51 protein-coding genes (2 of these 51 cut by a window edge) are annotated in these 56,841 nt (G+C 71.6%); 36 read left to right on the forward strand and 15 right to left on the reverse strand.

Annotated elements, in window-relative coordinates; translation table 11 throughout:
- The 10 genes in view from VFO26_RS13435 to VFO26_RS13480 are tightly spaced (at most 32 nt apart) and all read left to right on the forward strand, a layout consistent with a single transcriptional unit that may run on beyond the window.
- Positions 1-774: the 3' portion of an O-antigen ligase family protein gene (locus VFO26_RS13435; protein WP_325115532.1), read on the forward strand. It extends 741 nt beyond the left edge of the window; only the last 774 of its 1,515 coding nucleotides appear in the window; its start codon lies beyond the left edge, outside the window; the stop codon is at positions 772-774.
- 9 nt (positions 775-783) lie between these two features.
- Positions 784-1,419: a PIG-L deacetylase family protein gene (locus VFO26_RS13440; RefSeq protein ID WP_325115533.1), complete on the forward strand. Its 636-nt coding sequence runs from the start codon at positions 784-786 to the stop codon at positions 1,417-1,419.
- Positions 1,420-1,428: 9 nt separating this feature from the next.
- Positions 1,429-1,611: a hypothetical protein gene (locus tag VFO26_RS13445; protein WP_325115534.1), complete on the forward strand. Its 183-nt coding sequence runs from the start codon at positions 1,429-1,431 to the stop codon at positions 1,609-1,611.
- Entirely contained in the window at positions 1,608-2,327 is a 720-nt protein-coding gene (locus VFO26_RS13450) for an N-acetylmuramoyl-L-alanine amidase (RefSeq protein WP_325115535.1), read from the forward strand. The genes VFO26_RS13445 and VFO26_RS13450 overlap by 4 nt, the downstream gene beginning before the upstream one ends.
- A 32-nt stretch (positions 2,328-2,359) precedes the next feature.
- Complete coding sequence (locus VFO26_RS13455; RefSeq protein ID WP_325115536.1) at positions 2,360-3,382, forward strand: multicopper oxidase domain-containing protein; 1,023 nt, start codon at positions 2,360-2,362, stop codon at positions 3,380-3,382.
- Positions 3,382-4,569, forward strand: a complete 1,188-nt coding sequence (locus tag VFO26_RS13460) for a ZIP family metal transporter (RefSeq protein WP_325115538.1) — start codon at positions 3,382-3,384, stop codon at positions 4,567-4,569. The genes VFO26_RS13455 and VFO26_RS13460 overlap by 1 nt, the downstream gene beginning before the upstream one ends.
- 9 nt (positions 4,570-4,578) lie before the next feature.
- Positions 4,579-5,517 carry a metal ABC transporter solute-binding protein, Zn/Mn family gene (locus VFO26_RS13465; protein WP_325115539.1) on the forward strand — a complete coding sequence of 313 codons (939 nt, stop codon included), beginning with the start codon at positions 4,579-4,581 and terminating at the stop codon, positions 5,515-5,517.
- Positions 5,514-6,266, forward strand: a complete 753-nt coding sequence (locus tag VFO26_RS13470) for a metal ABC transporter ATP-binding protein (protein ID WP_325115540.1) — start codon at positions 5,514-5,516, stop codon at positions 6,264-6,266. Before VFO26_RS13465 ends, VFO26_RS13470 begins: the two co-directional genes overlap by 4 nt.
- Complete coding sequence (locus VFO26_RS13475; protein ID WP_325115541.1) at positions 6,263-7,354, forward strand: metal ABC transporter permease; 1,092 nt, start codon at positions 6,263-6,265, stop codon at positions 7,352-7,354. Before VFO26_RS13470 ends, VFO26_RS13475 begins: the two co-directional genes overlap by 4 nt.
- Positions 7,351-8,460 (forward strand): metal ABC transporter permease, encoded by a 1,110-nt coding sequence (locus VFO26_RS13480; protein WP_325115542.1) that lies wholly within the window; start codon positions 7,351-7,353, stop codon positions 8,458-8,460. The genes VFO26_RS13475 and VFO26_RS13480 overlap by 4 nt, the downstream gene beginning before the upstream one ends.
- 25 nt (positions 8,461-8,485) lie before the next feature.
- On the opposite strand, the gene VFO26_RS13485 is transcribed toward VFO26_RS13480, so the two are convergent.
- The 6 genes from VFO26_RS13485 to VFO26_RS13510 form a co-directional block, all read right to left on the reverse strand.
- A complete protein-coding gene (locus VFO26_RS13485) occupies positions 8,486-11,020 on the reverse strand; it encodes an oligosaccharide flippase family protein (RefSeq protein WP_325115544.1) in 2,535 nt (844 codons plus the stop codon).
- A gap of 186 nt (positions 11,021-11,206) precedes the next feature.
- Positions 11,207-12,235, reverse strand: a complete 1,029-nt coding sequence (locus VFO26_RS13490) for an ATP-grasp domain-containing protein (RefSeq protein ID WP_325115545.1) — start codon at positions 12,233-12,235, stop codon at positions 11,207-11,209.
- Positions 12,232-12,873 (reverse strand): hypothetical protein, encoded by a 642-nt coding sequence (locus VFO26_RS13495; RefSeq protein ID WP_325115546.1) that lies wholly within the window; start codon positions 12,871-12,873, stop codon positions 12,232-12,234. The genes VFO26_RS13490 and VFO26_RS13495 overlap by 4 nt, the downstream gene beginning before the upstream one ends.
- Positions 12,870-13,493, reverse strand: coding sequence for a class I SAM-dependent methyltransferase (locus VFO26_RS13500; RefSeq protein ID WP_325115547.1), 624 nt, complete (start codon positions 13,491-13,493; stop codon positions 12,870-12,872). Before VFO26_RS13500 ends, VFO26_RS13495 begins: the two co-directional genes overlap by 4 nt.
- Positions 13,490-14,698: a hypothetical protein gene (locus VFO26_RS13505; RefSeq protein WP_325115548.1), complete on the reverse strand. Its 1,209-nt coding sequence runs from the start codon at positions 14,696-14,698 to the stop codon at positions 13,490-13,492. Before VFO26_RS13505 ends, VFO26_RS13500 begins: the two co-directional genes overlap by 4 nt.
- Positions 14,699-15,126: 428 nt before the next feature.
- Positions 15,127-15,519: an SSI family serine proteinase inhibitor gene (locus VFO26_RS13510; RefSeq protein WP_325115549.1), complete on the reverse strand. Its 393-nt coding sequence runs from the start codon at positions 15,517-15,519 to the stop codon at positions 15,127-15,129.
- Positions 15,520-15,611: 92 nt separating this feature from the next.
- On the opposite strand from VFO26_RS13510, the gene VFO26_RS13515 reads away from it, so the two are divergent.
- Both VFO26_RS13515 and VFO26_RS13520 read left to right on the forward strand, forming a co-directional pair.
- Entirely contained in the window at positions 15,612-16,583 is a 972-nt protein-coding gene (locus VFO26_RS13515) for an NAD-dependent epimerase/dehydratase family protein (RefSeq protein WP_325115550.1), read from the forward strand.
- Positions 16,584-16,634: 51 nt separating this feature from the next.
- Positions 16,635-17,792, forward strand: coding sequence for a DegT/DnrJ/EryC1/StrS family aminotransferase (locus tag VFO26_RS13520; protein WP_325115551.1), 1,158 nt, complete (start codon positions 16,635-16,637; stop codon positions 17,790-17,792).
- A gap of 156 nt (positions 17,793-17,948) precedes the next feature.
- On the opposite strand, the gene VFO26_RS13525 is transcribed toward VFO26_RS13520, so the two are convergent.
- Genes VFO26_RS13525 through VFO26_RS13535 form a run of 3 tightly spaced genes read right to left on the reverse strand, consistent with a single transcriptional unit; the run spans position 17,949 to position 21,440 of the window.
- Positions 17,949-20,168 carry a molybdopterin cofactor-binding domain-containing protein gene (locus tag VFO26_RS13525; protein WP_325115552.1) on the reverse strand — a complete coding sequence of 740 codons (2,220 nt, stop codon included), beginning with the start codon at positions 20,166-20,168 and terminating at the stop codon, positions 17,949-17,951.
- On the reverse strand, positions 20,165-20,623 hold the full coding sequence (locus VFO26_RS13530) for a (2Fe-2S)-binding protein (protein WP_325115553.1): 459 nt from the start codon (positions 20,621-20,623) through the stop codon (positions 20,165-20,167). Before VFO26_RS13530 ends, VFO26_RS13525 begins: the two co-directional genes overlap by 4 nt.
- Before the next feature lie 22 nt (positions 20,624-20,645).
- Complete coding sequence (locus VFO26_RS13535) at positions 20,646-21,440, reverse strand: xanthine dehydrogenase family protein subunit M (RefSeq protein WP_325115554.1); 795 nt, start codon at positions 21,438-21,440, stop codon at positions 20,646-20,648.
- A gap of 69 nt (positions 21,441-21,509) precedes the next feature.
- Between VFO26_RS13535 and VFO26_RS13540 the strand changes: the two genes are divergently transcribed.
- Entirely contained in the window at positions 21,510-22,097 is a 588-nt protein-coding gene (locus tag VFO26_RS13540) for a TetR/AcrR family transcriptional regulator (RefSeq protein ID WP_325115555.1), read from the forward strand.
- A 57-nt stretch (positions 22,098-22,154) separates the two neighbouring features.
- Positions 22,155-23,570 carry a DHA2 family efflux MFS transporter permease subunit gene (locus VFO26_RS13545; RefSeq protein WP_325115557.1) on the forward strand — a complete coding sequence of 472 codons (1,416 nt, stop codon included), beginning with the start codon at positions 22,155-22,157 and terminating at the stop codon, positions 23,568-23,570.
- A 165-nt stretch (positions 23,571-23,735) separates the two neighbouring features.
- Here VFO26_RS13545 and VFO26_RS13550 read toward each other — a convergent pair whose 3' ends face one another.
- Positions 23,736-24,371 carry a DUF402 domain-containing protein gene (locus tag VFO26_RS13550; RefSeq protein ID WP_325115558.1) on the reverse strand — a complete coding sequence of 212 codons (636 nt, stop codon included), beginning with the start codon at positions 24,369-24,371 and terminating at the stop codon, positions 23,736-23,738.
- Positions 24,372-24,406: 35 nt separating this feature from the next.
- On the opposite strand from VFO26_RS13550, the gene VFO26_RS13555 reads away from it, so the two are divergent.
- The 7 genes from VFO26_RS13555 (at position 24,407) to VFO26_RS13585 (ending at position 32,766) form a co-directional block, all read left to right on the forward strand.
- The gene (locus VFO26_RS13555; protein ID WP_325115559.1) at positions 24,407-25,375 is read left to right on the forward strand and encodes a glycosyltransferase family 2 protein; all 969 of its coding nucleotides are present in this window, start codon (positions 24,407-24,409) and stop codon (positions 25,373-25,375) included.
- A 133-nt stretch (positions 25,376-25,508) separates the two neighbouring features.
- Complete coding sequence (locus VFO26_RS13560; RefSeq protein ID WP_325115560.1) at positions 25,509-26,516, forward strand: dTDP-glucose 4,6-dehydratase; 1,008 nt, start codon at positions 25,509-25,511, stop codon at positions 26,514-26,516.
- A complete protein-coding gene (locus VFO26_RS13565; protein WP_325115561.1) occupies positions 26,474-27,730 on the forward strand; it encodes an ATP-grasp domain-containing protein in 1,257 nt (418 codons plus the stop codon). The genes VFO26_RS13560 and VFO26_RS13565 overlap by 43 nt, the downstream gene beginning before the upstream one ends.
- Positions 27,714-28,838, forward strand: coding sequence for a DegT/DnrJ/EryC1/StrS family aminotransferase (locus VFO26_RS13570; RefSeq protein WP_325115562.1), 1,125 nt, complete (start codon positions 27,714-27,716; stop codon positions 28,836-28,838). The genes VFO26_RS13565 and VFO26_RS13570 overlap by 17 nt, the downstream gene beginning before the upstream one ends.
- Positions 28,835-29,806 carry a lysylphosphatidylglycerol synthase transmembrane domain-containing protein gene (locus VFO26_RS13575; protein WP_325115563.1) on the forward strand — a complete coding sequence of 324 codons (972 nt, stop codon included), beginning with the start codon at positions 28,835-28,837 and terminating at the stop codon, positions 29,804-29,806. The genes VFO26_RS13570 and VFO26_RS13575 overlap by 4 nt, the downstream gene beginning before the upstream one ends.
- Entirely contained in the window at positions 29,799-30,695 is an 897-nt protein-coding gene (locus tag VFO26_RS13580) for a glycosyltransferase family 2 protein (RefSeq protein WP_325115564.1), read from the forward strand. The genes VFO26_RS13575 and VFO26_RS13580 overlap by 8 nt, the downstream gene beginning before the upstream one ends.
- 148 nt (positions 30,696-30,843) lie before the next feature.
- On the forward strand, positions 30,844-32,766 hold the full coding sequence (locus VFO26_RS13585) for a DUF6541 family protein (protein WP_325115565.1): 1,923 nt from the start codon (positions 30,844-30,846) through the stop codon (positions 32,764-32,766).
- On the opposite strand, the gene VFO26_RS13590 is transcribed toward VFO26_RS13585, so the two are convergent.
- Positions 32,748-34,583: a glycoside hydrolase family 99-like domain-containing protein gene (locus tag VFO26_RS13590; RefSeq protein WP_325115566.1), complete on the reverse strand. Its 1,836-nt coding sequence runs from the start codon at positions 34,581-34,583 to the stop codon at positions 32,748-32,750. The genes VFO26_RS13585 and VFO26_RS13590 overlap by 19 nt on opposite strands.
- A gap of 543 nt (positions 34,584-35,126) precedes the next feature.
- Between VFO26_RS13590 and VFO26_RS13595 the strand changes: the two genes are divergently transcribed.
- From VFO26_RS13595 to VFO26_RS13625, 7 genes are read left to right on the forward strand one after another with little or no spacing between them, the layout of a single operon-like run.
- Positions 35,127-36,803 carry a hypothetical protein gene (locus VFO26_RS13595; RefSeq protein WP_325115567.1) on the forward strand — a complete coding sequence of 559 codons (1,677 nt, stop codon included), beginning with the start codon at positions 35,127-35,129 and terminating at the stop codon, positions 36,801-36,803.
- Between the two features lie 38 nt (positions 36,804-36,841).
- Positions 36,842-38,104 (forward strand): glycosyltransferase family 4 protein, encoded by a 1,263-nt coding sequence (locus VFO26_RS13600; protein WP_325115568.1) that lies wholly within the window; start codon positions 36,842-36,844, stop codon positions 38,102-38,104.
- Positions 38,105-38,145: 41 nt separating this feature from the next.
- Positions 38,146-38,556, forward strand: coding sequence for a hypothetical protein (locus VFO26_RS13605; RefSeq protein ID WP_325115569.1), 411 nt, complete (start codon positions 38,146-38,148; stop codon positions 38,554-38,556).
- Positions 38,553-39,926 (forward strand): hypothetical protein, encoded by a 1,374-nt coding sequence (locus tag VFO26_RS13610; protein ID WP_325115570.1) that lies wholly within the window; start codon positions 38,553-38,555, stop codon positions 39,924-39,926. The genes VFO26_RS13605 and VFO26_RS13610 overlap by 4 nt, the downstream gene beginning before the upstream one ends.
- Entirely contained in the window at positions 39,923-40,291 is a 369-nt protein-coding gene (locus VFO26_RS13615) for a hypothetical protein (RefSeq protein WP_325115571.1), read from the forward strand. The genes VFO26_RS13610 and VFO26_RS13615 overlap by 4 nt, the downstream gene beginning before the upstream one ends.
- Positions 40,292-40,310: 19 nt before the next feature.
- Positions 40,311-41,678, forward strand: coding sequence for an O-antigen ligase family protein (locus tag VFO26_RS13620; protein WP_325115572.1), 1,368 nt, complete (start codon positions 40,311-40,313; stop codon positions 41,676-41,678).
- Positions 41,675-42,685 (forward strand): glycosyltransferase family 4 protein, encoded by a 1,011-nt coding sequence (locus tag VFO26_RS13625; protein WP_325115573.1) that lies wholly within the window; start codon positions 41,675-41,677, stop codon positions 42,683-42,685. Before VFO26_RS13620 ends, VFO26_RS13625 begins: the two co-directional genes overlap by 4 nt.
- Before the next feature lie 72 nt (positions 42,686-42,757).
- On the opposite strand, the gene VFO26_RS13630 is transcribed toward VFO26_RS13625, so the two are convergent.
- Positions 42,758-43,450, reverse strand: coding sequence for a glycosyltransferase family 2 protein (locus tag VFO26_RS13630; RefSeq protein ID WP_325115574.1), 693 nt, complete (start codon positions 43,448-43,450; stop codon positions 42,758-42,760).
- Between the two features lie 133 nt (positions 43,451-43,583).
- Here VFO26_RS13630 and VFO26_RS13635 point away from each other — a divergent pair, with 133 nt between their 5' ends.
- The gene (locus VFO26_RS13635; RefSeq protein ID WP_325115575.1) at positions 43,584-44,693 is read left to right on the forward strand and encodes an N-acetylneuraminate synthase family protein; all 1,110 of its coding nucleotides are present in this window, start codon (positions 43,584-43,586) and stop codon (positions 44,691-44,693) included.
- Between the two features lie 168 nt (positions 44,694-44,861).
- Complete coding sequence (locus tag VFO26_RS13640; protein ID WP_325115576.1) at positions 44,862-45,818, forward strand: glycosyltransferase family 2 protein; 957 nt, start codon at positions 44,862-44,864, stop codon at positions 45,816-45,818.
- Positions 45,819-45,927: 109 nt separating this feature from the next.
- Here VFO26_RS13640 and VFO26_RS13645 read toward each other — a convergent pair whose 3' ends face one another.
- From VFO26_RS13645 to VFO26_RS13655, 3 genes are all read right to left on the reverse strand, one after another.
- Positions 45,928-46,869 (reverse strand): class I SAM-dependent methyltransferase, encoded by a 942-nt coding sequence (locus VFO26_RS13645; RefSeq protein WP_325115577.1) that lies wholly within the window; start codon positions 46,867-46,869, stop codon positions 45,928-45,930.
- Complete coding sequence (locus VFO26_RS13650; RefSeq protein ID WP_325115578.1) at positions 46,866-48,332, reverse strand: hypothetical protein; 1,467 nt, start codon at positions 48,330-48,332, stop codon at positions 46,866-46,868. Before VFO26_RS13650 ends, VFO26_RS13645 begins: the two co-directional genes overlap by 4 nt.
- 110 nt (positions 48,333-48,442) lie before the next feature.
- Entirely contained in the window at positions 48,443-50,479 is a 2,037-nt protein-coding gene (locus tag VFO26_RS13655) for a hypothetical protein (RefSeq protein ID WP_325115579.1), read from the reverse strand.
- A 78-nt stretch (positions 50,480-50,557) separates the two neighbouring features.
- Between VFO26_RS13655 and VFO26_RS13660 the strand changes: the two genes are divergently transcribed.
- The 6 genes in view from VFO26_RS13660 to VFO26_RS13685 are tightly spaced (at most 57 nt apart) and all read left to right on the forward strand, a layout consistent with a single transcriptional unit that may run on beyond the window.
- Complete coding sequence (locus VFO26_RS13660) at positions 50,558-51,376, forward strand: SDR family oxidoreductase (RefSeq protein WP_325115580.1); 819 nt, start codon at positions 50,558-50,560, stop codon at positions 51,374-51,376.
- Positions 51,373-52,800: an aldehyde dehydrogenase family protein gene (locus tag VFO26_RS13665; RefSeq protein ID WP_325115581.1), complete on the forward strand. Its 1,428-nt coding sequence runs from the start codon at positions 51,373-51,375 to the stop codon at positions 52,798-52,800. The genes VFO26_RS13660 and VFO26_RS13665 overlap by 4 nt, the downstream gene beginning before the upstream one ends.
- Positions 52,801-52,840: 40 nt before the next feature.
- Positions 52,841-53,746, forward strand: a complete 906-nt coding sequence (locus VFO26_RS13670) for a 2-dehydropantoate 2-reductase (RefSeq protein ID WP_325115582.1) — start codon at positions 52,841-52,843, stop codon at positions 53,744-53,746.
- A 20-nt stretch (positions 53,747-53,766) separates the two neighbouring features.
- The gene (locus tag VFO26_RS13675; RefSeq protein ID WP_325115583.1) at positions 53,767-55,242 is read left to right on the forward strand and encodes a DUF2079 domain-containing protein; all 1,476 of its coding nucleotides are present in this window, start codon (positions 53,767-53,769) and stop codon (positions 55,240-55,242) included.
- The gene (locus VFO26_RS13680) at positions 55,239-55,997 is read left to right on the forward strand and encodes an acylneuraminate cytidylyltransferase family protein (RefSeq protein WP_325115584.1); all 759 of its coding nucleotides are present in this window, start codon (positions 55,239-55,241) and stop codon (positions 55,995-55,997) included. The genes VFO26_RS13675 and VFO26_RS13680 overlap by 4 nt, the downstream gene beginning before the upstream one ends.
- 57 nt (positions 55,998-56,054) lie before the next feature.
- Positions 56,055-56,841: the 5' portion of a hypothetical protein gene (locus VFO26_RS13685; protein ID WP_325115585.1), read on the forward strand. It continues 647 nt past the right edge of the window; only the first 787 of its 1,434 coding nucleotides appear in the window; its start codon is at positions 56,055-56,057; its stop codon lies beyond the right edge, outside the window.

A 56,841-nucleotide genomic window follows, 5' to 3' on the forward strand; every position in this document is an offset into this window, starting at 1 on the left:
GTCGCGATCCTCGCGTCGCTCGCCGGGATCGTGCTCGGCGGAGTCCGCGGCTGGCGAGTTGCCGGGCTCTACGCCGTCGTGGTGGCGACGTGGCTCGGGCTGCTCATCTCGTTCTCGCAGTCGAGCTTCGTCGCGCTCGCGGCCGGGATCGTCGTCGCCGTGGCCGTCGCCTGGGGCCGCAGGGCGACGCTCGCGCTCCTCGCGGTCGGCGCGCTCACCGCCGTCGTGGTGCTCGCCGTCCCTCAGGTGCGCGACGAGCTCGTGGGCAAGTCGCGCTCGGGCTTCAACCGGATCACCTCGGGACGCGCCAACCTCGTGGGCCAGGGCGTCCGGATCGCCCTCGACCACCCGATCGCGGGGGTCGGAGCCGGAGGCTTCTCGCACGAGTACGCCCGTCGGCTCGGGATCCCGGGCAGGGACCCGAAGCGGGTCGCCTCGCACACGATGCCCGTGACGGTCGCGGCCGAGGAGGGAATCGTCGGCCTCGGGCTCCTCGGCTGGCTTCTCGCGGCCGCGTTCCTCGCCACCCTCACGGGCCTCGGCCGGGGCTTCACGTCGCGCGTCTCGCTCGCCACGGGAGTTGTCCTGGTCGCGATCACCGTGCACAGCCTCTTCTACGCTGCGTTCTTCGAGGACCCGATGACGTGGGCGCTCTTCGGCCTGCTCGCCCTCACCGCGCGCGTGCCGAAGAGGACGACCCCCCGCCCGGTGGAGCCGGTTCCCGAGCCTGCTCCGCCGCCCGTGCCCGAACCGGCGCCGACGCCCACGCCGTAGACTCGCGCCGTGCTGCACGGACTCGAACGCGCGCTCGTCCTCGCGCCGCACACGGACGACGGCGAGTTCGGGTGCGGCGGCACGATGGCGCGCCTCGTGGAAACCGGCTGCGAGGTGCGCTACGTCGCGTTCTCGATCGCGACCCGCTCGCTCCCCCCCGGCTTCGAGCCCGACACGCTCGCCCGCGAGGTGCGCGAGGCGACGGCCGAGCTCGGGATCCCCGATTCGCACCTGACCGTGCACGACCTCGACGTGAGGACCTTCCCCGAGCGGCGTCAGGACATCCTCGAGCTCCTCGTCGCGCTCTGGGACGAGTGGCGTCCGGACATCGTGTTCCAGCCCTCGCACCACGACGTCCACCAGGACCACCAGACCGTCGCCCAGGAGGGCCTGAGGGCGTTCAAGCGCACGACCATCCTCGGCTACGAGATCCCGTGGAACAACTTCGACTTCTCCTACGGCGCCTACCTCGCGCTGGAGCGGCACCATGTCGAGAGGAAGGTCGCCGCCGTCCGCCGCTACGCATCCCAGCAGCACCGCCGCTACGCGGACGAGCAGTACATCTGGAACCTCGCCCGAGTGCACGGGACGAACGTGAACCGCGAGTTCGCCGAGGTGTTCCAGGTCTACCGGCTCGTCGCGTAGCCTCGGGCGATGCGACCCGGGATGATCGGCGCCGGTCTCTGCGTGCTCGGCGGGCTCTGCCTGATCGCCGGGCTCGCCGTCGACCTCGATTCCACCGCCGCGAAGGCGCTGATCGCCGCCTCCGCCATCCTCTTCGTCCCCGGGGCCCTGGTCACGTACGTCTGGCTGCGGATGCGCATCCCGCCGCAGTGACGAGGTTGTGCGTTCTGCTTCCGCTCGCCGTCGCGACGGCGTTCGCAGCTACGGCCCATGCGGCGACGCCCGTGGTGGTCGTCGACCCCGGTCACGACCTGCTCGCCAACCCGGCCACGGAGCCGATCGGCCCGGGCTCGGCGACGCTCAAGATCAAGGACGGCGGCGGCACCCACGGCGTCGTCACCGGGATCCGCGAGCCGGACCTGACCCTCGACGTCTCGCTGCGGCTGCGAACGCTACTGCGCCGGGCAGGGGTGCGCGTGCTGATGACGCGGGAGAGGACGGCCGGGGTGAGCATGGGGAACGTCGCCCGTGCGCGGATCGCGAATCGGGCCGGCGCTGCGCTGTTCCTGCGGGTGCACGCCGACGGCTCTGCGAGCGGCGACGCGCGCGGCACACACACGCTGACTCCGGCCCTCCGCCCGGGATGGACGGACGACGTCTACGGATCGAGCCGGCGCGCCGCCGGGCTCGTCCAGACGGAGCTCGTGCGCGCGCTCGGCTTCCCGGACCGCGGGATCCAGGAGCGCTCGGACTTCACCGGCTTCAACTGGGCCGATGTGCCGGTGATCCTGGTGGAGCTGGGCTTCATGACGAACCCGACCGAGGACCGGCAGCTGGCGCGGCCCGCCGTGAGGCGCCGTGCCGCGGTCGGGCTCTGCCGCGGCACGCTCCGGTTCATCGGCCTACCCGGGGCGAGGTGCGGGATTTAGACAGGACTAAAGTCTGTGGATAGAGTTTAGGCATGGCTAAACTCACCCGGCGAGGCCTGCTCTGTGCGACGGCGCCGCTCGCGGCCGCGCCGCTCGGGCTGGCTGCCGTCGCGCGCGGGCGAGACGTCACCGCCGCGCCCCACGACCACAGCGCGCACCGTTCGCTCGCGACCCACGACCAGCGGGCCGCGATGATCGGCCACGCGGCGATGATCGGGGAGGGCGCCCCCGCGGTCGGCGGCCCCAACGACCTCGACGACCTGCTGTATCCGCCGCCCGCTCTCCCGTACCGGCCCGGACGCGTGCGTGACTACACCCTGGTCGCCACGGACGAGGAGATCGAGATCGCGCCGGGGGTGTTCTTCCCGGCGTGGACGTACAACGGCACCGTCCCCGGCCCCGTGATCCGGGCGACCGAGGACGACATCCTCCGTGTGCGCTTCGTGAACGCGGGCGTGCACCCGCACACGATCCACTTCCACGGCATCCACCCCACGGACATGGACGGCGTCTTCGAGATCGTCTCACCGGGCAAGGAGCTCACGTACGAGTTCCCCGCGCGGCCCGCCGGCTTCCACCTCTACCACTGCCACGCGACGCCGCTCAAGAAGCACATCCACAAGGGCCTCTACGGCGCGTTCGTGATCGACCCGAAGAAGCCGCGCGAGCCAGCCCGCGAGCTCGTGATGGTGATGAACGGCTTCGACACCGACGCTGACGGAGAGAACAACTTCTACACCGTCAACGGGCGCACGTTCTACTACGCGCGCTATCCGATCCGCGTGCGCCAGGGCGAGCTGGTGCGGCTCTACCTCGCGAACCTGACGGAGTTCGACCTGATCAACTCGTTCCACCTGCACGCGGACTTCTTCCGCTACCAGCCCACGGGCACGGGCGAGCACTGGGAGTACACGGACACGGTGATGCAGTGCCAGGGTCAGCGGGGCGTGCTCGAGATGCGCTTCGCGAACACCGGCACCTTCATGTTCCACGCGCACCAGTCGGAGTTCACCGAGCTCGGCTGGATGGGCTACTTCCAGGTGGGGGAGGACTAGTGGAAGCCCGGACGGAGGCCGCGCCGGGCGGTGTCGCCTGGCGGCTCTGGGCCCTCGTCCCGATCGTCCTCCTCGCCGTCGCCGTCGCAGGGGTCGTCTCGCAGGGGGACCGCGTGGTCGACCTCGTGGGCGGCAACCCGCCGCCCGCCGACGAGTTCGACGTGCGCCGCGTCGAGTTCCGCCCGGGCGTGATCCGGGTGCAGGTGCGAAACCCCCAGCCGGACGACCTCACGATCGCCCTCGTGACCGTCGACGACGCGATCGTCCCGTTCACGCTCGACGGCCCGGCCACGCTCGGCCGGCTCCGCTCGAGCACGATCGTCGTCCCCTACGACTGGGTCGAGGAGGAGCCGATCGCGATCGGCGTCACGAGCTCGACCGGCATCCAGACGACGCACGAGGTGCCCGCCGCGGTCCTCACCCCCCAGCCGAGCGTGCGCGGCTTTCTCGGCTACGGCCTGATCGGCGCGCTCGTGGGCATCCTGCCGGTCGCGCTCGGGTTGCTCTGGCTCCCCTCGCTCCGGCGGGCCGACCCGCGTTGGATCGCCGCGTTCATGGCGCTCACGGGCGGCCTTCTCACCTTCCTCGGGGTCGAGGCGCTCGCCGAGGCACTCGAGCTCCAGGCCGTGCTCCCCTCGGCGCTGGGCGGGCCGGGCCTCGTGCTGCTCGGGCTCGCTGCGAGCGCGCTCGGCATGACGTTCCTCTCGTCTCGCCTCTCGAGAGGCAAGGCGGGAGCGACGGGCCTCGCGCTCGCACTGCTCGTCGCGATCGGGATCGGCGTCCACAACCTCGGGGAGGGCCTCGCGATCGGCAGCTCGTTCGCGACCGGCGAGCTCCAGCTGGGAGCATTCCTCGTGATCGGCTTCATGGTGCACAACGTCACCGAGGGGCTCGGGATCGCTGCCCCCGCGAGCCGCACCCGGGTCTCGGTCCGGCAGCTCCTCGCGCTCGCGCTCGTCGCCGGGGCTCCCGCGATCCTCGGGACGTGGCTCGGTGGCTACGCCTCCAGCGACGTGCTGACACCGCTCTTCTTCGCGCTCGCCGCCGGCGCCGCGCTCCAGGTCGTGGTCGAGGTGGGCCGGTACGTCGCCCGCACGGCGCCGGGCGGGCTGCGCTCGGGCTGGGTGGTCGGCGGCTACCTCGCGGGCATCGCCGCGATGTGGGCGACCGGCCTGCTGATCGGGTAGGACCGCAGCGTGCGCGTCGTCCTGCTCCCCCTCGCCGCCGCGTGCGCCGCACTCGCCGCCGGCTGCGGGCCGATCCCCGAGTCGACCGTCCCGGACCTCTCCGACCGCGAGACGATCCGCGTCGTCTCGACCGTGGGGATGATCGCGGACGCCGTCGAGCGCGTCGGCGGCGACCGCGTCGAGGTGGACGGCCTGATGGGCCCCGGGATCGACCCACATCTCTACAAGGCGAGCGAGGGGGATGTGCGGCGGCTCGAGCGGGCCGACGTGATCTTCTACGGCGGGCTCCACCTCGAGGCGAAGATGGCCGACGTGCTCGAGCGGATCGGCGAACGGCGGCTGACGCGCGCCGTCACCGACGGGATGCCGCGCTCCGGGCTCATCTCGGTGGGGAACGGGCAGTACGACCCGCACGTCTGGTTCGACGTCGATCTCTGGAAGGGAGCGGTGCGCGAGATCCGCGACACGCTCGCCTCTGTCGACCCGGCGCACGCAGCCGGCTATCGCGAGCGCGCCGCCGCCTATCTCGACGAGCTCACGGCCCTCGACGCGGAGGTCCGGCGGGAGAGCGCGACCGTCCCTCCGGCCGCGCGGGTGATCGTCACGGCCCACGACGCGTTCGGCTACTTCGGCCGGAGGTACGGCTTCGAGGTCGTCGGCCTCCAGGGGATCTCGACGGCCTCCGAGGCGGGCGCAAAGGACGTGCAGCGGCTCGCCGACCTGATCGCCTCGCGACGGATCCCTGCGATCTTCGTCGAGTCGTCCGTGTCGCCGCGCACGATCGAGGCGGTGAAGGAGGCGGTGCGCGCCAGGGGCTTCGACGTCGAGATCGGAGGCAGCCTCTTCTCCGACGCGATGGGCACCGCCGGGACGCCGGAGGGCACCTACGTCGGGATGGTGCGGCACAACGCGGACACGATCACGAGTGCGCTCAGGGGAGAGGAATGAGCGCCGCGCGCGGCCCGGCCGCGATCGAGGTCACCGACCTCACGGTCGCGTACGGCGAGAAGCCGGTGCTCTGGGACGTCGACGTCGAGATCCCGCAGGGGACGCTCACCGCCGTCGTCGGGCCGAACGGCGCCGGCAAGACGACGCTGATCCGCGCGATCCTCGGGCTCGTCGAGCCCGCCGCCGGCCGAACGCTCGTCCTCGGGAGCGCCTACGAGGCGAACAGGCGCCGCGTCGGCTACGTGCCGCAGCGCGGGTCGGTGGACTGGGACTTCCCGACGGACGTCCTCGACGTCGTGCTGATGGGCCGCTACGGCCACCTCGGCTGGTTGCGGAGGCCCGGACGAGCGGACCGTGAGGCGGCGCTCGACGCCCTCCGCAGGGTCGAGATGGAGGCGTTCGCCCACCGGCAGATCTCGCAGCTCTCGGGCGGCCAGCAGCAGCGGGTCTTCCTCGCGCGGGCGCTCGTCCAGGACGCGGACCTCTACCTGATGGACGAGCCGTTCCAGGGCGTCGACGCGACCACGGAGCGGGCGATCGTGGAGCTGCTCCGCGAGCTTCGCTCGCGCGGCAAGACCATCGTCGCCGTCCACCACGACCTCCAGACCGTGCCCGAGTACTTCGACCGGGTGGTGCTGCTGAACGTCCGTCTCGTCGCGAGCGGCACGGTCGAGGAGGCGTTCACCGAGGAGGCCCTGCGCAAGACGTACGGGGGCCGTTCGGCCCTCTTCGGGCCCGACGGGCGATGACGGCCGTCTTCCTGGTCGACGACTACACCCTGCGCACCGTCGCGCTCGGGGCGGTGGCGCTCGGGGCCGTGGGCGGCGCGCTCGGGACGTTCGCCGTCCTCCGCCGCCAGGCGCTCGTCGGCGACGCGATCTCGCACGCAGCACTGCCCGGCGTGGTGCTCGCGTACGTGCTGCTCGGGACGAAGGCCTCGCAGTGGCTCATGCTCGGCGCGGCCGTCACCGGCTTCGCGGCGACGCTCGCCGTCGGTGGGATCGTGCGGACGACTCGCGTCAAGACCGACGCCGCGCTCGGCATCGTCCTCTCCGTGTTCTTCGGCGTCGGCCTCGTCCTGCTGACGTGGGTCCAGCGGCGGCCCGACGCCTCGCAGGCGGGGCTCGACCGGTTCCTGTTCGGTCAGGCTGCCACCGTCCTGCGTGACGACGTCGTCACGATCGCTGTCGTCGGCTCCCTCGCCCTGGCCGTGGTCGCGGTCCTCTGGAAGCAGCTCAAGCTCCTCGCCTTCGACGCGGAGTTCGGGGCGAGCCTCGGGATGCGGATGCACGCCGTCGAGATCGCCCTGACGGCGCTCCTCGTCGTCGCGATCGTGATCGGCCTGCAGATGGTCGGGGCGGTGCTGATGAGCGCGATGATCGTGGCGCCCGCGGCGGCGGCCCGTCAGTGGACGAACCGCCTCGGGCCGATGACCCTCGTGGCCGCGGGCGTGGGCGCCGCGGCAGGCGCGATCGGCGCGGTCGCGTCCTCCGAGGTGGAGCGGCTGCCGACCGGCCCGACGATCGTGCTCGTCGCGACCGCGATCGTGATCGGGTCCTTCCTCGTGGCGCCCCGCGGGGTGCTCGTGCGCAGGCTGCGGGCGCGGCGCGCCCGCTCGCGGCTCGCCGCGCACGCCGTGCTGGCCGACCTCGCCGTGCTCGAGGACGGCCACGGCGGCGTGGCGCACGGCCATCCCGCGGCGACGATCGGCGTGATGGAGGAGGCCGACGCCACGACCGCGCTCCGGGGGCTCGAGCAGGACGGCCTCGTCCGGTGCGATTCGGAGGGCAACTGGTCGCTCACCGAGCGCGGGCGCGAGGAGGCGCGACGGCGATGACGCAGGGCCAGCTCGAGATCCAGGCGATCGCCGTCGTCACGGCGGTCGCCTGCGCCCTCGTCGGGACGTTCCTCGTGCTGCGGCGGCAGTCGCTCGTCTCGGATGCGATCGGGCACTCGGTGCTCGTCGGGATCGCGCTCGGGTTCCTCGTCGTCGGATCGACGACGTCGCCGCTGCTCCTCGTCGCCGCGACGCTGACCGGCGTCGTCACGGTCGCGCTCGTCGAGGTCGTGACGAGCACGCGGCTCGTCAAGGAGGATGCGGCGATCGGGCTCGTCTTCCCGGCGCTCTTCTCGATCGGCGTGATCGTGGTCTCGCGGTATGCGGAAGGCGTCCATCTCGACACGGACGCGGTGCTCCTGGGCGAGCTCGCGTTTGCACCGTTCGACCGGCTCGAGGCGTGGGGGTGGGACTTCGGGCCGGCCTCCCTCCTGCTGATGGGCGCGGTGCTCGCGGTCGACGTGGTCGTGGTGGCGATCCTCTGGAAGGAGCTGAAGCTGTCGACGTTCGACCCCGCGCTGGCGCTCGCGCTCGGCTTCGCGCCGGTGCTCCTCAACTACGTGCTGATGACGCTGGTCTCGGTGACCGCGGTGGGCGCCTTCAACGCCGTCGGCTCGATCCTGGTCGTCGCGCTGATGATCGCCCCGCCGGCGGCGGCGTACCTGCTGACGGACGGCCTCGGGCGCATGACGGCGATCGCGTGCGGCATCGGCGGCGCCTCCGCGCTCGCCGGCTACTGGCTCGCGGTCGTGCTGGACGCGTCGATCGCGGGCTGCATCGCGGCCTGCTGCGGAATCGCGTTCGCGCTGGCGTGGGCGCTCGCGCCGGGTCGAGGCCTCCTCGCGGCCGCCCGGCGGCGTTCGCGCCAGCGGCTCGAGTTCGCGCAGGCGATGCTCGCCATCCACCTGGCGAACCACGAGGGGCGCCCGGAGGCGGAGGTCGAGAACCGCGTCGCCCACCTCGGGGAGCACCTGCGCTGGGACCGCGAGTTCGCCGACCGTGTCGTGCGCGGCGCGGAGCGCCGCGGCCTGGTCGTCCGCAGCGCCGATGCGCTCGCGCTCACGGAGAGAGGCCGGACGCTCGCACACGATGCCGTGACGCGCTGAGCGACGCGCGCCGCCCAGGGGCGTTTCAGCGGCTCATCAGCGCACGGGCGCGGCTGCGCTCGGCGGGCGTGGTGAAGCCGAGCAGGACGAGCACGAGCGGGTAGGCGATCGTCAGCGCGACCGCAGCCGCGAGGCCGACGTCGAGCTCCTTCCCGAGCGCGGCGAGCGCGACGGCCCCCACAGCGGCAGTCGCGACGCGCCGCCACTGGTAGGGGACCGGATAGATCCGCTGCGACCACCAGGCCATCCCGACGGCCATCGTCGTGTACGCGGCCACGGTCGCGATCGCCGCTCCCATCATCCCGTGGCTCGGGATCAGCGCGAAGTTGAGCGCGATGTTGACGCCCGCCGCCGCTCCCGTGACCACCCAGTTGAACTGCGTCCTCCTCGCGCGGCCGACGCCGATCGCGACGACGACGTACGCGGCGTACGCGACGGTCGAGAACGCGAGCGGCCCGACGACCCGCGAGGACTCGGCGAACTCCGCCGTCGCGAGGAGATCGACGATCCACGGCGAGAGCAGCGTCAGCGCGAGCGCCACCCAGGCCGTGAGGAGGGTGAGGTAGGTGAGGACGTAGGCGTACGTCCGGCGCGCCTCCCGGTCGTCCTGGATCGAGTAGGCGAACGCCGGCCACGCCAGGCGGAAGGCCGTCAGCAGGAGCACCATCGCAGATGCGATCCGCACTCCCACCGAGTAGAGGCCCGCCTCGGCCACGTCCGCGAGCCTGACGAGGAAAAAGCGGTCGCTGAAGTTCGTCACCCAGAGGAACAGCGCCGTGGGGACGAGCGGGATGCCGAAGCGGTTCATCTCGCGGAGCAGGCTCCGGTCGAACTGGAGCCCGAGCTGCTCGCGCCGGTAGCCGATGAGCGCGAGGTAGACGATCAGCGTGCCGCTGAAGTTGCCCACTATCACGCCGAGCGCCCCCTGCTCGAGCGAGACGACGAGCAGGAGAGTCACCCCGATCGTGACGAGCACGTTGGTCAGGCTCGCGGACACGAACGCCACCGACCGCTCCTCGACGCGGAAGAGCGCGGTGAGCTGCTCGTAATTGACCGTCGCCCAGAGCGAGACCCCCGCCGCGCGGACGAGCTCGGACGCATCCGAGTTGCCGAACAGCAGCGTGGAGACCGGCTCGGCGAGGGCGAGGAGCAGGACGAGGCCCAGGGTCCCGCCGCCCATCGTGAACCAGAACGACGTGCGCAGGACGCGAAGCCGCCCCTGGTCGTCGTCCACGTCGAAGTAGAAGCGGAAGAAGGCGCTGGTGATCCCGGCGCGCAGGATCAGCCCCATCACCGTCGTCAGCGCGAGCAGCGTCTCGATGTGCCCGTAGTCGGTCGGTGTCAGGTAGCGCGTGTAGACGGGGAGCAGGAGCACCGCGATCACGCGGGAGACCAGGCCGCCGATCCCGTAGATCACGGAGTGCCGTCCCAGTCGCCTGAGCTGCCTCCCGAGCCCCGCCGGCGGGGCGATCGGCTCGCGACCGCGTCGCCCCGGCTCGACGGGGACGGTGGTCTCGAGGTCCGTGTCCCCGAGGGGGAGCGCGGGCGGAAGATCGGTCGGCGGGGCCGACGGCACGACGATCTCGTCCTGCGCGCGGCGTTTCGGCTCGAGGACCGTCGCGTAGAGCTCGAGCAGCTGGTCGGTGACGCGGTCGAGGTCGTGTACCCGCTCCACGTACTCGCGCGATGCGCGCCCGAGCTCTTGCCGCCCCACCGGCCCCATCTCGACCAGGCCTTCGAGCCGCGCGTGCAGGGTCTCGGCCGTCGCGTTCACGATCGGTACCCGAAGGCCGTACGCCTCCTCCGTCCTCCTGGCCGCTTCCTCGTGGAGGAACGTCACGACCGGCTTGCCGAGCGCCATGCACTCGATCGCGAACAGGCCGTACCAGCCGGCGTTCAGCTGGTCGACGACGATGTCGGCGTCGCTGTAGCGCGCGAGCGCCTCGTCGTGGTGCAGGCCCTCGACGATCACGAGCTCGACGTCGAGGTCAGCGCACGCCTGGATCACATGATCCGTCCCCTTGCGGCGCCGCGAGGAGGGCGCGTGCACGACCACGGGGCGACGGCGGCTGGAGGGCGGCGCGGGGGTGATGGTCGAGAGGTCGACCCCCGGGGGGATCACCCGTGCCTCGGGCACCCACCGGATCGCGTCGTAGCTGCCCACGATCTCCGCGCCGGCCTTCTTCCCGTACGCCAGCTCCTCCGGGACCTTGCCGCGGATGTCCGAGCCGAGGTAGTGCATCACCGAGCGCTTGCCGAACGCCCTAAGGATCGGGAACTGCAGCGACTGCGGCACGAGGGTCAGGCCGAACGTGAAGTGGAACAGGTCGGTGCGCGGGAGCAGCTCCGCGAGGACCTTCCACTGCGCGAGCTGACGGCGGAGAAGGCCACCCTCCAGCTCCAGCGAGCGGTCGGCCTCGGGGTGCAGCGTGTAGCGGTTGAAGACGACGAGCGACGCGTCCACGCCGCGGCGCCGCAGCGCCTGGACGTTCGTCCACGGGACGCCCGCCGTGTTCACGGGGCAGTGGACGACGCGCAGAGGGCGTTTCACGCGGGCCATCAGACCGGCGAGGATACGAGGAGTCGCGGGGTGCCGAGCGGGGAGGGGCCTTCGGGTTGGTGGCGATCGGGGACGGCTGTGCGTCGCGGCCGGAGGCCGGCTTTGCCGGCCGGGAGGCCAGACTGCCGCGGGGTTGCCGAGCGCCGGAAGGAGGGGGTGCGTGGGGGAACCATGGGTTCCCCCACGTCAGTCCCACTCGAGCTGGTCGAAGTAGCGGAGCGCCGTGCGGCCCGGGCGTATGCGCCCCCGCAGGGCCGCCAGCTCGTCGTCCGAGATCTCCCCGAGCGCACGCTTCACACCGAGGTACGGCAGATCGAAGTCCTCCTGGTAGACGATCGTCGAGATCCGCGGATTGACCTCGATCACGTGCTCCCCGACGAGCTGGATGTTGAAGAACCACTCGATGCCGAGCTCGGCGACGATGCGGTCGGCGATCTCCATGAGAGCGGGGTCGTCGAGCGTGACGAAGTACATCGCGAGCCCGGCGCGCATCGCCTCGCGGGTCTTCGGATGGCCGAGGACGACGCGCCTCCCGTCGGCGATCCCGTCGATCGTGCGCTCGCCGCCGGTCGCGAGCTCCATCACGAGCAGGTCGGGCCCACCCTCCTCCGGGAGCAGCTCGACGGCTTCCTCGAGGCGCATCGCGACCGAGCCGGGGCGCTCGTGCAGGAGCTGGTGGGCGCGGTCGACCGTCGGGTCGAGCACCCGGAAGCCACGGGAGCCGGACGAGAACACGGGCTTGAAGCAGACCGGGCGCTCCGGGTAGCCCAGCTCCCGCGCCGCCGCGGCGACCTGCGCCGCGCCGTTCACGCGACGGAAGCCGGGCGCGGGTACGCCGATGCGGTGCAGGAGCGCGTAGGTCTCCGCCTTGTCGTTGGAGCGGTGGATCGTGTCCGGGCCGGAGACGAGCACGGGCACGGGGAAGCGGCCGCGGTGCGCAGCCAGCCCCTCGAGATCGAACGAGGACTGAGGCAGGACGACGTCCGCGCCTTCGCGCTGGACGACGTCGAGCACCGCGTTCGCGAAGTCGGGATCGGACCCCGCGGGCACGAGGTGGAAGGCGTCGCAGAGGTGCCGGCCGACGGAGCGCTCCGACATGTCGGTGCCGACGAGCCGCACGTCGCGCTCACCGTTCTCGCGGAGCCCTCGAAGGAGCGCTGCGGTCCCGGGAGCGCCCGCCGCGGACACGAGCACGGTGATCCGGCGCAGGCTCACGTCAGGTCGATCCGGTCCTCGGCGAGCTGGGCGAGCCTCCGCTCGCGCTCGAAGTCGAGCATCGCGCGCATCGTCTGTCCCATCGTGGAGCCGGGGTACGTCCAGATCTCCGGATGGGTGAGGAGCTGGAGCCAGGAGAAGGCACCGGCGCCGAGCTCCTCGTGGGGGCAGCCGGACCGCCAGCGCTGGTTCGAGTCGGACCGGTAGGTCGCGGGGTCGAAATATCCCTCCTGCATGACGTTGACGGCGCCTTCGATCGGGCTCGTCATGTACTCGGGCTCGGGGTTGTGCCAGGCCACGACCGGATCGAAGCGCTCGTCGAGGACGACACGCGGATGGACGGCGTGGAGCCCGAGGCGGTGGCCGAGCTCGCGCAACCGGGCGATCGCCGTGACCCCCTCCTCCGAGGCGAGGTTGTAGAAGACGGACTCGGTCATCAGGAAGTACGTCGCGGACACACCCTCCTCGGCCTCGAGCTCCGCCATGCGCAGCGCGGCGTCGAGCGAGAGGTCGACGTCGTGCCGGAGCAGGAGATCGCCGGGCCCTGGGGGCTCTTCGAACGAGGCGAAGCGGTAGCCGCCGGCCCTGGCGGCCTGCACGAGCTCCCGGTAGTGCGTCAGCTCGAACGCGCAGCTCATCGGCCCGCCAGCACCCAGTGGAACCTCGCGTCGCCCTCGGGCTCGCGAATGGTGACGACCTCGTCGCGGAGCAGCTCGAACCCGGCGTCCACGAGCAGCCCTCGGTTCGTATCGGGCTCGAAGCCCGAGAAGTACGAGGGCGCTCCGAGGAAGTCACCCGTCCAGCCTGGCGTGTCGCTCGCTCCCAGCGTCGTCAGGAAGAGCCCGCCCGGCGCCAGCCAGCCGTGCACGCGCGCGAAGAGACCGGCGAGCAGCTCTCGCGGAACGTGGTTGAAGGCGTAGAACGACGCGACCGCGTCGACCGAGCCCGGCTCGAGTTCGAGCTCCGTGAAGTCGGCGTGGAGGAACGCCGCGCCCGGAACGCGCTGCCGTGCGCGCCGAAGCTGTTCCGGGGAGAGGTCGACCCCGGTGAGCCGGAAGCGCTCGGCGAGCAGCTGCGTCTCCGGCGTGCCGCCGCCGCAGCCGAGCTCGACCACCCGCGCGCCCCGGGGCAGCCGCGTGACCAGCTCGTCGCACCACTCGTCGCGCGGATCGTCCGTGATCCGGGCCTTCCAGCTCTCCCACGTGTCGATCATCGCGTCGTAGCCGGCCGCGACAAGTGCCGTCCGCGGATCGCTCATTCGACCTCCACCTGGAGCAGCGCCGCTGCCCGCTCGGCCCGCCTCAGGGCCTCCATCGACGTGGCGGCGGTCGCGATCACGTAGCCGCGACGATCGCCGTCGAGCCGGACGGGACGGATCGTCTCGCCCTCGACGAGGTAGGTCTCTGCCTCGACGACGCCCGGTGCGTCGAGCACGGCGTCCAGCGGGCCGATCCGGATCACCTTCCCGGTGGGCAGAGGCCCGGGCGAGGCAGTGAGGAAGCGGATCGCCAGAGGCTGGGAGAAGCGTGGCAGCGCGACGTCGTCGGTCACTTGCTCGCCCAGGGCGAACCGGAGGGCGAGGTCGACGAGGTCGACACCGACTGCGTGGCGGACGAGGTCCGTCATCTGGCCGCCGGGGATGCGCGCGGCGACCTCGACCACCGAGACGGCGCCGTGCGGGGAGGCGATCAGCTGGGGGAACGCAATTCCGTCCCGCAGTCCGAGGGCGGAGACCGACCGCTCGGCGATCCTCTCGGCGAGTGCGAGCTGGTCGGAGTGGATCGACGCCGGGTAGACGTGGATCCATCCGACGCCGAAGCCGATCCCGGGCGGCCGGAGCCGGTCGGAGAGCGTCAGGACGCGTGCCTCGCCTCCGCGCGACACCACGATCCCGTTCATCTCGATCCCCTCGACGAACCCCTCGAGGATCGCCTCGTGGCCGGGCGACTCGGCGAGCGCCGCGTGAAGGTTCGACTCGAGGTCGCCGGGAGTGTCGATGCGGAACAATCCGCGCTGGCCCCCGGAGTCGACCGGCTTCAGCACGGCCGGGAGCCCGACCGTCGCGATCGCCGCTCGCCCCTCGGCGAGGCTCCTGACGGCCGCGAAAGGCGGTTGCGGGATGCCCTCCTCGGCGAGCGTCCGCCGCATCGCGATCTTGTGCGTCATACGGTGGGCCACCTCGGTTCCGATCGTCGGCAGTCCGAGATGCTCGGTGACCGCCGCGACGACCGGCACGGCGCGGTCGGCCGAGACCGTCAGCGCGCCGTCGACCGCATTCCGCCGCGCGACCTCCTCGACGGCGTCGACATCCGCGAAGTCGACCACCTCGGGCGTGTCGGCGACGCGCAGCCCGGGAGCCTCCGGATTGCGGTCGACGGCGACGACCCGCAGCCCACGCTCCCTCGCCCGGAGGATCGCGCGACGCTGGTGGCGCCCCGCCCCGACGAAGAGGACGCTCGGCACGGCGCGATGCTAGATGGGATCGGCGATTTCGGGGCGACGCAGGAGCCTCGCTCGGACCAACGCGCTCGACCGCAACGAGCGCGACGCGATGGAGGCGGCCACCGGTCGCTCGGACGAGCGTGCTCGAGCCGATGGCCGCCGTACGGAGGGTTCCCGACCTGTGGAGCGACCGGCACGGAATCGGCACGATCACGTAACCCACTCGCACGTGTTGTCAGGTTAGGCTAGAGCCGTGGGGAGGAGGTCGGTGGCCCGAGTGTGGCTGGGCTGGACATGGCCGTTGTCGCCAGGTGAGCGGGTGGCGTCCGGTGCGCTGGAGGTCGTGTGGGCGTGTCGCCGGCGATAAGGGTCGTCGTGCGTCGGCGGCCTAGCTGTGGCGACGGGTTGCGGGCCTGCAACGAGGGGGTGTTCGGCGTCTGTCGGCCGGGTCAGCGCACCCCGCCCGGCGGCAGGAGCGACGGGACCCTTCCCCACCGGGCTATCTGGCAGCCGTCGACGCGGCTCAGCCGCACCCAGACGCGGCGTCCCTGGACGCGGCCGGTGACCAGGGCCACCTGCGGCCCGCCGTAGAGCTCGGCGCACGCTGTGGTCGGTGACGGCGGCCGGAACGCCTGCCAGCCCAGGCGGGCGAGCTCGCGGCACACCCCCGCCCGTCGTGGATGTGTTCCGCCGAGCGGGTCGCACCGGAGTGTCCAGCGGAGGGGCTTCGATGGCCGGGCCGAGTCCTCGACGTACGTGATCGAGAGCACGGTGGCGGGCGCCGCCCGGGCGACGGGGGCGAGCAACGCGAGGGCACAGCCGAGGACGAGAAGCGCGCGCACCTGCCACGAAACTACGCCGCCGGGCGCAGATCCGTCACCCCCACCGTTGCACGAGACGAGCTCCGGCGCGGTCGACCATTACGATCCTCCAAGTGCCACTGACCGGGAAGCGCATCCTGATCACAGGCGGCGCGGGGTTCATCGGGACGACGCTCGCCGCGCAGCTGGTCGACGCGAACGAGGTCGTCGCGGTCGACAACCTCCACCGGGATGCGCTCTCCGGCACCGACCTCGCCGAGCACCCAAACTTTCGCTTCGTCGAGGGCGACGTCCTCGAGCTCGCGGGGCTGACCGAGCTTGCGGCCGGTAGCACCCACATCGTCCACGCAGCGGGGATCGCGGGCGTGGACACCGTGCTCACGAGCCCCGTCCGCACGATGCGGGTGAACGTGATCGGGACCTACAACGCGCTCGAGGCGGCGGTGGCGACGCGGGACACGCTCGAGCGGATCGTCGAGTTCTCGACGAGCGAGGTGTTCGGCCAGCACGCGTTCAACGTGCAGGAGGGGCAGGTGACGACGATCGGCTCGGTCGGCGAGGCGCGCTGGACGTATGCCGTCTCGAAGCTCGCCGGGGAGCACATGGCTCACGCCTACCACTCCGAGCTCGGGCTGCCCGCCGTCTCCGTGCGCCCGTTCAACATCTACGGGCCCGGCCAGATCGGTGGGGGAGCGATCCGGGCGTTCATCGAAGCCGCGCTGGCGGGTCGCGATCTCGAGATCCACGGCGACGGTTCGCAGATCCGTGCCTGGTGCTACGTCGACGACATGGTGGAGGGGATGCTGCTCGCCCTCGAGCACCCCGCGGCCGTCGGCGAGAGCTTCAACATCGGCAACGCCCGCTCCGCCGTCACGATCTACGACCTCGCCACGCGTATCAAGCGCCTGACCGGCTGCCCGGGAGAGATCCGCTTCGTGCCGCTCGACTACACCGACGTCGAGCTGCGGATCCCGAACATCGAGAAGGCACGCACGCTCCTCGGGTTCGAGGCGCAGGTCGAGCTCGACGAGGGGCTCGAGCGCACGATCGCCTGGTACAGGTCACGTCTCGGCGCGCCGGCGTGAGCTCCGCGCGTTCCTGGGGCGCCGCTCGCAGTGGGGGAGGGAGGGCACGGCATGAGTGACACGGGCCCGGAGGGCACCGCGCCGCGAGCGGCGTCAGTGGGCCGAGCCGGGCCCCGCCCGGCGGCAGCCGGCGCCGGCCAGGAGCGCGCGGGCATTCGGCTCGCGCGGCCGGACGTGGGCGAGGCCGAGCTCGCCGCGGTCGCGGATGTGCTCGCGACCGGTCAGCTGACGATGGGGCCGCAGGTCGAGGCGTTCGAGGCGGGTCTGGCTCACGCTGTCGGCACGGCCGAGGCAGTGGCGGTCTCGTCCGGCACGGCTGCGATCCACCTCGCGCTGCTCGCCCTCGGCATCGGCGAGGGGGACGAGGTGATCGTGCCCGCGTACACGTTCCCGGCCACCGCGAACGCGGTCGAGCTCTGCCGAGGCAGGGCGGTGCTCGTCGACGTCGACCCCGAGACGTTCCTCGCCCGCCCCGAGCTCGTGGCCGAGGCGGTGACCCGGCGCACGCGGGCCGTGCTCGCGGTCCACCTCTTCGGCCGTCCGGTCGAGTGGGAGGAGCTCCAGACGGCGGTGCCGCAGGAGGTCGTCCTCCTCGAGGATGCGGCCGGCGCGCTGGGCGCCACGTACCGCGGTACATCCTGCGGGGCGCTCGGCCTGATGGGCTGCCTCTCGTTCCATCCGCGCAAGATCGTCACGACGGGCGAGGGCGGTGCCGTCACCACCGACGAGGCGGAGCTCGCCGGCGCGGTTCGCCGTCTGCGTCACCATGGGATCACGGCCGGCGGGTTCGACATCCCCGCGCCGGGTCTCAACTACCGTCTCGCGGACGTCCTCTGCGCGCTCGGCATCCCGCAGCTCGAGCGGCTCGACGCGCTCCTCGACGCACGCGAGCGGGTTGCGGGGTGGTACACGGAGCGTCTCGAGCCCCTCGTCGGGACGCCCGGGGCGTCGGAGGGCGACCGGCACGGCTGGCAGGCGTACGTGGTGACGCTCGACCGCCGCGACGAGGCGCTCGCCGGGCTGCGGGCCGAGGGGATCGAGGCCCAGATCGGCACGTACGCCGTGAATCGACTCAGCGCGTACCGCGACCGGGGTGCGTTCCCGGGCGCGGACGCGGCCTTCGCGCGCGCGCTCGCGCTGCCCTTCGCCGCGACACTGACCGAGGACGACGTCGACCGCGTGACGACTGCCCTGGCACGCTTCGTGTAGCCGCTGCGGCACGGGTACCGTTCCTCCTGGCGGCCACGGGGGAGCCCGCACTCCGCGGCCGGAGGCCGGCTCTGCCGGCCGGGAGGCCAGACACGCCGCGACGGGTCACTGCGCCGAAGAAGGGGGCTCGTGGGGGAAACATGGATTCCCCCACGATCACAGGCAGATGTCGTCCGGGCGCACCGGTACCCGCGTCAACGGCCTTCCGGTCGCATCCCGGAGGGCCGAGAGGATGGCGGCGGTCGAGACCACGGTGGGCGGCTCGCCGACGCCCTTCGCGCCGTAGGGGGCGTCGGGCTCGGCGACCTCGATCAGCTCGATGTCGACGGGTGGCATGTCGAGCGCGGTCGGGATCAGGTAGTCGGTGAAGCTCGCGTTGAGGATCTCCCCGTCGCGCGTGACGAGCTCCTCCATCACGGCGAGACCGAGGCCCTGCGCAATCCCGCCCTCGATCTGTCCCTCGACGGCCAGCGGGTTGACCGCCTTGCCCACGTCCTGTGCGGTCCCCACCCAGACCACGCGCGTGAGACCGAGCTCGACGTCCACCTCGACGACGATCCGCATCGCGGCGACCGCGAGCGCGACATGCGCCCGCTCACCGGTGATCTGGCCCGTCTCCGGATCGAGCGGCGTGGTCCGAGGGTGTCGGTAGACCCGCTCGACGTCGACCTCGCCTCCGGCCTGCCGCTCGCGCTGCTCGAGTGCGGCCCGGCATGCGTCGCGCACCGCCCCCGCGACCATCCACGTCATTCGCGAGGCGGACGCGGAACCGGCCGAGCCGACGGCCGCGGTCGTGTGGGGCGCGAGCGAGACGTCGTCGGTGCCGAGCTCGGTGCGAGCGACCTGGAGCATCACGCCGACGACACCCTGACCGACCTCGGCCGCGGCGGAGTGGACGACGGCGCTGCCGTCGGCCCGGAGCACCACGCGGGCCGTGCAGAAGTCGTCGAAGCCCTCCGAGTAGCAGATGTTCTTGAAACCGAGTGCGAAGCCGACGCCGCGGCGAACGCCTTCGCCGCGCGTCGTATTGCCCGCGCCGCCCGGAAGGCGCACGGACTCGCGTGGCAGCTCCTCCGGCTCGGGCAGTGGCAGCGCAGCGGCCCGGCGGATCACCTCGCGGGTCGGCAGCGACCCGGTGATCAGCTGCCCGGTCGGGAGGGTGTCGCCGGGCTCGAGCGCGTTCAGCGTCCGCAGCTCGACGGGGTCGATCTCGAGCTCCGCAGCGAGCAAATCCATCTGGGCCTCGCCGGCGAAGCAGGTCTGCACGGCGCCGAAGCCGCGCATCGCCCCGCACGGTGGATTGTTGGTGTACACGGCCGTGGACTCGATCAGGGCGTTGTCCACCCGGTAGGGGCCGAGCGCGAAGGAGGCGGCGTTCGACGCCACCGCGGTGGAGCTCGATGCATACGCGCCGCCGTCGAGGAGGATCCGCATCCGGACGCATGTCAGCCTCCCCTCGCGCGTCGCGCGGTGCTCGCACCTGATCCGCGCCGGATGGCGGTGGACGTGACCCGTGAACGACTCGGCCCGGTCATAGACCATCTTCACCGGCCGGCTCGTGTGCAATGCGAGCAGCGCGCCGTGGATCTGCATCGACAGGTCCTCGCGGCCGCCGAACGCGCCGCCGACGCCGGCGAGGTGGATCCGCACCTGCTCGGGCCGCAGTCCGAGGCACGGCGCGACCTGGTCACGATCGACGTGCAGCCACTGCGTCGCGACGTAGACGTCGACGCCGCCCTCCCCGTCCGGCACGGCGAGCCCGGACTCGGGGCCGAGGAACGCCTGATCCTGGATACCGAGCTCGTACGTGCCGGTCACGACGACGTCGCCCGGCGCCTCCGGATCGCCATGCCGGATCACGAGGTGACGGACGACGTTCGGGCGTGGATCGTCGCGGTAGCCGTGACCCATCGTCGGCCGGTTGGGATGAAGGGGCTCCTGCTCGAGCGCCCGCTCCATGTCGACCACCGGCTCGAGCGGCGCGTACTCGACGACCACGGCGCCGAGGGCGCGCTTCGCCTGCTCCGGATGCTCGGCGGCGACGACCACGACCGGCTCGCCGACGTAGCGCACCCTGTCCACGGCGAGCACCGGCTGGTCGGCGAACTCGAGGCCGTAGTGCTTGCTGCCGGGGACGTCGGCGTGCGTGAGGACGGCGTGGATCCCGGGAAGCGACAGCGCTTTCGAAAGGTCGACGGAGACGATGTGCGCGTGTGCATGGGGGCTTCGCAGGGTGTCGCCCCACAGCATCCCCGGCGCCGAGAGGTCGCTCGCGTACTCGAACTCCCCCGTGACCTTCGGCACCGCGTCGTGACGGAGCAGGCGCTCGCCGATCCGACCGACGGTGAGCCCTGTGCGCGGCGCGACGACGCTCATCGGGCCTCCGCGGCGAGCCGCACGGCATCGAAGATCTTCACGTAGCCGGTGCAGCGGCAGAGGTTCCCCGAGAGCGATTCGCGGATCTCGTCCTCGGACGGGTCGGGCACGCGCACGAGGAGGTCTGCGACCGCGACGACGAGCCCCGGGGTGCAGAAGCCGCACTGGACGGCGCCCGCCTGGACGAATGCCTCCTGCACCGGATGGAGCCGCTCGCCGTCGGCCAGCCCCTCGACCGTGACGACCTCGTGACCCTCGGCCTGCGCCCCGAGGACGAGGCAGGAGCAGACGAGGGCGCCGTCGAGGAGCACCGAGCACGAGCCACACTCGCCCTGTTCGCAGGCGTTCTTCGAACCAGGGAGCTCGAGCGTGTCCCGCAGCAGCGTGAGGAGGCTCTCGCCGCCCCAGAGGTCGGCCTCCCGCCGCTCGCCGTTGACGGTCAGCGTGATCCTCATCGGGCCCCTCTCCGGGCGACGCTCACGAGCGGAGGCACCTCTCCAGCGCGCGCGAGGCGAGCACCCGCAGCGCATGGCGACGGTAGGCGGCGGTCGCGCGGACGTCGTCGATCGGCGCGGCTGCCGCGACGACGCGCTCGGGGAGGCCGGCGGCGTCCGCCAGCGGCACCGTGACCCGCTTCACGGTGACGGCGGCGGAGCCGAAGGCCGCGCGCACCTCGCCGGCCGTGGAGTCGACGACGACGGCGAGGGAGCAGATCGCGATCACCATCGCGTTCCTCGGACCGACCTTCATGAAGGTCTGGGCGCCTCCGCTCGGCCGGAGCCGCACGCACGTGACGAGCTCGTCCGGGGAGAGGGCGGTCTTCTTCACGCCGAGCAGGAACTCCTCGAGGCGAAGCGTGCGCACGCCGCGAACGCTCGCGAGCTCCACCTCCGCGTGCTCGACGAGGAGCGGCGGCAGCGCGTCTCCGGCAGGAGACGCGGTGCCGAGGTTGCCGCCGATCGTGCCACGGTTTCTGATCTGGGGAGAGCCGACCGTCCGCGACGCTTCGGCAAGTGCCGGCAGCGATCCGGCGAGGGCCGGCGCCATGGCCTCGGTGTACGTGAGAGCGGCACCGAGCCGGAGGACGTCACCCTCGCGCGACCAGCCGCGGAGCTCCTCCAGCTCGCCGAGGTTGATCAGGCTCGGCGGGCGGGAGTGGCCGAAGTTCAGCTCGACCATCAGATCCGTGCCGCCCTGGACGAACCGGCCGTCAGGGTGCTCCGCCCTCAGGCGGAGCGCCTCGTCGAGCGTGGTCGGAGAGTAGACCTCCACGGGAGAAAGACAACCACATCGCTCCTGGGCAGACTTGACATGACGAGTTATGTGAGTTATCACTCACATATGAGCGTCACCGGCACACGCCAGACTGCCAACGAGCGGCGCGAGGCGGTGCTCGCCGCTGCCCAGGAGGCGTTCGCCCGCGGCGGCCTCGACGGCACGTCGACGGAGGAGATCGCGGCCGCGGCCGGCATCTCGCAGCCGTACCTGTTCCGGCTGTTCGGGACGAAGAAGAAGCTCTTCGTCGCGACGGTCGAGAGATGCATGGCCGACACGCTCGAGCTCTTCCGCGCCGCGGCCGGTGATCTGCGCGGGGAGGAGGCGCTCGACGCGATGGGCGCCGCCTACGTCGCGATGCTGCTCGACGACCGGACACGCCTGCTCGCGCAGATGCAGGCCTATGCCGCCTGCGACGACCCGGACGTTCGCGAGGCGATGCGCTCCGGCTACGGCAAGCTCCACCTGTTCGTCGAGACGGTTTCCGGGCTGGACGAGGCGACCGTCGCGGGTTGGTTCGCCCACGGGATGCTCTTGAACGTGATCGCTGCGATGGACCTCTGGGGTGCGCGGGAGCCGTGGGCGCGCCGTCTGCTGGAAGGGACGATCGGTCCTGAGCGTCTGGCGGCTGCTCGCGCCGCGCGGGGCGCATGAAACCCTCTTGATTTGCCGAGTGTTGTGAGTGACTGATCACGAATCATAGGAGACGAGATGCAGACGAGCCCCCGTACGCTCTGGACCTTCGCGATCACGTCGGTCGCGCTGTTCATGGTCTCGCTCGACAACCTCGTCGTCACGACGGCGATCCCGGTGATCCGAACCGACTTCGGCGCGTCGCTGGAGCAGCTCGAGTGGACCGTCAACGCGTACACGCTCGCCTTCGCGGTCTTCCTGCTCACCGGCGCCGCGCTGGGCGACCGGTTCGGCCGCAGGAGGATGTTCGCGATCGGCCTCACCGTGTTCACGCTCGGGTCGGTGGCCGCCGCCCTCGCGCCCAGCGCGGAAGCGCTGAACCTCGCCCGCGCCGCGCAGGGGCTGGGCGGCGCGATCGTGATGCCGCTGACGCTCACGCTGCTCAGCGCCGCCGTCGCGCCGGAGAGGCGCGGCCTCGCTCTCGGTGCGTGGGGTGGGATCGGCGGGCTTGCGATCGCGTTCGGCCCGCTCGTCGGTGGAGCGGTCGTGGAGGGCGTCGCGTGGCAGTGGATCTTCTGGCTCAACGTGCCGATCGGGGTCGTCCTCGTGCCGCTCGCAGTGCGGCGGCTCGACGAGAGCCGTGGGCCGGCGGGGCGGCTCGACCTCCCGGGCGTCGCGCTCGCGAGCGCAGGACTGTTCGGGATCGTCTGGGGGCTCGTCCGCGGCAACGGCCAGGGATGGGGCAGCCCCGAGATCGTCGGCTCGCTCGCGGCAGGCGCGGCGCTCGTGGCGGCGTTCGTCGCCTGGGAGCTCCGCTCGGCCGCGCCGATGCTGCAGATGCGGTTCTTCCGCTCGCGGGACTTCGCCCTCGCGAACACCGCCTCGTTCCTGATGTTCTTCGGCATGTTCGGCTCGATCTTCCTGCTCGCGCAGTTCTTCCAGACCGTGCAGGGCTACTCACCCCTCGGCGCAGGGCTCCGCATCCTCCCGTGGACGCTCGCGCCGATGTTCATCGCGCCGATCGCCGGTGCTCTGTCGGACCGCATCAGCCCGAAGCTGATCATCGGGACCGGGCTCAGCCTGCAGGCCGTCGCGCTCGCGTGGATCGGGCTCGTCTCGACGCCGACGGTGCCGTACTCGTCGTTGATCGTTCCGTTCGTCGTCGCGGGGGTCGGAATGGCGCTCTTCTTCGCGCCCGTGGCGAACGTCGTCCTCTCGGCGGTGCGCCCGCACGAAGAGGGTCAGGCGTCCGGCGCGAACAACGCCATCCGCGAGCTCGGCGGCGTGTTCGGGGTCGCCGTCCTCGCCGCCGTGTTCTCCCACGTCGGTGGCTACGGGTCGGGGCAGGCGTTCTCGGACGGGACGAACACCGCCGTGCTCGTCGGCGCCGGTGTGGTCGCCGTCGGAGCGGTCGCCGCGTTCGCGATGCCCGCCCGGCCGCGGCGCCGTGGGACGCTGGCCGCGACCGAGCAACCGCTCGCCGAGGCCGCATAGCGGTGTCTGACACCTTCGTGTCGCCTTCGTCACGATGACTCCACACGCCCCTGCGAGCAGGCTCTAGCGAACTGCCCTTGACAGCGGTCGGTGTCAGACACCGGTCTCTGTCAAGGGATGATCGTGTCGAGGAAGTGCCGACTCGCCCACAGCGTCGGTGCGGGGTCAGTCGCCGAGACGGCGGTATTCGGCAGGGGTGGGGGCGGGAGGCACGATCGCCGCCTCCCAGCCGTCGGGGAACGACGGCGCCCGCCACGCCGGATCCGGCTCGAACGACGCCCAGCTCTCGTCCCACCAGAGCTCGCCGCGCTCGAGCATCGCGCCGATCTCGTCCCCGAGCGCCCGCGTGGCGGCGACCTGGTCCGGTGTGTACCGCCCGTCGAGCAGGCGCTGCTCGAGCAGTTCCTCGTCCTTGAAGCGCCACCCGCCGTCGACCGGGATCCACACGTCGAGCTCGAGATCCTGGGTGTCGTAGCCGATCGACGTCCGGCGGGCCGGCTCCTCCAGGTTCAGGTACCAGCCCGTGAACCGGCGGTTGCGCCCCTCCCAGAAGTGCCAGACCGAGTACGCCTCTCCGGGCCGGCGAAGCATGAGGACGCCGTGACCGCGCCAGCTCTGCTTGCCGTGCCAGGGATGCGGACGGCCGTCCGCGCTCGGCGGGAATGCGAACGGCGACTCCTCCGGCAGGTACGTGACGAGCAGCTCAGGCGTGTCGTCGACGACGACCACCGGGCTCGCGCACCAGGGCTGTCCGCGCCAGACCTCCCGGTGCACGATCACCTCGCCGCTCTGCCAGGCCACCGAGCCCACGCTACCGGGGTACGCTCCGCGGGACGATGGCCCGGCCCGAGAGCCTGAGCGCGCCCGAGAGCGGCGCCGACGCGGTCCCCCGGCCCGAGCTCTCCGTCGTCGTCACGCTCTTCGAGGAGGGTGCCACGCTGGAGGAGCTCCATCGGCGACTCACGACGGCCCTCGAGGCGTTCGGCCGGGCGTACGAGCTGCTGTACGTCGACGACGGCTCGACCGACGGCACGTTCCAGAAGCTCGAGCGGATTCACGCGGACGACGCCCGCGTGCGCGCGGTGCGCCTCAAGCGGAACGCGGGCCAGCACCCTGCGATGCACGCGGGCCTCTCCCGCGCCCGTGGGACGATCGTCGTGACGATGGACGGCGACCTCCAGAACCCACCGGAGGACGTGCCGCGGCTGGTCGAGGCGGTGGAGGCCGGGTACGACGTCGCGAGCGGGCGACGCGCGGCCCGGCACGACTCGTGGGGGCGCACCATGCCCTCTCGACTGATCAACGGGATGCTGCGGCGGTTCACCGGGGTCGACATCACCGACTTCGGGTGCGCGTTCAACGCCTATCGGCGCGACGCGGTGGAGCCGATGCTCGGCGCGATCGGCCGCCAGAAGTTCACGAAAGCGCTCGTCCTCTCCGGTGGGGCCTCCGTGGTCGAGGTCGACGTCGGGCACGCGCCGAGGCAGGGCGCCTCCAGCTACACCCCTCTTCGGCTGACCCGACTCGCGCTCCACGTGCTCGCAGGCTTCTGGCCTCAGCCCATCCAGACCGCCGGGATCCTGCTCGGAACGGTGTGCTCGCTGGCCTCGCTCGCGCTCGGCGTCTACGGGCTCGTCTACTGGATCTCCAGGGAGGATTTCCCCGGCCCCCTGCTTCTCGGGGCGCTCGTCGTGGCGGTGCTCGGGGTGCAGGGCTTCATCCTCGCGCTCGTCGGAGAGCACCTCGGCAGGATTCAGCGCGTGGTCGAGCACCGCCCCCTCTATCTGATCGACAGAGAGCTCTGAAGGCGTGACCCCGGGCGCCCCGCCCTCTCCGATGCGAGGCCGTTCCGCGGGCGAAGCCGGGCTTGGCCCGGCGGGAGCCCAACGACGCAGCGACCCATGCGTGAGCGAGATGGAGGGGGCTCGTGGGGGAACCATGGATTCCCCCACGCGAAGGCGGGTGCTCGTCACCGGCGGCGCGGGGTTCATCCCGTCGAACCTGATCCGCCACCTGCTCGAGCACACGGCCCACGACGTCGTCTCGCTCGACGCGCTCACGTACGCAGGGAACCTCGAGAACCTCGCGGACGTGATGAGCCACTCCCGGCTCGAGTTCGTCCACGGCGACATCCGCGACGCCGACCTCGTGCGCGACGTCGTGGGCGGAGTCGACGTGATCGTGAACGCCGCCGCCGAGTCGCACGTTGAGAAGTCGATCCGCGAGGGCGCGTCCGAGTTCGTGACGACGAATGTCGAGGGAACGCAGATCCTGCTCGACGCGATCCGCGAGACGCCCATCGAGCGGTTCCTGCTGATCTCCTCGAGCGAGGTCTACGGCACGGCCGAGCGCGACCCGATGGACGAGGAGCACGCGTTGAACCCGCGCAGCCCGTACGCCGCGACGAAGGCGGGAGGCGACAGGCTCGCGTACAGCTACTGGGTCACGTACGGCCTCCCGATCGTGATCGTGCGGCCGTTCAACAACTACGGGCCCCGCCAGCACCCGGAGAAAGTCGTGCCGCGGTTCGTCACGCAGGCGCTCGCGGGCGAGCCGCTGACGATCCACGGGGACGGCCACGCGAGCCGGGACTGGCTGCACGTCGACGACACCGCATCGGCGATCGAGGCCCTGATCGAGGCGCCGCTCGACAAGGTCGCGGGCGAGGTCGTGAACGTCGCGACGGGCGTCGACATTTCCATCACCCAGATCGCCGGGCTCGTGCTGGAGGCAGTCGGCGAATCCGCGGCCGGCACGGTGCACGTCGACGAGCGTCCCGGCCAGGTCGACCGCCACATCGGCTCGACCGACAAGCTCGCGCGACTGACGGGCTGGCGCTCCTCGATCGGCTTCGAGGCGGGGCTCGAGCGAACCGTCGCCTGGTATCGCGACAACGAGGCCTGGTGGCGAGGCGTCCTCGGGCGCGTCGGCGTCTCCTCGTCCTAGGCGCCGGCCCCGCCCAGCTCGGCCTGCTCCAGGCCGCTCGGGCGCGCGTCGACCTGGAGGTGATCGCGGTCGACCGCGACCCGCAGGCGCCCGGCTTCGCCCTCGCGGACGAGCGGGCCGTGCTCTCGTCGGAGGACGAGGATGGGGTCGATCGCCTGGCGCGTGCCCGTGACGTCGACGGCATCGTCTCCCCCGGGGCCGACTGGCCGGTCGGGATCGCGGCGCGGGTCGCGGAGAGGATCGGCCTCGCCCATCCGATCGACGCTCGCACGGGGTCGCTCGCCACGTCCAAGGCGAGGCAGCGAGAGGCCTTCGCCGCGGCCCGTGTCCCCCACGCGCGCGCGTTCGACCCGCGCGACCCCGCGCTTCCGTTCCCCTGCGTGGTGAAGGCCCCCGACCGGCAGGGCCAGCGCGGGCTCACGCTCGTGCAGCGGCGGGAGGAGCTCGACGCGGCGCTCGGGACCGCGGCCGCCGAGTCACGCGGCGGGGGGCTGCTCGTCGAGGAGCACGTCCAGGGCCCAGAGGTGACGGTCAACGCCGTCTCGGTCGAGGGCCGCTTCCTCGCGCTCACCGTGACCGACCGGCTCACCGCCGACCCGCCCGCCTTCGGGGTCGCGCTGGCGCACGTGTGGCCCTCCCTCCACGACGTGGAGCCCGTCGTCGACGTGGCGCGATCGGCGGTGGAGGCGCTCGGGATCAGGGAAGGGCCCTCGTACACGCAGCTCCGCCTCGGACGCGACGGACCGGTCACGATCGAGGTCGCCGCCCGGCTCGGGGGCGGCCACGACGCGGAGCTCTGCCGGGCTGCGACAGGCGTGGACCTGAACGGGCTCGCGGTCGACTTCGCACTGGGATCGGTTGCCGTGGGGTCTGTCCCCGTCGGGGGACTGACCCCGGCGACGCATCGCCATGGGGACGCGTCACGGAGGACAGACCCCTTCGGGGTCGGTCCCCATGGAGCCGCGATCCTCTTCCTCGTGCCCCCGCAGGGTGAGCTCGTCGCGGTCGAAGGTGTCGCCGAGGCCGAGGCCCTTCCGGGAGTCGAGTGGGTGCGCGTCTACCGTCGCCCCGGGCACGTCTTCGGGCCCTTCCGGCGGGGCGTCGACCGCGCGGGTGCCGTGCTCGCCACGGGCGGCGGGCGCGAGGAGGCGCTCGAGCGGGGTCGTCGTGCGGCGGACGCCGTACGCTTCCGGATCGATGCGGACGCGTCGTAGCACCCCGCTCGGCTTCCAGCCGCCGGCGATCGGGGACGAGGAGGTCGCCGCCGTCGCCGAGGCCCTCCGCTCGGGTTGGTTGACGACCGGCCCGCGCGCCGCGCTGCTCGAAGACCGCCTCGCCGAATATCTCGAGGCCGAGCACGTGCTGGCCGTGAGCTCCGGGACGGCGGCCATGCACCTCGCCCTGATGGCGCTCGACATCGGCCCCGGCGACGAGGTGGTCACGTCGCCCATCACCTGGCCGGCGACGGCGAACGTGATCGAGCACTGTGGCGCGACGCCGGTCTTCTGCGACGTGCGGGAGGGGGACCTCAACCTCGACGCCTCGCTTGTCGCGAACGTCGTCACCGAGCGGACGAAGGCGATCCTGCCCGTCCATCTCGCCGGCCAGCCGTGCGACCTCGACGCGATCCACGAGCTCGGCCTGCCGGTCGTCGAGGACGCCGCGCATGCGCTCGAGGGCCGCTATCGGGGACGCAAGCTCGGCGGCCTCTCCGACGCGAGCTGCTTCTCGCTCTACGCGACCAAGAACCTCACCGCCGGCGAGGGAGGGCTCGTCGCGACCAACCGAGGCGACGTCGCCGACCGGATTCGCTCGATGCGCCTCACGCGCCGCGGCGACGGCTCGCGCTACGACCAGCTCACCTGGGGCTTCAAGGCGAACCTCTCGGACGTCCTCGCCGCGATCGCGCTCGTCCAGCTCGACAAGCTCGGGCATCACGCCGAGCTCCGAGAGCGGCAGTTCGCGCTGTACGACGAGGGGCTCGCCGACCTCGAGGGGATCGAGCCGCTCGCGCGCGACGCACGGGACACGCACGCGCTCCACCTCTACGTCGTGCGGGTCGATCCCGCCCGGGCGGGCGGCACGCGTGACGAGTACCAGCGCGCGATGGCGCAGGAGCGCATCGCGACGAGCATCCACTTCCTCCCGGTGCATCTGCTGACGTGGTTCCGCGAGCGCTATCCCGCGCAGCCCCCGCTCCCCGTCGCGGAGCGCGCGGGCGAGGAGGTGCTCTCGCTGCCGCTCTCGCCCGCCCACACGGACGAGGACGTCCTCGACGCCGTCGACGCGATCCGCCGGGTGTACGTGCGCCTCACGGCATGAAGCGGCCCCTCCGGATCGTCCTCACGCTCTTGCTGACGGGGCTCGCGCTCGGCTACCTCGTCTGGAAGGTCGACATCCGCGAGACCGTCGACACGCTGCTCGATGCGGATCCGTGGTGGTTCGCCCTGTCGGTGGGGATCATGATCGGCACCGCTCTGCCGATGGCGCTTCGCTGGCAGTGGCTGATGCGGGCGCAGCGGATGGACGACAGCTTCCTCTGGCTGACCCGCGCGTACTTCGTCTCGTACACCGCGAGCCAGGTGCTGCCGACGTCCATCGGCGGGGACGCGATGCGGGTCTACGAGACGGCCCGGAGGCATCCCGGCCGCACCGGCGACGTGACCGGGATCATCCTGCTCGAGCGTGGCCTCGGCGGGGCCGGCACCGTCCTGCTCGGTGCGATCGGGTTCCTGCTCGCGCTCGGCACCTACGACGTGGGCGCCTACCTGTGGCTCGAGGGGCTGTTCGTGGTGGGCACGCTCGTGCTGATCTTCCTCTTCTTCTCACGCTCCGCTCAACCCCTCCTCGCGCGGTCGCGGCCGCTGCTCGAGCGTCTGCGGGTGGAGCGCCCGCTTCGCGCTCTCTACGACGGGATCCACCACTTCCGCGGTCACGTCCGGCTGCTCGTCGCGGTGTTCGTGTTCACGACCGTGATCCAGGCCGTGCGGATCCTCTCCATCTGGGCCGCGGGAAAGGCGGTCGGGATCGACCTCGGCCCGCGCATCTACTACGTGATGGGGCCGCTGTTCTTCCTGATCCTGCTTGTCCCGTTCACGCTCAACGGGATCGCCGTGCGCGAGGCGTTCTTCGTCAGCTTCCTCGGCAACGTCGGCGTCCCTGCGGATCAGGCCTTCGCCGCCGGCTTCCTCTTCTTCCTCGTGACGACGGCGCTGGCGCTGCCGGGCGCCGGGATCCTGCTCTGGGAGGGAATCCGCGGCGGCTCTCGCCCGCGGCTGGAGCATGGCTGACGGGCGCTCGCGCGTCGCGTGCGTCGTGGTTACGCACGACGCGCTCCCCTGGGTCGAGCAGTGCCTCCGAAGCGTCGCGGGCACCGAGACCGTGGTGGTCGACAACGGCTCCACGGACGGCACGGCCGACTTCGTCCGCGAGCGCTTCCCGTCCGTCCGGGTCGTCGCGGACGAGAACCGCGGCCTCGCGGCCGGCTGGAACCGGGGCATCGCGGAGACCGATTCGGATCACGTGCTCGTCCTGAATGCCGACGCGTGGCTCGTCGAGGACGCCCTCACGCGCCTGCTCGCGGTTGCCCACGCACATCCCCGCGCGGCGGTGATCGGCCCGCGGCTGCTCAACCCCGACGGCACGCTCCAGCGGTCGGTGCGCGGCTACCCGACGCTCTGGCGCCTCGCGACGGAGTACCTCTACCTGCGAAAGCTCGCGCCGGGCTCGCGCGCGTTCAACTCCTTCTACGGGGCCGGGTTCGACCACGCGAGCGAGCGCCAGGTGGAGTGGGTGATGGGCGCCTGCATGCTCGTGCGCAGGGCCGCGTACGACGAGGTCGGGCCCTTCGACGAGAGCTACTTCCTGTTCAGCGAGGAGGTCGACTGGATGCGCCGCGCCGCCGACCGGGGCTGGTCCGTCGTGTTCACTCCCGTCGCGCGCTGCGTCCACGTCGGCGGCGCGGCCCACGCCGGGCGCATGTTCCGCGAGAACGTCCGCGGGCACCTGCGCTATCTCTCCCTCCACGGCCGACCGGGCGAGGCCGAGCGTGCGCGCAAGCTGCTCCACGCGTCGCTCGTCGTCCGCGGCCGGCTGCATCGCGGTGAGCGGGCGCGCCTCTACCGCGAGGTCGCGGCCTGGCTCGGCTCCGGCGACGTCGAGGCGTTGCTCGCCGGATGACGTCGTGCGGTCCGAGGGGTCTGTCCCCGCAGGGGGCTGACCGCAGTGAGCTTCACGGGGTGCGGTCGTGTGGTCTGTCCCCCAAGGGGACTGACGCCAGCGACGGTCACGGGGGACGGACCCCTTGTGGGTCAGTCCCCGGGCTGCGATGAGCGCGATCTGGCTCCTCGCGCAGCTCGTCTTCGGATTCGCCGTGGTGCTCGCGCCCGGGGCGATCCTCGCCCGTGCCCTCGGCCTGCGCAGCGCCGCCGCGACGCTCGCCTGGGCGCTTGCGCTCGTCTTCGCCGCGCTCGCCGTCACGTTCCTCGTCTCGGCCTCCCTCACGCTGACGCTCGTCCTCGTGCTCGTAGCGGGGCTCGCGGCCCTGCCCGCAGCCCTTCGGCGACACCCCGAGCGCACCGTTCCGGCGCGGGCTGGCGTGGTCGGCGCAGGCGCGTTGCTCGGGCTCCTCCTCTGGCGCGTCGCAGGGAACGTCGGCGGCGACGGCTTCTTCCACCTCGCTCGCGTCCAGAAGCTCCTCGCGTTCGACGACCTCTCGCTGGAGAGCGCGAACGAGTTCCCGGACGGCGGGCTGCATCCGGGTTATGCCTTCCCGCTCTGGCACGGCTTTCTCGCGCTCGTCGCGAAGGTCTCGGGGGCCGACCCGGTCGACGTCGTCCTGCACGGCCCGACCGTGCTCGCGGTGCTCGCCGTGGTGCTCGGGTTCGAAGCCGGATGGGCGATCTTCCGGCGCGTCGTGCCGGCGGCCGCCTCGGCCGCAGCGGGCGTGGCGATCGTCGCCATGGCTCCCGCCTCCGGGGGATCCTTCACGGCTCTCGCGCTGCCCGCTACCGCGTCGCGCCAGCTCCTCCTGCCCGCCGCGCTCGCCCTCGCCGTGGAGGCGACGCGGCGACCCACCGCCGCGATGCTCGCGTCGGCTGCGGTTGCGTCGCTCGCCCTCGCCGCCGTGCATCCGACGTACGCCCTGTTCCTCTGGATCCCCTTCACCGGGTTCCTCGCCGTGCGCTGGCTCTGGGAGCGCCGGGACGCGCGCTCCGGAGGCCTCGCCCTCGCCGCGCTCGTCGTCCCGGCCGGCCTCTTCTTCGCGTGGCTCCTCCCCGTGATCGCCGACACCGCGTCCGTGAGCCCCGACGCGCGCGAGCGGGAGCGCGGGTTCGAGAAGTACGCGGGTCAGCTCGACGGGACGGTCGACCTCTTCTCGGTCACGCCCGAGCTCTTCGCGCGGACTGGCGCAGTCGCTGTCGCCGCGTTGTTGCTGATCCCCCTTGCGGGCCTGGCCGCCCGGCGTCGCTGGGCGGCATACGTCGTCGGCGGCTCGCTCGCGGTGTTCGCCGTCTGCCTGATCCCGTGGGTCTTCACGCCGTTCTCGGACGTCGTCTCGCTCTCGCAATCCCGCCGCCTCGCCGGCTTCGTGCCGCTTGCGTTCGCGCTCGCCGGCGGCATGGGGGTGCTGGCGCGACTGATCGGGCCGCTCTCTCTTCCCCTCGCGCTGGGCGCGGGGATCGTCTTCCAGGTGCTGCACCCCGGCGACTTCGGCTACACGCTCGAGGACGGGGGGCCCGCCTGGGCCACGGGGTTCGGCGTGCTGGGCGCCGTGGTCGCGCTGGTGGTCGGCTTCCGGCGCCGTCCGCCGCTCGAGCGCACCGCGGCGCTCGCCTCCGCGCTCGTGCTGCTGCCGACGTACGTGCACGGCTTCACGAACTGGTCTCCGTCGGACGCGCGCCTCCCGAACCCGCTCTCGGACGGCCTGCTCGCGGCTGTCCGGGAGCACGTCCCGACGGGAGCGGTGGTCTACGCCGACCCCCAGGCGAGCTACCGGCTCGGCGCGTACGCGCCCGTGCGCGTGTGCGTCAACCCGATCAGCCATGTCGCCGACACGGTCGACAACCGCCCGCGCGAGCGCGCGCGCGAGTTCCTGAGGTTCGCCCGCGCCGGTGACGTCGTCACCCCGGCACGTAGGTGTGGTGCCAGCTGGATCGTCGTCGACCGCGAGCGGTGGCCCGATGTGACACCGGAGCTCCCGGTCGTCCACCGCGACGCGCAGTGGGTGCTCTACCGGCTCGACGAGTGAGCGTGAGGGCCCGGTGGGCGAGCGCTGGTCGGCGGGCGTAAGGTCGAGTGGGCGACCACGAGCTGACGTGTGTCGGCGACTCGAAAGCCGGCAGCCTCCGCGGAAAGAGGGAACCACTGCGCCAGGCCGTCGGCGAGCACTGCGCCGCTCTGCCCAACCCCCAGCTCATAGTCGCTTCGCTCGACTTGGATCGCTCTCAACGGTGCGAGCGCGTCGATGCGTGCATAGAACATCGCCCCCGCGAAGAACGAGTGGTCCGGACGCAGCGTCTCGATGCCGATGCGGTGCGCGAACGCCCTCAACCGCTGCGCGTTGCCCCGGAGGTGGGCGATTGTCGTACGGCGATCGCCCGGGGCACCCACCATGCCCAGCGACGGGTCATCCGCGAACGCGGTCAGAGCCTGCGAGATGGTTTCCGGCGCGAGGAGCGCGTCCAGGACGTCCCGCCAGACGTCACCGTCGTCCGGGTCTGATGATGCGCAGGTCTGGAGCTTGAGGACCAGGTCGCAGCCCACCGACTCGAGATGCGGAACGACCTGGAGAAACGCCCTTGAGGCACCTCCCCAGCTCTCGGCCGATACGACCTCGACAGTGGTGGACCCGTGGAGCGATGCCGCAATCGCCGGGACGTGCTCTGGCACGGCTGTCACCACGACCGGGATACCCGGATGCGCCTCGAGTCGGCCCTGGATCTCGGTCAGGAGGTCGGGAGAGGACACGTGCAGCGCAATCCCGAGCTGCAGTTCCTCGGTCGGGTCGATACGGCGGAGCCCAGCCCGTACCGTTGCCAGACGATGCGCCTCGAGATACGCGTAACCGAACCGCAGGTCGGGCTCGAGATAACAGCCCTCTGCCCACTCGTTCCAGGCATTGACGAACACGAGTCGCTCGTCCCCGTGAAGCCGTCCCTCCGTCTCCTCGAGCGCTCGCAGCAGCCAGTTCTGAAACTCGACAGGTGAGCTGTGCCAGAGGATGGACGCGGAGCTCCCCCGTCGCGCGGTGTTGTCCCACGATGGGCACACCCCTCTGAAGAGACGGTACCCGGGTGGTGCATAGTCGAGGCTGTCGGCGGCGAGGTCGCGCCAGTCGTAGACCCGGGCACGAACATCGGTCGACGTGGGGTCGAGCTCGGACGTGACCTCGCGGGGAAGAGGCCTGCCGCGCGGGCGGAGGGGCGGGAACTCCACCGCACCGTCGAATCCGAAGGTATCGGGGTGGACATCGTCCACCCCCTGGACGTAGGCAAGAAAGAGCTCTGTCTTGTGGACCTCGTCGAGCCACGTCCTCCAGCGCTCGGCCGTGGCAGGCGGATCCGGCAGGTGCTCGGGGCGGTAGACCAGGAGCAGCGGGCGACCGCCGATCCGTAGGTACAGGGGATCGAGGAGATATCGCGAGTAGTGCTCGATGAATGCGATGTCGTCCTCGGGACTGTGCGACTGGGCCATCAAGACGGTCGAGTCGCTCCCGTCCCAACGACGGGTCCAGTTCTGGTTCGCCCAGCAGATGCAGAACGGAAGGTCGAGCTCGGGCCGACTCGCGTACTGATGGAGAGGAGCCTCGAGGAGGCGCCGGCCTCCGAACCAGTATGCGTAGAAGCAGAATGCGTCCACGCCGTAGAGCCTCGCGAGCTCCACCTGACGCCGTTGGTTGTCGATGACTCGCAGGTCGTAGAACCCGAGCTCACCCGGCAGTCGCGGCTGGTAGTGGCCCGTGAAAAGTGGTCGGGCTCGAGTGACGTTCGTCCATTCCGTAAACCCGCGTCCCCACCAGATGTCGTTCTCTGGGATGGGATGAAACTGTGGAAGGTAGAAGGCCACGGTCTGTACGCTCGTTCGGGGGAGCCTGGGCGGCGACTGAAGGAGCGGCACGGGTGGATCGTCATGCGTCCAGTCAGGAGCAGGGGACCGGGAAACGGCCGAGTGCCTGTCGGGTGTGGCGCGACGCCGCGCTCGAGCCAAGCGGGCGAGCACCGTCTTGGCGTCTCGTAGCGGCGCCGTGAGTCTCCACGACAGCGAGCCATGCGTCGCCTCGAGTTGCCCCCTGACCACCTGGAGCTCTCGAGTGCAAGCCTCGAGCTCGCTCCGAAGGCCGGCGAGCTCGTCGCTCGAGGGCGCCGACGGTGCGACTTGTCGTCCCGCCGCGGCCTGCGCGCCACCGTCGGATGAGAGCGGCAGACTGCCCATTTCGTGAGGATTCGACAACGTTGGTCCCGCCCGCTCCAGGCCGTAGATCGGCCACAGGGTAGCCGCCAGTCTCGGGCAACGGGGAGTACATTCACGGGCCGTGGGAAGCTCCCTCGCCGAATAGCCGTGTCGGCGCGCGCGTCAATCGCTCTCGCGGTTCTTGCTCTCGCCTGCGCCGTGGTCGTCCAGGACAGCGGGCCCAACCAGGCAGCGCACTTCGCACTCGTACGGTCGCTGGCGTCCGGGACGGCCGAGATCGATCCTTCCGAGACGATCGACGCGTCGTACGTGGACGGTCGCTACTACGCCGCCAAGGCACCAGGGCTCGCGATGTTCACGCTGCCGTGGTACGGGGCGCTCAGGGCGTTCGGCCTCCAGGACGCGCCGCGCTCGACCGCGGAGAATTACCGGGATCGCGTCTGGGAGCTGGGCCTGTTCGGCGCAGTGCTGCCGATGCTTGCCCTGCTCCTCCTCATGCTCGTAGCAGCGGAACGCGTCGTGCCCGGCTACGGCCTCCCCGCGGCGGTGCTGCTCGGAGCCGGGACGCTCCTGCTTCCGTTCTCGACGCTCTTCTTCGATCATGTGCTGTCGGCGGCTCTCGGCTTCGCGGCGTTCGTCGTCCTGCTCGTCGCGCGTGAGAGGGGCTCGCCCCCCTGGTGGCTCGCCGCGGCCGGTGTGCTCGCCGGCCTTGCGGCGGTGGTCGAGTTCCCGCTTGCGATCGTGACGGTCGTACTCGCGCTCTACGCGGCGTCGGGAGTCCGACGACTGCGGCGTGGGGCGACGTATTGCGGCGGCGTGCTCGCCGGGCTCGTCCCGCTCCTCGCCTACAACACGTGGGCTTTCGGCTCGCCGCTGACGCTGGGCTACACGAACGCCCTGAAGGAACCGGCGGGTTCGGGGGCGCCCGTCGTCGGGGCGAACGACGAAGGGTTCTACGGGGTCGGATTCCCCGACCCGCGCGCGGCCCTCTCGTTGCTCGTGTCCGAGAAGGGCCTGCTGATCGTGACGCCGCTGGCGATCGCGGCTGCGGCCGGGTTGCCGCTTCTCTGGCGTACCGGCCGGCGGGCGGAGGGAGCGGTCTGTGCCGCAGTTCCGTTCCTCTTCCTCGCCTACAATGCGGCCTACTACCTCCCCTTCGGCGGCCAGAGCCCGGGGCCACGCTTCCTCGTGCCGGCGCTGCCCTTCCTCGTCCTCCCGCTGGCGCTCCTGTTGCGCACGAGGCCGCTCGTCGTGGCGGGAGTCGGCGTCGCCTCTGTCGCCGTCATGGCTCTCGCCACGCTCGCCGGGCCGCTGACCGGCGTCGAGTACGGGATCGGGACCTGGCTCGGCCGGCTAGGGCGCTCCGAGATCGTGGAGACGGTCGTGGGGCGAGCCGGGCTGGATGCTCCCTGGCTCGGCGCGGCGCTCTTCGCCGCTCTCGTCGCAGCAGCGTGCGCCGTTGCGCTGGCGCGACTGCCGCTCCGGCCGGCGATGCGGGCGGAATGGCCACTGCTCACGGGGGCGCTCGGTGCCTGGCTGCTCGTCGTGATCGTCGCTCCGCAGCTCCTGCCTGCGGACGAGGAGCACGGCACGTTCGAGGGCGACGTCGCAGTGGTGGTCCTCGGCGTGACGCTGGCCATCGGGCTGCACCTTGCTCGAAGCCGTGGGGTTGTCGCCCTGCTACCGATGCTGCCCGCGCTCGTGCTCGCCACGCCTCAGATGACGGCGCGGCCGCGCTGGTCGCTGCTCGTCGCCACCCTGATCCTTTGCGCGGCCTCCGTTCTCTGGGCGCGCGGGCGTCGCGCGCGGCGGCCGGAGGATGCAGGCACCGTCGACGCGCCCGTGTCCAAGCCGCCCCTCGCTTCCCCGCGCTGACGGCCGGCCCCCCGATCCGCACTACGATCGCCCGCGCGATGAAAGCCCTGATCATCAGCTTCTACTTCCCGCCCGCTGGCGGCGGCGGGGTGCAGCGGCCGCTCAAGCTGGCCCAGTACCTGCCCGCCATGGGCATCGAGACTCACGTCCTAGCCCCGGATGACCCGCGCTGGCTGCACCGCGACGCGGGGCTCCGGATGCCGTCCCAGGCCTGGGTGCACCGCGCCCGCTACGTCGGCGTGAGCGGCGGGAAGCCCTCCGAGGTGCTCGTCGGCACGCAGGGTCTCGAGCGCGCGATGACCCGCGCGCGGCTCCAGCTCAGACGGCTCGTCGTGCCCGACGAGAACGCGACCTGGGCGATCACCGCGATTCCCGCCGGGATCAGGCTCGTGCGCGAGCACGGGATCGACGTCGTCGTCTCCACCTCCCCGCCCGGGTCGACACACCTGATCGCCGCGGCGATCGCCCGCGCGACCGGCGGCCGCTGGGTAGCCGACCTCCGCGACTCGCTCGTCTCCCACGCGCACCGACGGGCCGACACGCCGGCGACGAGGGCGAAAGCCTCCCTCCACCAGCAGGTCGCGAGGCTGGTCGCGTCGCGGGCCGATGCGATCACGTGCGTCTCGGAGGCGATCAGCGCGGAGACACGCGCGCTCGAGCCGAAGGGCCCCGTGGTGACGATCCCGAACGGCGCCGACTTCGACGACGTCGCGGGCCTCGAGCACCATCCGTCGGAGCGGTTCCGGATCACGCACACCGGGAGCTTCTTCGGGCGGCGCGATCCGCGGCCGTTCCTACAGGCGCTCCACGACTCGGGACTCGACGTCGTCTCTCGGTTCCTCGGCGACTTCAGGGAGGGCGACCGCGAGTGGGCGGAGGGGCTCGGCCTCGGCGACCGCCTGGAGCTCCTCCCGTACGCGCCGCGCGCCGACTCGCTCGCGCTGCAGCGCGATTCGGAAGCGCTCCTCCTGCTGATCCCGGAGGCAGGGGGCCGCGGCAAGGGCGTCCTCTCCGGGAAGGTCTTCGAGTACATGGCAGTCGGCCGCCCGATCCTCGCCGCTGTGCCGCCGGACGGGGCTGCTGCGGAGCTGATTCGCGAGACGGGCGCCGGCGTCGTCGCGGCCCCCGACGATCCCACCGCGATCCGCGCAGCGCTCGGAGAGCTCCATGCCCGCTGGCGCGACGGCGGGCTCCCCGACGTCGAGCTGACGCCGGAGTGGCGCGACCGGCTGTCACGCAGGACGCGCGTCGAGGAGATGGCGGCCGTCCTGCGCGATACCCTCGTCCGACGGACGACCTAGCTGCACGTCGGCTGTTGCGCGCGGCCGGGATCCGGGGGCTGGTGATTGCCTACTGGCTCGGAGTGGTTCTCGTCGCGATCGTCGTCCGCTACCCCGACACGTTCCACGATGCGAACGAGACAGCGCGCGCGAACGCGTCGCTCGACCTGAGCGACCGCGAGCTCGGCGGCGGCAACTCGGTCGTGCCCGACCAGGGGCTCATGATCGAGGCACGGGGGCGGATCCCCCTCGACGGGACGTTCGCGGTTGCCGTCGGGGAGCGACAGGAGGGTTGGACCGACCTCACCGCGACGTTCGCCGAGACGTACGCGCGTTACTACCTCCTCCCGCGCCGGGCGGCGCCGAACGCACCGTGGATCCTCTGCTTCGCCTGCGACCGCGCGGCATTCCCGGAGGCGGAGGCCGTCTGGGAGGGCGAGGACGGCCTGGCGATCCTGAGCCTTCCGCGATGACCATCCGTGCGATTACAGGTCTCGTGGCGTTGAACGTGGGGTTCGCGGTGATGGGCGCGTCCTTCCTCTGGGCGGTTCGTGGGTTCGCCCGGTGGTCGGACGCCCTCCGGCTCGGCGGCCTCGGGTACCTGCTCGGCGTGGCGGCCTTCGGAACTGTGTGGACGCAGTTCCTCGTCCTCGGTCTCCCGTTCGGAGGGTGGGGCGTCATCCTCACGCTGGTGGGAGGGACCGTGGCGGCGTGCCTGGTGGGCGTCCGCCTCGGCCGCTCCCGTCCCCGCGGCTTTGCCGGGCTCGGGCCAACCTCGACCGCCTCCCTGCTCGTCACCGCGTCGGGTGTCGCTCTGGTCGGCCTCCTGCTCGAGGCGTTCTTCCGCTCGGCCCGCCTCCAGAGCCTGCAGGCGTTCGACGCGTGGGCCTTCTGGGTGCCGAAGGCGAAGGCGATCTACTTCTTCGGCGGGCTCGACGAGCAGGTGTTCACGACGAGTGCCGGGCCGACGTACCCGCCGCTCGTCCCGATCGTCGACGCGGCCGCCTTCCATGCAATGGGGAGCGCCGACACGGTCACCTTCCACCTCCAGTTCTGGTTCCTCGTCACGGGAGCCGTCGTCGCGATCGCGGGCTGTCTGTACCGCCATGCCCCTGCCTGGGCGTTGTGGCCGTCGATCCTGCTCGTACTGGTCGTCCCGCGCTTCGGTGAGCGGCTCATGACCCCGCAGGCGGACGTGCTCGTGGACGTGCTCTTCGTCCTCGGCGCCCTCTTGCTGGCGCTGTCCCTTCGCGACTGGCGCGGCTGGCGCCTCGCGGCCGTTGCGGTGCTCTTCGCCGGGGCGACGCTGACGAAGCGTGAGGGCCTGCTCTACGTGGGGCTCGCACTCGTGGTCGCCTTCGCGGCGAGCTGGTCGCGGAAGCGCGTCGCGTGGCCCGCGCTCGCCTCGGTGGCAGCGGTCGTGATCGCGGCCGCTGTCCCATGGCGGCTCTGGTACCGGTCGCACGACATCGCCGGGGAGGCGCCCCCGAGCCTCGGGGCAGGCGCTGCATTCGAGCGGGCGCTCGACTCGCTCCGGCTCTCGTGGAACGTCCTCTTCGACACCAGCCTCTGGTCGGTGGTCCCCTTCGTCCTCGTGATCGCCCTCGCGATCGGCCTTGCGTGGGGCGACCGGCGCCTCGCCGCGTTCTTCGCCGTGCTGACCATCCTGGTGTTCTTCGGGGGCGCGTGGGTCACGTACTCGTACCGGGACCTCCCGATCACCGAGAACGAGGCGCTCAACCCGATCGTGCGGTACACCGGCGCGATCGTCGTGCTCGCCGCAGCAGCGATGCCCCTGCTCGTCGCGTCGGCCTGGACCGGGAACCGGGAGCGCGAGACGTGACGCGCTCCGGGGCACGTGTCGCGGCGGCCGCGATCGTCGCCGTCCCACTGCTCGGCTATCCACTCGTCGTCGCCGCTGACGGCGCGCGCTTTCCCTCGCCGGAAGACTGCGTGAAGCTGGCGTCGCCCGGCGAGACCGGAGAGCTCGACCTCGTCTTCGGCCGGCGCGCCACGACCACTGAGGCCGAGCGCCTGCTCTCGCGCGTCCAGGGTGTCGGCTACGTCGACGCCGAGGTGCGCGGCGACGGGTGCGGGCGCTGGAAGGTGCTCTACGACGGGATCACGTCGTACGAGCAGGGGTCGAGCTCGGTCGCCGAGGCGCGCGGGGCAGGCCTCGAAGCCTGGCTCGAGGTCGAGCCCTCCTGACGCCTACGATGCCGCGACGATGACCGCGATCGCCCTCGACCGCCCGCGCGCCGTGGCCGAGCGCGCGCCCTTCGTCGAGGGGCTGTTCTTCGCGACCGTGTTCACCGTCACGTTCGCGAAGCTCCAGTGGGAGGTCGCGGGGACGATGTCCTTCTCGGACGTCGTCACCTTCTTCTTCATCATCGCGTTCGTCGTCTACCGGGTGGAGCGATTCGACGGGCGGTTCGCCCGGGCGGCTGCCGTGACGCTCGCGTTCTTCGTCGCGTTCCTGCTCGTCTACCTGGTCGGCTGGTTCAACCTCGAGACGTCCGAGTCGCTCGCGCAGTGGACGAAGGGGATGATCAAGTTCCTCCTCCACTTCCTCTTCCTGATCGCGGGTGTGGCGCTGATCGCGCGGCGCGGTCTCCGCTTCTACTGGCTCACGCTCGCCGCCTTCGTCGGTGGGCTGGCGGCGAACGGCGCGTACGGGCTCGCACAGCTTGCCGTCGCCGAGACGAGCGGCGCGAACCTCGACGAAGCGTGGCTGCAGCCGATCACCGGCGGCGCCAGCCAGATCAACATCTTCGGCGCGATCGAGGGCTCGTTCGTCTACAGGGTCAACGCGCTCACGGGAGACCCGAACCACCTCGGGATCGAGGTTGCGGCCGGGATCCTGCTTCTCTTGCCCATCTACCTCCGCCTCGAGCGCGGCCATCGGCTCCGCGTCCCTCTCGCTCTCCTGCTCGTGTTCCTCACGATCGTCGACCTCGCGACCCTCTCGCGCAGCGGCCTGCTCGGCCTCGGGTGCGGCTTCCTCGTGCTCGCTGTTCCCTACCGCCGCGTGCTGCTCCGGCCGCAGTTCCTCATCCCGCTCGGCGTCCTGCTGGCGGGGCTGGCCGTGTTCGTGGCGCAGCGCGCCCAGTTCTTCACGGAGGTGCTCAACTCGCGTCTCTCGACCGAGGGACGGAGCGCTGACACGCACTTCATCGTCTACTCGTTCATTCCCGACGTCCTCGCCCAGAACCCGCTGTTCGGTCTCGGTCTGAACACGTTCTCGGTCTACTACGAGTTCCAGACAGGGAAGACAAACTTCGGGCCGCACTCCTTCTACGTCGCCTCGTTCGTCGAGTACGGCCTGGTGGGGACGCTCCTCTTCGCAGCGTTCATCGTGTACCTCTTCCGGCGGGCCGGGCTGACCCGTCGCATCGGCCGCTCGCTCGCCGCGGCGGGCGATCCGCTCGCAGCGCGGATCCGCCCGCTCGGCTGGGGGCTGACCGCCGCGCTCGTCTCCACGATGGTCTCGAACGTCTTCTACCTGACGATGTCCTTCTACTACTTCTACGTGCTCGCGCTGCTCATGATCGCCGCGCCGGCCGCGCTCGCGCACGACCTCGCCGAACGCCGGTGAGGGTCGTCGTCCTGACGACGTCGTATCCGCGCGACGCGGACGACGTCGCCGGGACCTTCGTGCGCGACGCGGTCGAAGCGGTGCGGGCCGCGGGGGTGGAGATTCGGGTCGTCTCGCCCGCGAGCTTCCGCCACTACGGGATCGCGTACGGCGACGGGATCGTCAACAACCTGCGCCGCTCGCCGTGGAAGGCGCTTGCGCTGCCGTTGTTCCTCGCGTCCTTCGCCGCCGCGGCGCGACGGGCGGCGCGCGACGCCGACGTCGTCCACGCGCACTGGCTGCCCTCCGCGCTCCCCGCTCTTGCGACCGGCAAGCCGCTCGTGCTCCAGCTGTGGGGCTCGGACGTCGCGCTCGCGCGACGTGCGAGGCCGCTCGCGCGGTGGCTGGTACGACGCGCCCGCGTCGTGGTGGTCGCATCGACCGCGCTCGCGGAGGACGCCGGCGCGTTGGGGGCATACGACGTCCAGGTGATCCCGGCCGGGGTCGCGATCCCGGAGACGGTCGGAGAGCCCGAGGAGCCGCCCCATGCGCTCTACGTCGGGCGGCTGTCGGAGGAGAAGGGCGTCCGAGAGCTGGCGGAGGCCGCAAAGGGCCTGCCGCTCGTCGTCGTCGGCGACGGCCCGCTGCGCTCCCTCTTCCCGCAGGCGGTCGGCTTCGTCCCGCCGCACGAGCTCGGCCCGTACTACGGGCGGGCGGCGGTGGTCGTCGTCCCGTCGCGCCGCGAGGGCTACGGCATTGTCGCGCGCGAGGCGATGGCGTACGGGCGGCCCGTGGTGGCGACGGCGGTCGGCGGTCTCGTCGACGCCGTCGAGGACGGGATGAACGGGCTACTCGTGCCGCCCTGCAATCCCCGCGCACTTCGTTCGGCGATCGAGTCGCTCCTGGACGATGCAGAGCTGCGCAGTCGGCTCGGGGCGAATGCGGCCGCAAGCGCCCGACGCCGCTTCTCCTTCGAGACGGCTGCCTGGACGCAGGTGGAGTTGTACGAGCGGCTGACGCAGTCGTGAGGTCACGGACGACTCGTGGGCGAGGAGCGGCGCGCCGACGCGAGCCAGGATTTTCGACTCGCCTCGCGCCGGTCAGCGGAGCCGGCAGCGCGCGAGCGTCTTCAGCACACGCAGGCCGTCGAAGGCCGTCAGCTTCTTGCCCTCCTCGCGCGAGCGGGCCGCGTAGGTGATCGGCACCTCGTAGATCCGCTCTCCCGCAAGAAGCACGCGCGCCGTGATCTCCGGCTCGATCCCGAAGCCGCGCTCGCGGAGGCGCAGCGAGCGGAAGAGCTCCGTGCTCATCGCCTTGTGGCACGTCATGACGTCCGAGATCCAGCAGTTGTAGATCAGGTTCGTCGCAAACGTGACCGCCTTGTTGCCCATCACGTACCAGAAGCTGAACGCGGAGTGGCTCGCCCACGAGCGTGTGCCGAACACGACGTGCGCGTCGCCGTCGAGCAGGGGCTTCAGGAGAGGTCCGAGGTCGGCCGCCCGGTACTCGAGGTCGGCGTCGAGGATCGCCGAGAGCTCGCCGGTCGCGTGCTGAAGGGCCGTCTGGAGGGCTGCCCCCTTCCCGCGATTCCGGTCGTGCATGACGAGCGTCACGTTCTCCGGCCAGTCTCTTCCCCGGAGGAGGTCCCGCGTGCCGTCCGTAGACCCGTCGTCGACCACGACGAGCTGGCGGGACTCGACAGGAAGCTCAGCCGTCAGCGCATCGTCGATGGCGCGCTCGACCGTCGTGAGCTCGTTGAAGACGGGCATCAGGATCGAGAGGGAGTGGGGCATCCGCGGCACCCTACCCCTATCGGCACGTCGCGCCTGGGGCGTGACGGAAGACACTGCAGGCGCGCCCCGACCCCGGCGCAGAGGTGTCGACGGCGTCGCGGGAACGGTCGGGACGGGGGGTACGATCCCCGCCGTGCGCGAGCTCGTCATCGGGGGCAGGACGATCGGCGACGACACGGGCTGCTTCGTGATCGCCGAGATCGGCCACAACCATCAGGGAGACCTCGACAAGGCCAAGGAGCTCTTCCGCGCGGCGAAGGACGCAGGCGCCGATGCCGTGAAGCTGCAGAAGCGCGACAACCGGCGGCTCTTCACGCGGGAGCTGTACGACAGCCCGTACGACAACGAGAACAGCTTCGGCGCAACGTACGGCGAGCACCGCGAGGCGCTGGAGCTCGGCCGCGACGCCTACCTGGAGCTCCGTGACTACGCCGCCGAGCTCGAGCTCGTCTTTTTCGCCACCGCCTTCGACGAGACGAGCGCCGACCTCCTGGAGGAGCTCGACCTGCCCGCGTACAAGATCGCGTCCGGCGATCTCCGGAACACGCCGCTCCTCCGCCACGTCGCCGCGTTCGGCAAGCCGCTGGTCCTCTCGACGGGCGGCGCGACCCTGGAGGACGTCGACCGGGCCCTGGACACCGTCCTGCCGACCAATTCGAAGCTCTGCCTGCTGCAGTGCACCGCCGCCTATCCCGCCTCGGTCGAGGAGCTCGAGCTGGGCGTGATCACCACGTTCCGGGAGCGCTACCCGGACGTCGTCGTCGGCCTCTCGGACCATCAGGACGGGATCGCGATGGCGCTGGTCGCCTACATGCTGGGCGCCCGGGTGATCGAGAAGCACTTCACGCTGAGCCACACCGCGAAGGGCACCGATCATGCGTTCTCGCTGATGCCCGAAGGGATGCGGAAGCTCGTTCGCGACCTCAGGCGCGTCCCGGCCGCGATCGGCGATGGGGTCAAGCGACCGCTCCCGAGCGAGGAGAAGCCGCTCGAGAAGATGGGGAAGAAGCTCGTCGCGTCACGTGACCTTCCCGCCGGGCACGTCCTCGCGGCGGGCGACCTCGTCGCCAAGTCGCCCGCGGACAGCGGGTTACCGCCGTACGCACTCGACGAGCTGCTCGGCAGGCCGCTCGTGCGCCCGCTGGTGGAGGAGGAGACCCTCAGGGCCGACGATGTCGGCTGCGCGGCCGCGGAGAAAGGCCGGCTGCCCGCGGGCTCTCGCGCCGCCTCCTCGATCGAGTAACGACACCCAGAAGCGTCCGAGCACACTGGCCCGGCGTTCGCGCTGTTCGCCCCGCGTGCTCGATGGAATTGCGGACTCCCCCGCCTGCACGAGCTCTGCGACCCGGTTGGCGCCCGCGGGAGGTGACCCACCCGGCGCCGTCGCGGAGCCGGAGTAGGCTCGTCCGCGATGGGCGCAGTCGACTTCCTGCTCTCCGTCGTCGTGCCGCTGAAGGACGAGGAGGCCAACGTCGGGCCGCTGTCCGAGCGCCTGCGGGACGCTCTCGACCGGCTCACCGCTCGCTGGGAGGTGATCCTCGTCGACGACGGGAGCGACGACGCGACCTATCCAAGGGCACTCGAGCTACGCGAGGCGGACACGAGGTTCAAGGTCGTGCGCCTCTCGCGGACGTTCGGCCACCAGATTGCGCTCTCCGCCGGGCTCGACGTCGCGGCAGGCGACGCGGTCGTCACGATGGACGGCGATCTGCAGCATCCTCCCGAGGTGATCGCCGAGCTCGTCGAGCGCTGGCGCGCCGGCGCAGAGGTCGTCTACGGCGTGATGGTCGAGCGGCAGGGAGAGTCCCACATGAAGGACGTGACCGCCCGCGTCTTCTACCGCGCGTTGACGAGGCTCACGGACATCCACGTCCCGGCAAGCGCAGGCGACTTCCGGCTCGTCGATCGCCGGGCGCTCGACGCGGTGCGCTCGATGCGCGAGTCGAACCGCTATCTGCGCGGGATGTTCAGCTGGGTCGGCTTCGACCAGGACGGCGTCCCGTACTCGAGCCCGCCGCGGGCGGCCGGTCGCAGCAAGTACACCTTCGGCCACATGCTGCGGCTTGCGACGGACGCGATCGTGAGCTTCTCCGACCGTCCGCTCCGGCTCGCCCTCAACCTCGGGTTCCTCGTCTCGGCCGCGTCGATCCTGTTCGGCATCTCGGCCGTCGTCTCGAAGCTCGCGGGGCTTGAAGTCGTGCCGGGCTGGACCTCGGTGATGATCCTCGTCGGGTTCGTCGGCGGGGTACAGCTGATCGTGCTCGGGATCATCGGTGAGTACGTGGGACGGATCTCGGATGAGGTCAAGCAGCGTCCGCTGTACGTCGTCCGCGCCGCGCACGGGTTCGACGAGGCGGCCCCGGGGTGAGCACGCCGCCCGCTCAGCGGCCGAGGCGCATGATCCCGACGAGGGCGGAGAAGCAGCACACGGCAGGTGCCTCAGCAGCACGGAGCCGGCGAGCAGGTCGCGAGCCGCCTCACCCTGCACGAGCCGACATCGTAGGACGGCGCGCGAGGACGGTCATCACGTCCAGGAGGTTGAACGGCACAGTCAGAGCGCCGAACCGAGACCGCGCCAGCCGTCTGGCGAGTGCGTCGAGAAGCGAGACGTCCACCGTGAGGCACGCCTTGTGGGCGAGGTATCGGAGTGGGAAGACCGCAGCCGGATGGCCGACGGCGAGCACCTCGAAGCCCACCGACTCGAGCAGGCGCGTGATCGTCCTGCGGCTGAAGAAGAAGTTGTGGTGGCGGGGCGTCATGAGGTGCCAGCGCGCCAGCGAGGCCCGCGCGAGGGCCGAGCCGGCATCCCCTGTCGACAACGCGAGGACGCCGCCGGGACGAAGACGCGCGAACGCATGCTCGAGATCGCCGCGCGGGTCGAGCGCATGCTCGATGTAGTCCCACATCGTCACGCACGACACCTCCGGGTCGATGGGAACGTCGCGCAGCGTCCCGACACGGAGCTCCGCGGCGATGTGGCGCCGACCCCACTGGATCATTGCGCGCGACACGTCGACGCCACAGGCCTCCCACCCGCGGCGCGTGGCCTCGTCGACGAAGAACCCGGCCGCGCAGCCGACGTCGAGCAGCCTCCCCGGCACCGTGACGTCCTCGAGGCGCTGCAGGCGTCGCCGTGCGTTGGCCCGGTGGACGTCCGCGTCGGCGACGTAGTCCAGGTATCCCTCTCGGCCCTCGAGCCCGCCGCTGCCGCCGAAGTACGCGGGGCCGTAGATGTCCTCGAGCTCGTCTCGGGTCGGCAGCGTGCCGCGGAAGACGAGCCCGCAGACCGGGCAGCGGACGATCACGTGGTCGTCTTTCTCGAAGAGCAGGCTCGCCGCGCTCCGCACGGCCGCGCCGCAGAGGTTGCACGTCGTCTGGACTGCGCCCGTGGCCGTTCGCGCCTGGGGTGACGTCCTCATGCCGTGCAGCGGAGGATCTTGCCGACATTGGAGCTCCACGCGGGCTCCGCCTCTGGAGCGCACGCGGAGAGAACAGGATCGTCCGGCGGCGTCTCGGTCCCGGGGCCGCCCGGGTCGATCACGACCAGGTACCGCTCCTCGGCGGCGCAGTTGCGAGGAGGCTCGTCCGCGAGCGGCATCAGGACAGGGAGCGCCTTGACCAGCTCGACGTTGAGGCCGATGACGCCGACCTCGCAGCCGCCGGCAGCGCGGGCCGCGGCCTCCCGCACCAGGATTTCCTGGGCCCGTTCCCCGTCCACCCACCATTCGACCCAGCCGTGGCCTTCCCAGGCCTGCCACATCCCGCCTGCGACGAGGACGACGCCCGTCGCCACCACGGCGGCCGAGCCGAGCGGGACGACGCTCCGCGCGAGCGCAAAGGCGCCGAGTGCGATCGACGGGAGGTAGTACCGGCTCGCGACGACTCCCGCCTCGGCCGCGAACAGGAGGAACGCCAGCGCGACGACGAGCAGGCCAGTCGAGATCCAGTCCGCGCCGAGCCGGAACGTCCTGATTGCGAGCACGACGACCGCGGCGGCCAACAGGATCATCGGCAGCGGAGAGTGGAGCACCTCACCAGCGCGCGAGAGCTGATCCGAGAGCCTGTCGACGAAGCCCTTCGCGGCCGCGGCGTCCTCGTAGACCCGCTCGTCAGCGAGCGCGAGCTCGACCGTCCGAGCAACGATCGGGACGAACGGCAGCAGCATCGCGCCGACCACGACCCCGATCGCGGCGCGCCGCCCGCCGTCGAGCCCGGACCAGCGCTCGCGCTGCCGGCGGACAGTGGGCCACAGGAAGGGGGCGAGCAACAGGACGCACGCCGACGTCTCCTTTTGCAGGACGCCGAACGCCCAGAGCGCGACCCCGCCGGCCGCCGCCGCGACGACCCAGGGCTGCACCGGCAGTGTCGCCAGCAGCTCGTCGAACGTGCGCACGAGCAGCACCGCCCCGAGGGACATGCACCCGACCAGCAGCGGCTCCTGCGGGCCGTAGCGGGCGAGGTCGATCGCGAGCGACGGCGCCGTGATCACCGCGAGCGGCACGCCGAGGACGAGCAGCCACGCGGGATCGAGCCCTGCGATTCTCCGCAGCCCCGACTCGATCAGGAGCAGCCCGAGCAGCGTCACGCCCAGTACGAGGACGGCGACGCGCAGCACGCCCCACAGCTGCGGGCCGGCGAACGCCTCCGGGGCTCCAAGGGTGTGCCACTGCAGCGCGTTCCAGGCGATGAACCCCGGGCGGTAACGCTGCTCCTCGGGATTGCCGAGTCGTAGCACCTCGCGCAGCTGTTCCGGCGCGTTCGCGATCGCGCTCCAGTCGTCGACCATCGACGGGAACGGATGGTGGAAGCGGGGCTCGATCGCCCCGAAGACGACGAGCCCGACGATCGCGAGGCAGGCGAGGAGCCCGATGCGGACGCGCATCGGCGGGTTCTACCAGCACAACCGCTCGGACCTGACGGATGCTGCCGTCGCGTGCATGAGAATGCTGAAGGGCTCTTGGCCCCGGCGCCTCCCGTGGGGTGGGTTCCTGGCTACCTCACCTGGCACGATCCGTTGGCGACGCGCCTCAACACCTTCCAGTCGCCGACCCCGAACTCTTCGCGCCAGTCGTCGGGACACTCGCCGGCGCCGGTCCGGGGTGCGGTCACGAGCCAGGCGGCGCCCGCGAGGCCCTCGCTGCGCTCCCTCTGGATGAGCACGACCTGCCGGCCGAGTCCCGCGCCGAAGAACGGGGACAGGTAGTCGTTGGGGCGCAGGGCGAGCGCGATCGACGCGCTCTCGGGTACGGCGGTCTCGACGAAGCCCACGACGTCGATTTCATCGCCTCCTGGCCGGAGCTGACCCTGCTGAGCAGCTCTCGTTCGCCCCCAGATGGAGTCCCGGCTGACCGGACCCGGGTCGTCCTCGAAGAGCACGAGGCCCGATGGCTTCCCCATCGACATCGCGATGGACATGCCGGCCGTCACCATCGCCAACCCCGTCAGACCCCAGGCGACTGCGGGCCAGCGCAGAAGCGAGCCCCAACCGGCCGCGGCGAGCGCGACCGCAAACATCAGGAAACGACCTCTGAACGGATCGTAGGTGAGGAGCGCAGCCAGGGCGACGAGCGAAACTATCGGAGCCGCTGAGAGGGCCGTCAGCAGGCGGCGGTGAGATCGATGCCGGCTCCGCCAGAGCAGAGCGACAGGAGTGAGGACCAGGCACACGACGAGCACCGGCCCGTACCACGACTCCGTCGCGTCCGCCAGAACGGAGAGCTCGAACTCGGTCGGCGGTTGGACGGCGAGCTCGGCGTCTCCCAGCGCTGTCCAGGCCTCCTGCCATCCCTGGAGCAGCAAGCTCCCGACGGGTGCGAGCACCACGGGAACGACGGCCACGAGTACGGCTCCCAGGAGCAACGCCAGCCAAGGCTTGCCGCGTGCGCGCAGGAGAATCGCCGCAGCCGCCAGCACGAGCGCTGCGATTCCGTAGACCGAGACGTCTCGCCCGTTCACCCCGCTCCGATCCAGGAGATCGAGACCGAGTTGGCGCAGCGTGGTCGCGACGACGCCCATCCCGTCCGGCCTTTGTCCGCTCTCCGAGCCGTACCCCCCATCGAGGTGCCCCGTGTGCCAGAGGTTCATCCAGTACCACCCGCTTCCGAGCAGCGCGCCTCCGACCAGTGCCGCGATGGAACGCAGACGGCCTTGGCGCATCGACGTCAGGACGACGAGAGCGATCCAGGGAAGGCCGAACACGGCGGTCACCTTGGTACCCACGGCAAGAGCCGTCGAAAGCGCACCGACGGCGACCGCCGCCCGGCTATTCGAGAGGAGGAGCGCCGCGGTGCAGGCGAGGAAGGAGCACACGACGAGGTCGTTGAGCGCACTCGCCGCCTGAAGGATCACGACAGGGAGCGAGACGAACAGCAGCGCTCCGAACACCGCGCCGCGCGTGTCGCTCCCGAGCCTGCGGGCGAGCAGCGCAATGGCCCCTGCCGTCGCGAACAGCGCCGCGAGCTGTCCCACCGCGACGAAGCGGTCACGATCCGACACGAGCATCGTCGCCAGCTGTCCCATTTCGGCGACCGGAGGCATGACGTTCAGTCTCGAGTCGGTTGCGTCCGGGATCCACCCGACGGACTCCTGCTGTTTCCACAGAAGGGCGCGCGGGAGGTGGTATGCGAGCGCGTCGCCGTCGTTCGGCGCGACCCCGATGCCGGCGACGAGGGTATATGCGACGCCGAGGGCGACTGAGACGGCGAGCACCGCCACGGGGCCGACCCGGATGGCCTCACCGAGACCCACGACGGATGGTTTCAGCGCGAGCCTCGGTCGACCGGCGACGTACCACGCCGTCCCCGAGCATGCAACGCCGGCAATCAGGACGACCCAGAGGCCCGGCGCCGAGACTCCCCCCACGAGTGAGAGCGCCGTCAGTGATGCAACGAGCCAGGCCCACGCGATGACGTATGCGGCGAGCAGGCTCTCGGCGAGCGATCCGATCAGCAACGTGAACGCGGCCGCCATCCCGGTCGCGGCGAGCATCGCGATCGCGAGAACGAGTAGCCCTCCAGAAAGCAGGCCCATGTCTCTGCCCCTCCGGTGGGGTCCGACGCTCCGGGAGACTACGGCGATGGGAGGTTGGCGGCGAGTACGATCGGCGCCGTGACCGACCCGCTCTTCGAGCTCTCCGGGCGCGTCGCCGTCGTCACCGGCGGGATGGGGCAGCTGGGGGCGGAACTCTCGGTGTCGCTCGCCGCGCGGGGCATGCGCGTGGGGATCCTCGACGTCGACACCGAGCCTCGCCCGGGCGCCGCAGGGCTCCGCACCGGCCTCGACGACGGCACCATCCGCGTCCACGAGTGCGACGTGACCGATCGAGGCCAGGTCGAGGCCGCGTTGGCGCTCGTCGAGGTCGACTGGGGCGTCCCGCACCTGCTCGTCAACGCGGCCGCGCTCGACTCGCCGCCTGACGCTCCCGCCGCCGAGGTCGGACCGTTCGAGGACGTGCCGCTCGAGGCGCTAGAGCGGGTGGTGCACGTCAACGTGGTCGGCGTGGTTCTCCCTTGTCAGGTGATCGGCGGCGCGATGGCCCGCGAGGGACGTGGGTCGATCGTCAACGTCGGCTCGGTCTACGGGCTCCTCTCGCCCGACCAGGCTCTCTACGACTTCCGCCGTACGGCCGGCGAGACGTTCTTCAAGCCGGTCGCGTACTCGGTCTCCAAGTCGGCCCTCCCGAATCTCACGCGCTACCTGGCGACGTACTGGGGCCGTAGCGGCGTCCGTGTCAACACGCTGACGCCGCACGGCATCGAGAACGGGCAGCCGGCGCCCTTCGTCGAGGCCTTCGCCGCCCGCTCGCCGCTCGGCCGGCTGATGGACGTCTCGGAGGCCGTCGGCGCCGTGGTCTTCCTCGCCTCGGATGCGTCGTCGTACGTCACCGGCGCGAACCTCGTGGTCGACGGCGGCTGGTCGGCCTGGTGATCCCTGCGGAGGTGCCGAACCTCGTCGACGGCGAGGAGCGGCCGGCAGCAGGCGGGAGGTGGCTCGACAAGACGCGACCGGAGGACGGCGCGCCGCTCTGCAGGGTCGCTCGCTCGGACGCCGATGATGCTGCCGCCGCGGTCGCCGCGGCCCGTTCCGCCCAGGAGGAGTGGGCGGAGCGGACGGCGGTCGAGCGGGGAGACATCGTCCGCGCGATCGCGGAGCTCCTCCGCAAGCGGCGCGAGGAGGCGAGCGCGCTCGTCGCGGCGGAGACGGGCAAGCCGCTCGAGGTCGCCCGGGGCGAGACCGATGCGGCGGTCGAGATGGGCTTCTTCGTGGCGGGGGAGGGGCGCCGCTCGTACGGGCGCACGACCACCGCGTCGATGCCGCACCGGACCGTCCTCACGCTCCGCCGCCCCGCCGGAGTCGCAGCGCTCCTGATCTCGTTCAACACCCCCCTGCCGAACGTCGCCTGGAAGGCCTTTCCCGCGATCTTCTGCGGCAACGGCTCGGTGCTGAAGCCCTCCGAGCATGCCCCGCTCTCGGCGTGGTGGCTCGGCAGGCTCTGCCTCGAGGCCGGGCTGCCGCCAGGCGTGCTCAACGTGCTGCAGGGGTTCGGGCCGGAAGCCGCGATGCCGCTCGTCGACGATCCGCACGTCGATCTCGTCAGCTTCACGGGCTCCGCCGCCACGGGCCGCCTGGTCGCCGAGGCGGCCGGCCGTCGGCTTGCGAAGACCGTGATGGAGCTGGGTGGCAAGAACGCGCTCGTCGTCTGCGACGACGCCGACCTCGGTCGTGCGGTCGAATGGACGCTCGCCTCGGCGTTCTCGAACGCGGGGCAGCGCTGCGCCGCGGCGAGCAGGATCGTCGTCTTCGACGCCGTCTACCGCGAGTTTCGCGAGCGGCTGCTCGCCGCCCTCGAGCGGCTCGACGGCATCGGCCCGGTGATCAGCGAGCGGAGCATGGAGCGGATCCTCGGTGCGGTGGAGGCCGCCCGGGCGGGCGGCGCCACCGTGATCGCCGGTGGGACGCGGGTGGGCGACCGTGGGTGGCACGTCGCGCCCACCCTGGTCGAGGGCGTGGCGCCGAATGCAGCGCTCTCCTGCGAGGAGCTCTTCGGCCCGGTGGCGGCGCTGTATCGGGTATCGGGCCTCGACGCCGCCGTTGCGCTCGTCGACGACTCGCCCTACGGGCTCACGGCCGCGATCCACACGGCGAGCATCCACCGGGCGATGCGGTTCGCCGAGCGGGTCGCAGCCGGCGTCGTCGTGGTCAACGCGGGGACGCACGGCAGCGAGCCGCACATGGGCTTCGGCGGCGTCAAGCAGTCGGGGACGGGGTGGAAGGAGGCGGGCGTCGAGGCGCTCGACGTCTACTCGGAGACCCGGTACGTGAACCTCGTCGTCGACCCGGCGCTGGCGTGAGCGGGACGTCGGGCCCCCATGACCCTCCGCGGGCCCCGGCGTGAGCACGACGCCGGTCGCCGTCCTCGGGCTCGGCGGGATCGGCGGAATGGTTGCCGCGCGCACGCGCGCTCTCTGCGTCGGAACCGAGCGAAGCGTCGACGTCGTCCGCGGCCGTGGCCTGAAGCTGAAGCACGGCGACGAGTCCTCCGTCGTCCGCCCGGAGGCCGTCGAGCGCCTCGAGCAGCCGGTCTCGCTGCTCGTCGTCGCGGTCAAGGCCTACGCCCTCGAAGAGGCGCTCGGCCGGATCGCCCTCGAAGCCGTCGAAGGCGCTGTGATCCTCCCGCTCCTCAACGGGCTCGAGCACGTCGAGCTGATCCGAGAGCGCCTCGACGCACGGGACACCGTGGTCGCCGCCGGGAGCATCGGGCGGGTCGAGGCGTACTCGCCCGAGCCGGGGGTCGTCGTGCAGCGCACGGTTGGTGCCGCCCTCATCACGGCGGCGTCGCGTGACGGCGGGCGCGCGCGGCTCGAGGCCGCACTCGGCCCGCTGCGCGTCTCGGGCATCGACGTCGTCGTGGCCGGGGACGAGCGTGCCGTCCTGTGGGAGAAAGCGGCACGGCTCGCGGTGCTCTCCGCGGCGACGCTCGCCTCGGGCAGGCCCGTGGGCACGCTGCGGGACGAAAGCACGTGGCGGGTGCGGCTGCGCGCCGCCCTCGAGGAGGCGTGCTCTGTCGCGGCGGCGGACGGCGTCCAACTCGATCCCGCCGGTCAATGGGCGATCATCGAGTCCTTGCCGCACGACCTGACCACGTCCACGGCACGGGATGCGGCGGCGGGCCGACCGACCGAGCTCGACGCCATCGCCGGCGCCGTCGTACGGGCCGGCCGCCGGCTCGGGATCCCGACGCCCGTGCTCGAAGCCCTGATGGCCGATGCGTGGGCGCGGTCCAGCCAGGCCGCATGACGTCGGCCACCGTCCGCACGATGAAACGGCGGGCTTCCCTCGAGCCCGAGCCCGCCACCGGGAGTTGGAGCTCCGAGCGCGTCGTCACCCGCGTGGTGCTCGGCGTCTCAGCGGCGTACGCGCTCGTCGTGGGCATCCTCGCCCTCCTCCGCTACGAGTCGTTCGCCTCGGACTTCGACCACGGGATCTTCTCCCAGTACATCTGGCTGCTCGGCAACTTCCACGAGCCCTTCAACACGATCAACCTCCGGACGCTGCTCGGCGACCACGTCGAGCCCGGCATCGCGCTCTTCGCCCCGCTCGGGACGCTCGGGGTGGGCGCGCCCGGCATCCTCGTCGTGCAGACGCTCGCGCTTGCCGCGACTGCGCCGCTGCTCCTTCTTCTGGCCCGCGCGCACGGTGCGCGCGGATGGGTGGCGGCGGTCCCCGCCCTCCTCTGGTGCGCCTCGCCCGTCGTCCTGCGGCCCGCGCTGCACGACTTCCACCCGGAGGCGCTCGTCCCCGTGCTGCTGGTCGGGGGCTGCCTCGCCGTCGCCCGTGATCGCTACGTCTGGTTCGTCCTCACGGCGGTCGTCGCGTGCTCGATGAAGGAGGATGTCGGGCTCACCTATGCCGCGCTCGGGCTCGTGCTGCTCTGGGAAGGGCGGCGGCGCCTCGGCGGCGCGCTCGCCCTCGGCGCCGCGGCATACTCGGCGTTCGCCGTCTACGTCGTGCTCCCGGCGTTCGGCACCGCGGCCGACCAGGAGTTCGGGCCGCGCTTCGCGGGTGACCGGGGGGACTCGTTCGCCGACGTCGTGCGCTACAGCCTCGTCCACCCGTTCAGTGCCGTCGACCGCGCGCTCACGCCGAACGACGTGGGCATTCTCCTGATGCTCGTGCTCACGACGGGCGGGCTCTGCCTTCTCGCCCCGCGTAGGCTCCTCGTCGCCGTCCCCGCGGCCGCGCTCAACCTCCTCTCGGCCTACGACCTCCAGCACACGATCTCCTACCACTACTGGATCGTCGCGGCCGCCGCCGTCGCGGCAGCCGGAGCGGTCGGGGCCGGACGCGTTCGGACGCCGGGCACGGCCACATGGCTGCGCTGGGGGGCCGCTGCCGGAGTCCTGCTCACGGTGCTCTCGCTCCAGTGGGGCAGCGCGATAGTCCGACAGATTCGGTTCGAGTGGCCGAGGCGCGACGACCGAAGGGCGGTGCTCGACGCGATCCCCGAGGGAGCGAGCGTGTCCGCCCCGATGCACGCACTCGCCCACCTTGCCGAGCGCAAGCGCCTCTTCGTCCTCCCGGAGCCGATGCTGCCCGTTCGCGTGGGTGTGAAAGACGGCGTCGATCGGGAGCAGCTCGCCCGGGAGCTCGAGTACGTCGTCTTCGACCCGGGGATGAAGTTCTGGGGCTCACCGACCGTCGGGCAGGTCGCGGCCGAGATCGAGCGACGCGGCTTTCGCGAGGTCGGGCGGCGCGGCGGCACGATCCTCTACCGCAAGGAGCCGGGGGCATGAGCCCCACGCCGAGCGCGGTGGCGCTGATAGGCGCGCGCGCCGGCTCGGAGCGGGTCCCGGGGAAGAACGTCCGACGCCTCGCCGGCCACCCGTTGCTCGCCTACGCCATCGAGACCGCGCGCCAGTCCGATGTCTTCGAGCGCATCGTCGTCTCGACCGACAGCGAGCGGATCGCACAGGTCGCCCGCTGGTACGGGGCCGAGGTGCCCTTCCTCCGCCCGGCCGAGTACGCGACCTCGACCTCGCCCGACATCGAGTGGATCGCCTGGACGCTGCCCCGCCTCGAGGAGCACTTCGACCTGTTCGCAGTCGTGCGGGCCACCAACCCGTTCAGAGGTCCCGACGTCATCCGACGAGGGCTGGCGCAGCTGCTGGCGACTCCCGAAGCGGACTCGATCCGGGCGGTGGAGCGCGTCAAGCAGCACCCCGGAAAGATGTGGGTGCTGGACGAGCTCGGGCGCCTGATGCGGCCGCTCCTCGACCAGTCGCACCTCGACGTCGCGTGGCATGCGGGCCAGTACCAGGCGCTCCCGCCCGTGTACGTCCAGAACAGCGCGCTCGAGATCGCGTGGACGCGCGTCGTGGCAGCCACCGGCACGCGTGAGGGCCGCATGCTCGCGCCGTACCTCACGGAAGGCTACGAGGGCCTCAACATCGACGAGGAGGATGACTTCGCGCGCGCCGAGGAGCTCGTCTCCGAGGGGCGCGCGTCACTCGTCTCCGTCAACCGCGAGCCTTACCCTGGCGAGCCGTGAAGCTCGCCCAGCGGGCCGATTCGCGTGAGTGACCGCGCGGCTGCCGAGCCGCGAGACATGCGCCGGTCACTCGCCGAACAGTGGCCGAAGACCGCCGTCGGCCTGGGGCTCGCAGGGATCGTCCTCGCCTGGCTCGCGGAGACAGTCGTCGGCGGAGACAGCGGCCAGCTCATGGCCGGGACGGAGGCGCTCAGGCGCTGCCTGACCGACTTCGACCTCGTCTCGTGCGAGCAGGCAACGCCGATCGGCCCCTGGCCGATCATGCAGTACCTCCCCGATCTCGTCGCGGATGCGGCGGGCCCGTCGACGGAGGGTCGGGACCGCGTCCTCACGACTCTGAGCAGCGTCGGTGTCGTGGCCTCCGTAGGCGCCGCCTGGATCGTCCTCCGGCGGCTGAGCTATGCAGAGTGGCGGTGGGGGTTTCTGCTCGTCGTCGTAACCGGCCCGGCTCTCGCGTACGGCAGCGCCACGTGGGGGGAGATGCTCGCGGCCGGCCTGCTGACGCTGCTGGTCGCCGCGGGGCTCCTCCGTGCCCGTCCTGTGCTCGTCGGGCTCGCCGCGTTCGGGGCGGGATTGACCAAGGAGACCGGATACCCCTTCGTCGTCGCGTTGGGGCTCGTCGCGCTGCTGCTCGCGCGGAGGCGAACCGGCGAGCCGATCCGCCGGCACGTGATCCTCCTCGTGGGCGGGATCGCCCTCGCGGTCGGCGCGGGCTCCGCCCTGAACCTGCTCCGGTTCGGGACACCGAGGAACGCGTACTACCTCGATCCGGCCCTACGGACCGCGACCGTCGAATGGTTCTTCGAGATCGCGGCCGGGCTGTTCGTCGCCCCGAACGGCGGCA

The sequence above is a fragment of the Gaiella sp. genome, assembly GCF_035710885.1.
In the GTDB taxonomy this organism is placed as follows: Bacteria; Actinomycetota; Thermoleophilia; order Gaiellales; family Gaiellaceae; genus Gaiella.

What these genes read in the sequence shown, in the direction of transcription:
- VFO26_RS13445 (WP_325115534.1), top strand. Translation starts at nt 1,429, where the DNA reads ATGCGACCCGGGATGATCGGCGCCGGTCTCTGCGTGCTCGGCGGGCTC.
- VFO26_RS13455 (WP_325115536.1), top strand. Translation starts at nt 2,360, where the DNA reads ATGGCTAAACTCACCCGGCGAGGCCTGCTCTGTGCGACGGCGCCGCTC.
- VFO26_RS13470 (WP_325115540.1), top strand. Translation starts at nt 5,514, where the DNA reads ATGAGCGCCGCGCGCGGCCCGGCCGCGATCGAGGTCACCGACCTCACG.
- VFO26_RS13475 (WP_325115541.1), top strand. Translation starts at nt 6,263, where the DNA reads ATGACGGCCGTCTTCCTGGTCGACGACTACACCCTGCGCACCGTCGCG.
- VFO26_RS13480 (WP_325115542.1), top strand. Translation starts at nt 7,351, where the DNA reads ATGACGCAGGGCCAGCTCGAGATCCAGGCGATCGCCGTCGTCACGGCG.
- VFO26_RS13485 (WP_325115544.1), bottom strand. Translation starts at nt 11,020, where the DNA reads ATGGCCCGCGTGAAACGCCCTCTGCGCGTCGTCCACTGCCCCGTGAAC.
- VFO26_RS13495 (WP_325115546.1), bottom strand. Translation starts at nt 12,873, where the DNA reads ATGAGCTGCGCGTTCGAGCTGACGCACTACCGGGAGCTCGTGCAGGCC.
- VFO26_RS13500 (WP_325115547.1), bottom strand. Translation starts at nt 13,493, where the DNA reads ATGAGCGATCCGCGGACGGCACTTGTCGCGGCCGGCTACGACGCGATG.
- VFO26_RS13520 (WP_325115551.1), top strand. Translation starts at nt 16,635, where the DNA reads ATGAGTGACACGGGCCCGGAGGGCACCGCGCCGCGAGCGGCGTCAGTG.
- VFO26_RS13525 (WP_325115552.1), bottom strand. Translation starts at nt 20,168, where the DNA reads ATGAGCGTCGTCGCGCCGCGCACAGGGCTCACCGTCGGTCGGATCGGC.
- VFO26_RS13530 (WP_325115553.1), bottom strand. Translation starts at nt 20,623, where the DNA reads ATGAGGATCACGCTGACCGTCAACGGCGAGCGGCGGGAGGCCGACCTC.
- VFO26_RS13540 (WP_325115555.1), top strand. Translation starts at nt 21,510, where the DNA reads ATGAGCGTCACCGGCACACGCCAGACTGCCAACGAGCGGCGCGAGGCG.
- VFO26_RS13545 (WP_325115557.1), top strand. Translation starts at nt 22,155, where the DNA reads ATGCAGACGAGCCCCCGTACGCTCTGGACCTTCGCGATCACGTCGGTC.
- VFO26_RS13555 (WP_325115559.1), top strand. Translation starts at nt 24,407, where the DNA reads ATGGCCCGGCCCGAGAGCCTGAGCGCGCCCGAGAGCGGCGCCGACGCG.
- VFO26_RS13560 (WP_325115560.1), top strand. Translation starts at nt 25,509, where the DNA reads ATGGATTCCCCCACGCGAAGGCGGGTGCTCGTCACCGGCGGCGCGGGG.
- VFO26_RS13570 (WP_325115562.1), top strand. Translation starts at nt 27,714, where the DNA reads ATGCGGACGCGTCGTAGCACCCCGCTCGGCTTCCAGCCGCCGGCGATC.
- VFO26_RS13575 (WP_325115563.1), top strand. Translation starts at nt 28,835, where the DNA reads ATGAAGCGGCCCCTCCGGATCGTCCTCACGCTCTTGCTGACGGGGCTC.
- VFO26_RS13580 (WP_325115564.1), top strand. Translation starts at nt 29,799, where the DNA reads ATGGCTGACGGGCGCTCGCGCGTCGCGTGCGTCGTGGTTACGCACGAC.
- VFO26_RS13585 (WP_325115565.1), top strand. Translation starts at nt 30,844, where the DNA reads ATGAGCGCGATCTGGCTCCTCGCGCAGCTCGTCTTCGGATTCGCCGTG.
- VFO26_RS13600 (WP_325115568.1), top strand. Translation starts at nt 36,842, where the DNA reads ATGAAAGCCCTGATCATCAGCTTCTACTTCCCGCCCGCTGGCGGCGGC.
- VFO26_RS13610 (WP_325115570.1), top strand. Translation starts at nt 38,553, where the DNA reads ATGACCATCCGTGCGATTACAGGTCTCGTGGCGTTGAACGTGGGGTTC.
- VFO26_RS13620 (WP_325115572.1), top strand. Translation starts at nt 40,311, where the DNA reads ATGACCGCGATCGCCCTCGACCGCCCGCGCGCCGTGGCCGAGCGCGCG.
- VFO26_RS13630 (WP_325115574.1), bottom strand. Translation starts at nt 43,450, where the DNA reads ATGCCCCACTCCCTCTCGATCCTGATGCCCGTCTTCAACGAGCTCACG.
- VFO26_RS13640 (WP_325115576.1), top strand. Translation starts at nt 44,862, where the DNA reads ATGGGCGCAGTCGACTTCCTGCTCTCCGTCGTCGTGCCGCTGAAGGAC.
- VFO26_RS13645 (WP_325115577.1), bottom strand. Translation starts at nt 46,869, where the DNA reads ATGAGGACGTCACCCCAGGCGCGAACGGCCACGGGCGCAGTCCAGACG.
- VFO26_RS13650 (WP_325115578.1), bottom strand. Translation starts at nt 48,332, where the DNA reads ATGCGCGTCCGCATCGGGCTCCTCGCCTGCCTCGCGATCGTCGGGCTC.
- VFO26_RS13655 (WP_325115579.1), bottom strand. Translation starts at nt 50,479, where the DNA reads ATGGGCCTGCTTTCTGGAGGGCTACTCGTTCTCGCGATCGCGATGCTC.
- VFO26_RS13675 (WP_325115583.1), top strand. Translation starts at nt 53,767, where the DNA reads ATGAAACGGCGGGCTTCCCTCGAGCCCGAGCCCGCCACCGGGAGTTGG.
- VFO26_RS13680 (WP_325115584.1), top strand. Translation starts at nt 55,239, where the DNA reads ATGAGCCCCACGCCGAGCGCGGTGGCGCTGATAGGCGCGCGCGCCGGC.